Below are 56,957 nucleotides of genomic sequence, written 5' to 3'. Positions count from 1 at the left end.
CATTCGTTGTCCTCGGCCAGGAGCTTCTCGATCTCCGCGACGGACAGGTCCTCGCGCAGCTTGAGGGTCAGTGCCTGGGAGTGGGAGCGCATGGCGCCGATGCGGACGCACAGGCCGTCCATGATGATCTGGCTGTCGCCGGAGGTGCCCAGGATCTTGTTGGTTTCCACCCCGGCCTTCCACTCTTCCTTGGACTGGCCGTTGCCCAGGTCCGCGTCGATCCAGGGGATCAGGGAACCGGCCAGCGGCACGCCGAACTGCGTGGCGTCGATGTCGGTGCGCTGGTGCGCCAGGACCTTGCGGTCAATCTCGAGAATGGCCGACGCCGGGTCGTCCAGTTCGCTGCTGACCTCGTTGTTGAGGGTGCCGAACTGGTTGAGCAACTCGCGCATGTGGCGGGCGCCGCCGCCGGAGGCCGCCTGGTAGGTCATGGAGGTGCCCCACTCGACCAGCCCGTTCTTGAACAGGCCGCCGAGGCCCATCAGCATGCAGGACACGGTGCAGTTGCCGCCGATGAAGTCTTTGGTGCCGTTTGCGAGGCCCTTGTCGATGACGTCGCGGTTGATCGGGTCCAGCACGATGATCGAGTCGTCGTTCATGCGCAGCGTGGAGGCGGCATCGATCCAGAGGCCGTCCCAGCCACGGCTGCGGAGTTCGCCGTGGACCTGCTTGGTGTAGTCGCCGCCCTGTGCGGTGACAATAATCGGCAGCTTCGACAATGTCTCAATGTCGAACGCGTCCTCGAGCTTGCCTGCCCCATCGGCGAAGGACGGGGCGGCACCTCCTGCGTTCGAGGTGGAGAAAAATACCGGGTTGATGTTGGCGAAGTCGTTCTCTTCCTGCATGCGGTGCATCAGGACGGAACCGACCATGCCACGCCAACCGACCAGTCCAACGGACGGATTAGCTGCTGTAGTCATTGGACCAGTCTAAACTTTCGGAGCGAACTGTCGCCGTCGGTTACGTCACGCAGGCAAATGCACGACGACGGCCCTCGCCGAAGCGGCCGCCGCATCGTTCCGCCGCTCAGGCTCTCGCTCATACACCATGGTCGGTCCTGGGGCTCTGTGAGCGTTCCCGCAACCATCGCCGACGCCGTCCGGCGATGACGAAACCCCACACGGCGAAGAGGAGGAACAGCGCAGCCACAATGATGCAGGGGGCCACCATGCCAGGGTCGGATTTTGCCGCTACGAAGGCTCCAAAGATTGGTGCACCCGTCATCAAGACCAAGATGACGGCCAGAACCGTGATCGCCGTGGGACTTTGCAGGGGAGTAATGGCGGCCATCGAGTAGCCCCCCGGTACACCTCCTGGACCGTACTGCTCCTCGTATTGGCGCACATTGAAGCGGCTTGGGTCGTATGGTGTTCCATCGGGTCGCCGGAAGGCGGGACGATCAGGTGTCATTCGCTTACTCCTGGCCCAGTAGTTGTTCACCCAGCAATTTTTCGACACTCAGCAAGCGTTGTCCTGACAAGTGACTCTAGCCTTGGCCACCGTTGTCGCGATACGGAGTTTGCCGCTTGTGGATAACCATCCACCAGTCGCAACAGGACTACTAGTGCGAATGGCGGCAGGGGAGGCACCCGCGGCCCGGTCAGAAGCCGATCCCGTCCCCGGAGCCCTTCGGGCGTTCAACCGGGAACGCGTAGGTGCTGGCCGGGAAGTTCTCCCGGGTGATGTCCACGGTCCCTGGGTGTGCCTCGAACCACCTGCGCGCTTGGTCGTCAGTGACACCGTACCGGGGCTTGGGCAGGCCCTTGGCACGGCGCAGCTTGCGCGCCTTCGACTCACTTCGGAGGGAACCCAGCCCGACGAACCAGCCACCCGTGAACAGCACGGTGCAGACAAGGAACAGAAGGAATATTCCCAGATTCAAGGACACGGCTCCGAGGACCATCATCACCGGAGCGAGAATTGCCGGCACTGTCAGAAGCACCATGACAACCACCAATCCGATGGGGCTGCGGGTGGTGTAGTTCCCGGATGGCAGGTTTCCGCCCAGCCCCCACTCTTCAGGCTTGTAGGCACGAATGACGTCGTCCATCGCTGTGGCATAGAAGTATTCACGGCGAGGACCCCTGCGAATGGAGGTCTGCGGCTCAGTCATTGGAACCAAGGGTTCCCGAGCGGAAGCCTGCCAGTACCTGAAGAAGATCCGCATCGCCGTGAACGGGAATTTCCGCCCCCACGGTGTCGCCGTCCACGGCGGCGCACACCCAGCCCCTGGTGTCTTTGCGCACCACGAGCTGGAAATCGCCTTCCGGGCCGCTGGTGCGGAGCCGGACACCGCCGTCGGCGTGTTCCGTGAGGTGTTCGCGGACCAGGAAGGCCTCAGCGGCCTCAGCCGAAATCGCGGGGTCCTGCGGCAGCGCGAACCACGCCTGCATGGTCCTCGGCTGAAGCAGGAGCTTGGTTTTGTCGGACTCGACATGAAGGACCGTGTCTCCGAGCTCAGCGCTCTGCAGGAGATCGATCTGCGTCCACCGCGCGGCGGCCGCAAGGGTGTAAGCGACCACGTCCACCCGCTGGTCAAAGCTGATCTGCCCTTCTTTGTCGACGCTCGCGAGGCCGCGGGCGATCAGGGAAGAGAGGCCGGCGCGGATGAGGTCATGGTCTTCGGCTTCGTCGCCCAAGCGGAGCCAGCGGGTGCTGGACACACTTGCCGGCGTGCTTTGAAGCTGGAGGATGTATGCCATCTCGGCAATGCCAAAGCCGAGTGAAGTGTCTTGACCTTTGGTCAGGGTAGCCACGAGGTTCCTTGCTCTAGTGCTGTCAGAAGCCGAAGAAGTTCTTGACTCCCTCGCCGATGTCCTTGGCTGTGTCTTCCGCAAAATCGCCAACGGCATCGAACGTGTCATCGATCGCGTCCTTGGCGCCGGGGATCAGTTCCACGGCAGCCCAGGCGCCGCCGATGACCATGCAGGTCACGCCAACGGGAGGAGGCAGGAATGATCCGACTCCCAGGGCAGTTTTGAGTCCGGATTTGATGGCGTCTCCGGTCTCACCGTCCATGACGGCGTTGACGGTGTCCAAGCCGTCCAAGGCGACACCGAGTCCGCCCAGGACATGGCCAGCGGAATTGAGGCCAAATTTGCTCAGGCCGCTCAGCGGGGCCGCGTCAGCTCCCCGTGCCGTCTGCGCGAAGTCACCGAAGTTGCCGGTGATGAGGTCGGCAGTGCCTGAGAACGCGCCGCGAAGGCCGTCGGCCCTTTGCGAGACGTCCCAGAGCTGGGAATTGAAAGCTGTCCTCAGCGCGCCGAGTTGGTCACCGCTCCGCCAAAGATCGCGGATTTCGTCGCCGAACATCCCGGCAAAGTGTGTGATGTCGCGGAGGCCGTATGGCACGGTCTTGAGCCCGACCACGCCGTTGTAGCCATCCCAGCCCTGACGGAACGGAGAGTCCTCATCGGCCATCCACTCGGGCCCCCAGAGGCCGTTGTCGCTCGCTCCGCCGTTGCCGCCCGGTCCGCCGGACGGAATCGGTCCGCCACCTGATCCAGGCGCAGCATCGCTGGCCAGCTCCTGCTGGTTGGCGTCCTCAAGAAGCTTCTTGGACCCGGCCATGAGTTGTGACGCCGTTTGCATCAAGAGAGCACGGTGGCTGCTGTTCCATTCAGACGTGAACCGGGCCGCATCGTTGCCCTTCCATGCAGGATTGTTGTTGATCTGGTTCGACAGCTGCGCCGACTGCTGAAGCAATGCGTCGGAGGCTTTGGCGAAGTCCTGCGCCAGTCTGCGCAACTGCGCGACGTCGGCGCCCCACAAGGTGCCTGTCAATTCATCCCCCAAAATGGTCAAGCTTCATTCTGACATCCGACTTTAGCTTCCGGCCGTCCCCGCCGCGATGGGGAGTTCTGCCGCTTGTGGATAACGGCAGCGCCCTTCACGAAAGGGGCCGCACAGCGGAACTACTCCCCGGTGTCGGGCCCCTGCAACAGGGCGGTCTTGCGCGCGCGCAGGGCGAAGAACGCTCCAAAAGCGAACACCTGGGTGATGACCACCAGCACGATGATGCCCATGATCTTGTTGCCGCCCAGGATCATGGTGAGGCCCACGATCGCGGACAGCAGCGCGAACAGCGGCAGCAGCATGTAGCCCAGCACAAAGAGGGTTTCGGGTTTCTTGAGCATTTCTTTTCTAGCCTTCCGCCCGGCGCCACGAGGTGAACCGGTAGTTTGTGCCGTTCTTGGCGGTGAGCCAGCCCTGGGCCGGCACCATGGTGTCGAATGTCCAGTTTTCGTCCAGCTCGGGGGCGAAGGTATCGCCGTTGCTTTCGGAATCGATGATGGTCACCACGGCGATGTTGGCGATCTCCATGGACTGGCGGAAGATCTCCCCGCCGCCGATGATCCAGACCTTTTGCCCACCGGGGGCGAACTGCGATTCGAGCAGCGCTTCATCGAGGGAGCGGACCACGATGGCGCCGCTCGCTTCGGGCGACTGAGCCCAGTCTTTCTGCCGAGTGACCACGATGTTGGTCCGGCCCGGCAGGGGGCGGTACTTCGCCGGGAAGGACTCCCAGGTCTTGCGGCCCATGATGACGGGGTGGCCGGTGGTGAGCTTGCTGAAGTGCTTCAGGTCCTCCGGCAGGTGCCACGGCATGCCGCCGTCCTTGCCGATCACGCCGCCGCTGGTCTGTGCCCAGATCAGGCCGATGCCCGTCATGGAGGCGGCCGTTGCTTCGGTGAAGATGAGCTCCGGGAGGGCGCCGGGCGTGGAATCGTCGGGGGTGCTCATACGGCGATCGGTGCCTTGATGGTGGGGTGGTGGCGGTAGTCGACCACTTCGAAGTCTTCCAGCGCGTAGTCGAAAATGGAGTCCGGCTTGCGCAGGATCTTCAGCTGCGGGTACTCGTACGGTTCGCGGCTGAGCTGTTCGCCCACCTGCTCCACGTGGTTGTCGTAGATGTGCACATCGCCGCCGGTCCAGACGAACTCGCCCGGCTGCAGGCCCAGCTGCTGGGCAACCATGCAGGTCAGCAGGGCGTAGGAGGCGATGTTGAAGGGCACGCCCAGGAAGGTGTCCGCGGAGCGCTGGTAGAGCTGGCAGGAGAGCTTGCCGTCCGCCACGTAGAACTGGAAGAACGCATGGCATGGCGGCAGTGCCATGTCCTTGAGCTCGGACACGTTCCAGGCCGAGACGATGTGCCGGCGTGAATCCGGGTTCGCAGCCAGGTTGGCCATGAGCTCGGCGATCTGGTCTATGTGGCCACCGTCCGGGGTGGGCCAGCTGCGCCACTGCACGCCGTACACCGGGCCCAGTTCGCCGTCCGCGTCCGCCCATTCGTCCCAGATGGAGACGCCCTGTTCCTGCATCCATTTCACGTTCGAATCGCCGCGCAGGAACCACAGCAGCTCCACTGCCACGGACTTGAAGTGCACCCGCTTGGTGGTGATGAGCGGGAAGCTCTCGGCGAGGTCGAAGCGCAGCTGGCGGCCGAAAACGCTGCGCGTGCCGGTGCCGGTGCGGTCCGACTTGTGCGTGCCGTTGGCCATGACGTCGCGCAGGAGGTCTTCATAAGGGGTGGGAGTGCTCACCCCTCCAGCTTACTTTGTCCGGCCAGCCTGCCGCGGAGCAGGTCGATGACCGTTTCGTCACCCACTCCGGCAGCGCGGGCCGTGCGGATCAAGCCGTCGACGGCGGCAATCACCTCAGCGCCCGGTGCGGCAGCGGTGCTGCCGGGCTCCGCAGGGTGCCCGACGACGATTGTCCCGTTCCGCCGTCGGGATTCGATCAGTCCGGCCTGCTCCAGTTCCTTGTACGCCCGCGCGACGGTGCCGGCGGCGATGCCGAGGTCCGCCGCGAGGCTGCGGACGGTGGGCAGGCGGCTGCCCGGGGGCAGCACCCCGACGGCGAGCAGCGAGCTGATCTGGCCCCGGATCTGCTCGTAAGGCGGCACCGCCGAGCTGAGGTCGATGGAGATCCGGGCACTCACCGCGACGCTTCCTCGCTCCGGCTTCCGGCCGGCGCGGGGAGGTCCCGGAGCAGGCGGCGGACGGGGGTGATGGCGATGGCCACGGCCACGGCGGCAAGCACCGCGCCGGCCGCAATGGCCGCTGGTGCGTCCTCGGGAACGAAGCTTCGGGGGTCCCGGAAGAGCGGCGGCAAGGCGTGGCTGGTGGTCATCAGCACCAGGCCGGCCTGGAACAGGCAGTAGGCGGCGAGCGTGCGCACAATGCGGTACATGGAGATCGCGCGCAGCGCCCCGTCCAGGCCGTGGCCGCCGCCTGCATCCGGGACGCCCCGGCGGAACCGGGCCGCCAGCAGCGCGACGCCGCCGGCCGCCAGGACCACGGCGGTCACCCCCGCGACGGCGGGCCAGACGGGTGCCTGGTACAGGGCATTCTGGCCCACGGCTGTGATGACCAGGACGGATACCAGCAGGAACGCCGCCACGATGGCCGTGGCCAGCAGCCCCCGCGAGACGGGCTGCGCAGGCCACTCGACCGGTGCATCCGCCTTTCCGTAGTTGGCCCTGATCACCAGCTCCCCGGCCGCGATGGCGAGCAGCAGCAGCGCGGCGACGAAGGCCACCATGCCGGGCAGGCCCCACGCGCCGGCGGCTGCCAACGCCGGGATGAAGAACAGTCCGGCCAGCAGCGGCATCCCGGCCACCACGCCCAGGCCCACGCCGATGGAGGCGGAGAGCCGCGCCGCAGGATGGGCCGCGGGATCGTGGCTCAGCGGCGTACCGCGCTCCGCGGCCTTGGCGGCGGCGAGCGACGGCAAGTCGCCGGCATGCCACCACCACATGGCCAGCAGCACCACAAGGTTGACGAGGACCGGGACGTTCAGCCCGGCCAGCGGGAGTCCGGGTCCGTCCGGGAGCACGCCCGGCGGCGTGGCAAGGGCGAAGTTCCCGGCGACGGCGGCGAGGCCCGCCGCGATGGTGGACACGGTGCGCAGCAGCCGGTTCATGGCGATGGTGCGCAGGGCCCGGTTGTCCTCGCCGTCGAGGGTTTCGAGGTGCCGGCGCCGGGCGATGAGCCACAGCACCAGCCAAGTGCCGGCCGCCAGCACGAGCAGGGCCCCGCCGAGCCACGCGGCGAGTACGGCGCCCGGGATCCGGCCGTCGCGGCCGCCGTTGGCCGGGCCGCCGGTGAGGGGCCCGCCTGTGGCAGGCGTTGGCTGCGGCTCCGGCAGCACAGGGTCAAAGCCTGGCAAGGCCGAGATCTGCACCATGAACAGCAAAGACACCACAAGGATGCCGGCCGTGGTCCAGGCAAGCTTCCTGGGCAGGAAGTCGCGGATCCTCCGGACCGCCAGTTCCGCATGCCTGCGCGCCTGCTTCGGTGCCGGGTAGCTCAGTTGCCCGATCGCATGGACGGCCAGCGCGGCCAGGACGGGCCAGCCCAGAAGCTGGACCAGATCGGCTGCCGTGGAAGAGCCGCTTGCCAGGTTTGGATTGGCCGGGATCTGTCCCGCGCGGACGGCGCCCTGGAGCGAGCTGGCCATCCACCCGATGATTCCTACCCAGAGGGCGTGCTGGGAGACCGTCGCGGCGCTGGCCCCGACGCGAGGGGCCCACACCACCCAGCGCAGGAAGAGGTAGACAACAACGGCCCCGCCCAGCGGGGCGAGCAGAGCCAGCGGCGGCAGCTCAAACGACATGACAATGACCCCCAAGTCTTTGTATCAATGTACTAAGTATTTGATACAAAGGCAGGGCGGTCAACGCCGGATTCCCGGTGGGGGCTGGTGCCGGATTCCGGGGCAACTGCGGCGCGGCGCTGCCTCGTTGCGCGCCGCCGCGGGTTAGTGAAACGTTTTATTCACCTTGTGCTCACCGAACGGCCATTCGGGATACCTAAGGTCTCACAGGAAAATGCCCCGCAATCCTGGGGCGGAAACGAGAAGAGGAATCCGTGAGCAGCAAAGCAACCACCTTCGACCTCAGCCGCAGGGCTGCCCTGGCCACAGCGGGCACGCTCGGTGCCATGGGGATCATCGCCGCGAGCGGCGGCCTGGCCCAGGCCGCGCCCAAGCCGAAGGCCCCGCGCCCCACCCTGGCCTTCCGTCCTGACGGGAAGTTCAAGGTGGTCCAGTTCAACGACACGCAGGACGACGAGAAGACCGACCGGCGGACCATCGAGCTGATGGAACGCACCCTGGACCAGGAAAAGCCCGACTTCGTGGTCATCAACGGCGATGTCATCAACGGCGACTGCAACACCGAGCTGGAGGTCAAGGAGGCGCTGAACCACGTTGTGCTTCCGATGGAGCGCCGCGGCATTACCTGGGCCGTGACCTTCGGCAACCACGACGAGGACTCCGTGTCGCGCACCGGCATGACCGAGGCGAAGATGCTCGAATTCCTGCAGAGCTACGATCACAACGTCAACGCGGACTCCGTCCCCGGCCTGACGGGCACGTCCAACACCCAGCTGCTCATCCAGTCCTCCACGTCCAAGGACCCGGCCTTCGGCCTGTGGCTGATCGACACCGGTCGCTATGCACCCAAGACGATCGATGGACAGGACTTCGCCGGCTATCCGACGTGGGACTGGGTACGTGCGGACCAGGTCACTTGGTACCGGAACCAGTCGATCGCCACCGAGCAGAAGTACGGCAAGAAGATCCCGTCCCTCATGTGGGGCCACATTGCGCTGCACGAACACCGCAACATGTGGTTCTCAAGCCTCGATTCCCGCACCGCCGCCGACCACACCCGTGCAGTGACCAAGCACTCAATCGTGGGCGAGCGCAACGAAGCTGAGTGCCCGGGGCCCATCAACTCCGGGCTGTTCAGCGCGTTCCTGGAGCGCGGTGACGTGCTCGGGTACTTCGTGGGCCACGACCACGTCAACACCTACGTGGGCAACTACTACGGCGTGCAGCTCGGCTACGCGCCCGGAACGGGCTTCGGCGCCTACGGCCTCAGCGGCGCGGAGCGCAACCGCCTCCGCGGCGCCCGTGTCTTCGAGCTGGACGAGAACCAGCCCAAGGTCTACACCAACACGCGCCTGGTGTTTGCCAAGGACTTCGGAATCGACCTGACGGCCAACGACCAGCCGATCGTGCCCCTGCCGCTGGACCCCGCCCAGCAGTAGTCAGCCGGCAGCAGCCGGCCCGGCAGGAGTCCCGGTGCATGGCCGGCGGTCGCAGGACCGCCGGCCATGCACGGAAGTGGAACTAGTCGTCGAAGGGCTTGACCTGTTCGACGGCCACCACCTTGCGGGAGCTGCCGCGGACCACATGGCACACGATCACTTCACCCGGGATCAGGTACGGGTCAACCGTGGGCAGCAGCTCCCGGAGAACGGGGGACATGTGCTGGCCAAGCTGCTTCAGGACCGTGGGAAGAGCCGGCCGGTGGGTGCAGAGGGCGCTGGGCTGCTGCTTGTCGAACACGGACTCGACGGCGGCCGCGGTCTTCTTCGGCGAACGGTGGTGGTTGTGCTCGGTGAGGGCATCCACCAGCTTCACCTTGGCCCCGCTGGCCTTGGCATACGGTGCAATCGTGGCCACGCAGCGCGTCCAGGGGCTGGTGACGATGCGCTGCGGCTTCCAGACGTCCAGCAGGCGCTGGACGGCCATCGCTTGGCGGAGTCCCGTGGCCGCGAGCGGCCGGTCACCCTCGGCCTTGGTCCACGAGGACCGCGGCTTGGCCTTCGCATGGCGGACCAGCACCAGCGGCCAGGTGTCCAGTTCGCCGCGGATGTGGGCCTTCTCCAGGAACTCGAGGGGCTCCACGTCGCTTGGATTGCTCAGGAAGCCCGCGGCCCTGTCGGGGCTGCACCACATGACGCTGTCCACTTCCTTGCCATCGGGGCGCAACGGCGTTCCGTTGACCTGGACGGCCCAGTAATGAACCACCTTCAAGCCGGCGGTCACATGGTAGTGGATGGACGGCAGCGGAATGCCAAGCGAGCCTTCGAAGCCGATCTCTTCCGCCACCTCCCGGACGGCGCACTCGGGGACCGTTTCGCCGGCGTCGAGCTTTCCCTTGGGCCAGGACCAATCGTCGTACCTGGGCCGGTGGATCAGAAGCACCTCGAGGGCGCCTTTGTTGAACCGCCACGGCAGGGCTCCGGCCGCGACGACGGCGACGGCCTCGCCGGGATGGTCGGTCTGGTCGGCTATGGGGGTATCGCTTTTCAAGGCTTCAGCCTAGCGCCGCGTGGCCGTGCGCTGGCGGGCCCGGGAGTCCAGCAGCCAGGACTGCAGATCCAGCAGCGGGCCGCCGTCCTCATCCTGGTGGTGCCGTGTCCAGATTCCCTGGTTGTCCAGGTGCCAGCTTGCCGTTCCCGGGTCCAGGTAGCGGCGCAGCAGGTCCAGGACCTGTGCGGTGTCATCGCGGTTGGACAGCTGCACCAGCGCCTCGACCCGGCGGTCGAGGTTGCGGTGCATCATGTCGGCCGAGCCGATGTAGACCACGGGGTCGTTGGCGTTGGCGAAGGCGAACACGCGGGAGTGTTCAAGGAACCTGCCCAGCACGGAACGGACCGTGATGTTTTCGCTCAGCCCGGGCACGCCGGGGCGCAGCGAGCAGATGCCGCGGACCAGCACATCCACCTTCACACCGGCCTGCGAAGCCCGGTACAGGGCATCGATGATGGCCTCGTCAACCATGGAGTTGACCTTGATCTGCACGCGGGAGGCGATGCCTGCACGGGCGTTCCGGATCTCGGTCTCGATCCTGTCGATCAGTCCCGAGCGCACCGAGCGCGGCGCCACCAGCAGCCGCTTGAACGTGGATTTGGGGGCGTAGCCGGAGAGCTGGTTGAAGAGCTTGGAAAGGTCCTCGCCCACCTGCTCGTTGGACGTCAGCAGGCCCAGGTCCTCGTAGTAGCGGGCCGTGCGCGGGTGGTAGTTGCCCGTACCGATGTGGCAGTAGCGGCGCAGCCCGTCGACTTCCTGGCGCACTACCAGGGAGAGCTTGCAGTGCGTCTTCAGGCCCACGATGCCGTACACCACGTGCACGCCGGCCTGCTCGAGCTTGCGCGCCCAGGAAATGTTGGCCTGCTCGTCGAAGCGGGCCTTGATCTCCACCAGGGCCAGCACCTGCTTGCCGGCTTCGGCCGCATCGATGAGGGCGTCCACGATCGGGGAATCGCCGGAGGTGCGGTACAGGGTCTGCTTGATGGCCTGCACCTTGGGGTCCGCCGCGGCCTGCTCCAGGAAGGCCTGGACCGAGGTGGAGAAGGAATCGTAGGGGTGGTGCAGCAGGATGTCGCGGCGGCGCATGGCGGCGAAGACATTGGCGGCCTTGGACGTCTCGGACTCGTTGAGGTACCGCGAGGTGTGCGGGACGTGCTTGGGGTAGTGCAGGTCCGCGCGGTCGATCCCGCCGATCACGGACAATCCACGCAGGTCCAGGGGAGCAGGGACCGAGTAGACCTCGGACTCCTCCACGCCGAGCTCGCGGACCAGCAGGGCACGGATGTTCGGGTTGATGTCCGTGGTCACTTCGAGGCGGACGGGCGGGCCGAAGCGGCGGCGCAGCAGTTCCTTCTCCAGGGCCTGCAGGAGGTTCTCGGCGTCGTCTTCTTCAACCTCGACGTCCTCGTTGCGGGTGACGCGGAAGGAGTGGTGCTCCAGGACCTCCATGCCGGGGAAGAGCTTGTCCAGGTGGACGGCGATGACTTCCTCGAGGGCGATGAAACGCGCAACACGGCCCGGGACGGCGCCGGCACGGGGGCCGTCGATCGAGATGAGGCGGGGGAGCTGGTCCGGCACCTTGACCCTGGCGAACAGTTCCTTGTCGCTGACGGGGTTGCGGACCACCACGGCAAGGTTGAGCGAGAGCCCCGAAATGTACGGGAACGGGTGGGCCGGGTCCACGGCCAGCGGCGTCAGGATGGGGAAGACTTTCTCCCGGAACATCGTGCTCAGCTGGTGCTGGGCGTCTTCATCCAGCTCGTCCCAGTGCATGAGGTGGATGTGCTCATAGGCCAGGGCCGGGCGGAGTTGTTCAGCGAACACGCGGGCATGGCGTTCCTGGAGTTTGTGGGCTGCCGCGCCGATCTGCTCGAGCACCTCAATGGGGCTCAGCCCGGCGGGGGAGGGAACGGCCAGGCCGGTGGCGATGCGCCGCTTCAGGCCGGCCACTCGGACCATGAAGAACTCGTCCAGGTTGGAGGCGAAAATCGAGAGGAAGTTCACGCGTTCCAGGAGGAACAGCTCAGGGTCCTCGGCGAGTTCGAGCACGCGGGCGTTGAACGCCAGCCAGCTGAGTTCCCGGTCCAGGAACCGGTCCGGGGTGATCTCGCCCTCCGGCTCCAGGTTCGGCGCAAATTCGGGGATGTCGATGCGGTCCTGGGTGGCACGGGCGGCCGGGACTTCGGAGGAACCGAAACGTGCGGGCAGGGCCGGGCCCTTCTCGTGGATTCGGGTGGTACCGACGGAGTCCGGTTGCATGGCGTCTCTCCTAAGCTCAGGACGGGTTTCCTCCCACATTACAAGCAATTTGCCCGCCCGAATCCCAGAAGTGCCCTGCTTTCGCGCCGCCCGCCGGGCAAGCTTAATGTTTGGTTAATGGACCGTACAAGACGTCAATATCCCAGCGGACAAATCCCAGCTTCTGGTATAGGGCAACGGCCGCCGTGTTGTCCGCGTCGACGTAGAGCATGACGGAGTGCAGTTGCTGTTCCTGCAGGTGCTTGATGCCCGCAACGGTGAGGGCTTTGCCCAGCCCCATGCCCTGGGCAGCCGGGGTCACGCCCACCACGTAGACCTCGCCAATCGCAGGGTGCAGGCCCTGCCGCGGATGCACCTTGGTCCAGTGGAAGCCCAGCAGCTCCCCGGCTTCGTTCACGGCCAGCAGGAAGCCGGCAGGATCAAACCAGTCCTCGGACATGCGGGCGTCCAGATCGGCCCGTGTCATGGCGCCCTGTTCCGGATGGTGCGCGAACGCCGCCCTGTTGGCGGCCAGCCAGGCGGGCTCATCCTGGCCCGGCACGAAGGCGCGCAGCACCACACCGTCCGGGAGGGCGGCGTCGGGCAGCTCCGAGGTGGAGGACATCAGCCGCATCTTCCACAATTCGCGGACCGGTCCGTAGCCGAAACGGGCTGCGAGCTCGGCGGCGGCCTCGTGGTTTCCATGCGACCAGGCGCTGAGCCCGGCGAAGCCCCTGGCCTCGCCCAAGGCGCCCAGCAGCCGGCCGGCAACTCCCTGGGTGCGGTAGGCGGGATGCACCGCGAGTTCCAGGACGCCGGTGCCGTCTGCTGCTTCCACCACGACGGCGAGACCCGCCAGATCCTGGGCGGTGGCGGGATCCGAGTCCTCGTCCGGGGCGTAGAGGGCCAGGGAGAGCAAGGAGTGGTCGCCGGCGTCCGCGCCGCGCAGCGTGACCATGGTCTGCTCGGACAGCGGGGGATTGCCGTCCGATTCCGCCGCAGCCGCGGCCAGCGTGCGGAAATCCCTCAGGAGCTCGTCGTCGACGGCGCCTCTGATGACGAGAACGGGCCAGTTATCCGGGTGCGCAGGACTCATGCTGCAAGGCTATACGCCCGCCGGGACTTTCGCCGGGCTGAATGCGGTGCCGATTTGCCGGCCGGTCGCCGGCCGATTTGAGGGCCAGCCATCCTGCCGTGTAAGGTCTATATCTCGTCCGGCTTTGCGAAGCAGGATCTGAGGGGGATCCACCATTGGGGTGGCCTCGATACGTTCGACCCGTATGTCCTCCACGCAAGCCGGCCAGCCGGTACAAGGAAAGGCCCGGATTCACAGGAATCCGGGCCTTTTCCTATTGCAGCTGTTCCTAGGCTTCCGAGAGCGAATCGTCGGGGAGCCGGACCAGTGTCAGGCGGTAGCCGACGTTGCGCACCGTGCTGATGAGGTTCTCGTGGTCCACGCCGAGCTTGGCGCGAAGGCGTCGGATGTGGACGTCAACGGTGCGCGTGCCGCCGTAGTAGTCGTAGCCCCACACCTCGGTCAGCAGCTGCTGGCGGGTGAACACACGGCCCGGGTGCTGTGCCAGGTACTTGAGGAGTTCGAATTCCTTGAAGGTCAGGTTAAGCGGCTGGCCGCTCACACGGGCGGTGTAGCTTGCCTCGTCGATTACCACGCCGGCAGCCCGGATTTCGCTCTGCTTTTCCTCTTCGCCGGGGACGGCCCGGGCCATCGCCAGCCTGATGCGGGCCTCCACTTCGGCCGGGCCGGCGGAATCGAGCACGATGTCGTCCACGGCCCACGCCGAGGAAACTGCGGCCATCCCGCCTTCCGTGAGGATCAGCATGAGGGGGGCGCTCAGGCCGGTGGCCTTGAGCAGCTGGGTGAGGGAACGGGCTCCCACCAGATCCTTGCGGGCGTCGAGCAGGACGATGTCCGTGGGATCGGTATCGAGCAGTGCAGTGGGCTCGGCGGCCAGGATGTGGACCCGGTGGTTGAGGAGTTCCAGGGCAGGCAGGATGTCCACCGACGAGCCGGTGCTGTTCGTCAGGAGCAGGATGTGCGACATGGTTCCTCCAGTGGGCTGTCCGCGCATCATTGGGCGTCTGAACCGGGTTTCCACCGGCCTTTAGCGGCATTCTGCGGCGCCCTGCCCTTGGTGGCGGGTGCGAACCACGGGAAGCGCCGTTGAAATCCGAGTATACCCACCAGGCCTTTGCACGTCAGGGATTCGTGACGCCCAAGCCCTCTGATTACGACATATTCGCCCCACATAGGGCAGGATTGGCAGGAGGTCGGAAGACACAGCGAATTGAGGTCGGCGCACAGTGAAGTCTTGGAGCATCGGGGTAATCGGCCTCGTGGCGCTCGCAGCCATCGTCGCCGGCACCTATGGTTCCCGCGAGCTCATGCTGGGCATCGGGATCGCCGCTTCCGCCGCCGTCGGGATCGGCTGGCCGCATTTCCTGGCAGTCCCCGCCAAGAAGACATTGGCCTCCGTCATCGGCATTGCGGGTGCCGGCTCTGCAGCCGCGGCCTACTTCGCCGCCGCGCCTGGGTTCCTGGATTGGGCCCCCGCCTTCATCGCCCTCGGTGTGATCGCCGTGTTCATCATCCAATTGGTCCGCGGCACCGGCCAGGCCCAGCGACTCGAATCCACCCTCGGCTGCAGCGCCGGCGTACTGCTGAACTGCATGGGTGCCGGCTGGATCGCCGCCGCCCGCTTCAACGGGGTCAAGGAAATGGTGCTGGTGGCCGGCCTGAGCGCCGCAGCCGCCCTGCTCGCCGGCATCATCCGGTGGCCGGATCGGATCGTGGCTCCGCTGGGCATTGCTGTTGCCGGACTGATCGGCCCCCTGGCCGGTCTGGTGTTCTCGGACATTGCCGTGCTTCCGGCGGCGCTGGTGGGCGTTGTCCTGGGTTCGGTGCTGGTCAGCTTCCGCCGGATGACCACCCTGCGGCGTGGCCGCCTCAACGTCGCTGCGGTGCTGGGCATGGGCGTCGCCCCTGTCTGGGCCGTGGGCGCCCTTGCTTACTTCATAGACAAACTACTCATCTACTAACGGTTAGGATGGCATCATGTCCGTACTTGCATTTGAAATCTTCTTCCTCGTCCTGCTCGGCATTGCCAGCATTTCCATGGCCTGGTTTGCAGGCTTTGTGGTCTACCGCCTTTTCAAGGGCCAGAAGTAGATCCTGCTGACCCTGCAGTCCACCTGAGGTAATTGCCGTGCCTATCGAAATTCCAACAGACCTGACGCCCGAACTCGTCCCCCTATCCTGGCTCATCGGTGAGTGGGAAGGCCGCGGCCGGCTCGGCAGCGGCGAGGAGGATTCGGAACACTTCGTCCAACACGTCTCCTTCACCCACAACGGCCTGCCGTACCTGCAGTACCGTGCCGAAAGCTGGATCAGCGACGACGACGGCGCAAAGTTGCGCCCGTTGACAGTCGAGACCGGCTTTTGGGCACTGGAGCGCAAGCTCCAGGAGGGCGACGGCGGACCCGGCCTGATCCCGGCGGACATCGTCCCCGTTCTCAAGACGGCGGACGAGGTCGAGGAACGCCGGAACAAGGACGGCGGCTTCGACATCTCCGTCTCGATCGCCCACCCCGGCGGCATCACGGAGCTGTACTACGGGCAAATCAAGGGTCCGCAGATCCAGCTCACCACCGATATGGTGATGCGCGGCGGCCACTCGAAGGAGTACACGGCTGCCACCCGCATCTATGGCCTGGTGGACGGCAACCTGCTGTGGCGCTGGGATGTGGCTGCGGAGGGCAAATCGCTCGAAGCCCACGCCTCCGCCTTCCTGCACAAGGTCTCCTGACCCGGTTTCCGGCCCGGTTCCCAACCCATCCGGCGCTACACCGCCTGGTCTCACTGAACGTCCCGTTTCGCAACGAAGAAGGGAACAGCAAGTGAATGCAGAACCGAAGCCCGGAAATTTTGGCGACCTCAAGGCCGTCTTCTTCAACGGCACCCTCAAACCGTCGCCTCAAGTGAGCAACACGGACGGCCTGATTGCCATCAGCCGCCGCATCATGGAGAAGCAGGGCGTTAGCACCCGCGTCATCCGCACGGTGGACCACAACATCGCCAGTGGTGTGTACCCGGACATGCGCGAACACGGCTGGGAAAGCGATGAATGGCCCGAGCTGTACCCGGCGGTCCTTGAGGCCGACATCGTGGTGGTGGCCGGGCCAATCTGGCTGGGCGACAATTCCTCGCAGACCAAGAAGCTCATTGAGCGCCTCTACGCCCATTCCGGACAGCTGAACAGCAAGGGCCAGTGGGCCTATTACCCCAAGGTGGGCGGCTGCCTCATCACGGGCAATGAGGACGGCATCAAGCACTGCGCCATGAACGTCCTCTACAGCCTGCAGCATGTGGGCTTCACCATTCCGCCCCAGGCCGACGCCGGATGGATCGGCCCCGTGGGGCCCGGACCCAGCTATCTGGACCCCGGTTCGGGCGGTCCGGAAAGCGACTTCACCAACAGGAACACCACTTTCATGACGTGGAACCTGCTCCACTTTGCCCGGCTCCTCAAGGATTCCGGCGGTATTCCCGCCTACGGCAACCTCCCCGAGGAGTGGAAAGCGGGCACCCGCTTTGATTTTGAAAACCCGGAATACCGCTGAGCCCCAAGGACTTGTACTGGATATGACTTACACGAGCCTTCTGTTGTCGCGCCCTGGCGCCGTCGAGGACACCGGCGCGGACGCCGGCGTCGCGGCCCACTACGGCGAGCCGTTGCGCGAGCAGCGCGCCCTGGCAGCGGGGACCGCCGTCGTCGACCTCTCGCACCGCGGCGTGGTGACGGTTTCCGGGCCGGACCGGCTCAGCTGGCTCAACACGCTTTCCTCGCAGCAGCTCACCAACCTCCAGCCGCACGTTTCCAGCGAACTGCTGCTGCTCAGCGTCCAGGGCCGCATCGAGTTCGACGCGCGCGTGGTGGACGACGGCGGGACCACCTGGCTGATCGTCGAGGCCGCCGAGGCCGCCCCGCTGGCGGAGTGGCTGAACAAGATGAAGTTCATGCTGCGGGTCGAGATTGCCGATGTTTCCGCCGACTGGGGCGTGCTGGGCTCCACCAAGGCCGTTGCGGCGTGGGCCGGGCGGCTCGTGTGGGAGGACCCGTGGCCGCACGTCGGCGCCGGCGGCTACTCCTACAGCTCTGTGGCCGAAGAATCGCATCCGGGGCTGGAACGGCCGTGGTTCGAATACCTGGTGCCCGTCGCCGAAGTCGAGGCCGCCGTCGGCGAATTGCCGCTGGCCGGCGCCCTGGCCGCCGAGGCCCTGCGCATCGCCGCCTGGCGTCCGCGGCTCGGCGCCGAGACGGACGACAAGACCATCCCGCACGAGCTGGACCTGCTGCGGACCTCCGTGCACCTGTCCAAGGGCTGCTACAAGGGCCAGGAAACCATCGCCCGCGTGCACAACCTGGGGCATCCGCCGAGGCGCCTCGTTTTCCTGCAGCTTGACGGCTCCCAGCACACGCTGCCCGCCGCCGGCAGTGTTGTCTTTGCCGGGGAACGCAAGGTGGGTACGCTGACTTCTGTGGCGCAGCACTTCGAGATGGGCCCCGTGGCGCTGGCCGTCATCAAGCGGTCCGTTCCGGCCGATGAGGTCCTGACCGTGATGGACGGCGAGGAACCCTATGTCGCGGCCCAGGAAGTGATCGTCGCCCCCGACGCCGGCCAGGTTGTCGGGCGTCAATCCGGATTCCTGAAGGGACCACACCGATGAGCCAGCCCACCGGCCCCGACGCCGCCAACACCGCTTCCGCCGTCGACGACGAAACGCTCGAACTGGCCCACCGGCTGTTCGACGCCGCCCGCGAAGGCGATACCGAGCAGCTCAGGAGCTACCTCGACGCCGGAGCCCCCGCCACCCTGACCAACGCGGCCGGCGACTCGCTGCTCATGCTTGCCGCCTACCACGGCCACGAAGAGACGGTGCAGCTGCTCCTGCACCACCGTGCGGACGCCAATGCGGCCAACGACCGCGGGCAGACGCCGCTGGCGGGTGCCGTCTTCAAGGGTTACACGGCCGTCGCCCGGGTGCTGCTCGATGCCGGGGCGGATCCCGACGCCGGATCGCCCACCGCGCGGGAAGCCGCCACCATGTTTGCCCGCCAGGAGATCCTCGAGCTCCTGGGCTAGACGCCAAGGCCCGGCCGCCGCTGCGTGAGGCAGCGCAGGCGGCCGGGCATTTTGCACCGCTAATGTTCCATGTGGAATAGTTGTGGTGGAATAGTTCACATGGAGGATCATCGAATGGCCCGAGCCGCCGCTCTCACACCCCTGGGTGTCGCTGCCCTTGCCCTCCTCATGGAGGCGCCCATGCACCCCTATGAGATGTACCAGCTCCTCATGGCCCGCCACGAGGACCGGCTCATCAAGGTTCGGCCGGGCACGCTCTACCACGCCGTCGGCCGCCTGGAAGAACACGGGCTGGTCGAGGTCTCGGGAACGGACCGCGCGGGCAACCGCCCCGAGCGCACCAGCTACCGGATCACCGGGGCCGGCAGGGAAGCCCTCACCCAGCGGTTGCAGGCCATGCTGGCGGAACCCGTCAACGAGTACCCCAGTTTCCCGCACGCCATCGCCGAGGCGCATAACCTGCCCGCCGGCGTCGTGATCGATCTGCTGGACCAGCGCCTGGCGGGGCTTGAAGAGCAGCTCGACTTCCTGCTCCGCGGCGAGGAAACCGTCACCGCCAAAGGCGTTGAACGCAGGTACTGGATCGACGTCAAATACCAACAGACCATGCTGCGCAGCGAAATCGACTGGATCCGCGGCTTCCAGGACGATCTCCGGAGCGGTGAACTGCCCTGGTAGCCCGCCCCAAACCCCTCAGCAACCCTCTTGCAGCAACACCCTCGCAGCAACCCAGCACAGCCAAAGGAAACCCATGGAAAACGTAGCCAGACCGTGGCCCGCACTGTGGTCCCTCGTCATCGGGTTCTTCATGATCCTGATCGACACCACCATCGTCTCCGTGGCGAACCCACGCATCATGGAGGGCCTCAACACGGACATCAACGCCGTCATCTGGGTCACCAGCGCCTACCTGCTGGCCTATGCGGTGCCCCTGCTGATCACCGGGCGGCTGGGTGACCGCTTCGGCCCCAAGAACCTGTATCTGATCGGCCTGGTGGTCTTCACCCTGGCCTCGCTATGGTGCGGACTCTCCGGCGACGTCGGCATGCTGATCGCCGCACGGGTGGTGCAGGGCATCGGCGCGGCCATGATGACGCCGCAGACCATGGCCGTCATCACCCGCATCTTCCCGCCGGACCGCCGCGGCGCCGCCATGGGCCTGTGGGGCGCCACCGCGGGCATGGCCATCCTCATCGGTCCCATCCTGGGCGGCGTGCTGGTGGACGGCCTCGGCTGGGAGTGGATCTTCTTCGTCAACGTCCCCATCGGCATCGTGGCCTTCATCCTGGTGGCCCGGCTCGTGCCGAAGCTCAGCACGCACAACCACAAGTTCGATGTCCTGGGTGTGCTGCTGTCCGCCGTCGGCATGTTCCTGCTGGTGTTCGGCATACAGGAAGGCCAGACGTACAAGTGGGGGACCGTGGCGGGGCCCGTCACGGTATGGGGCCTGATCATCGCCGGCATCTTGGTCCTGGCGGCGTTCGTGGTGTGGCAGTGGCTGCTGGAGCGCCGCGGCGGGGAACCGCTCCTCCCGCTGGGCCTGTTCAAGGACCGCAACTTCTCCCTCGGCAACACCACCATCATGGCCGTGGGGTTCACCATCACGGCGTTCCCGCTGCCCACCATCTTCTACTACCAGGTGGTCCGCGGGCTGACGCCCACCCAGTCGGCGCTGCTCATGATCCCCATGGCCGTGATTTCCGGCGTGCTGGCACCGTTTGTGGGCAAGCTGATCGACCGCGTCAACCCGCGCTGGTTCGCCGCCTTCGGCCTAGTCTGCCTGGCGGGGGCACTGTTCTGGACCTCGGCCCTGCTCACCACGCCGGACACGCCCATCTGGATGTTCCTCCTGCCCAGCGCCCTGCAGGGTGTGGCCAACGGCTTCATCTGGGGCCCGGTCTCCAACGCCACCACCCGCAATCTCCCGCCGCGCCAGGCAGGCGCCGGTTCCGGTGTCTTCAACACCACCCGCCAGATCGGCGCCGTCCTGGGCTCGGCAGCCATTGCGGCCCTCATCCAGGCCAGGCTCGCGGCGGAACTGCCCGCCGCGCCGGCCGGAGCCCCCGCGGGCGAAGCGGGCCTCACGGGCCGGCTGCCGGAATACCTGCACGCGGGATTCTCGACGGCGATGGGCCAGTCCGTCCTGTTGCCCGCCTTCGCGATTCTGGTGGGGGCCGCCGTGGCGTTGTTCTTCGGCAAGCCCAAGGCCGTCCAAGGCTGGGGCGGTCCGGCCAAGGCTCCCGCGGAAGCCGGAACCGGGACTGAAACCGAAGCCGGGGCCCCCGCCGCGAATCGGGGGTAGGCGTCAGCCGAGGCGGACGCTGGCGTGGATCCCGCCGGTGACGAAGCCCAGGCTCCGGGCGATCGCCAGGGAGCCGGTGTTGCTGACGTCGGCCTGCCACTGCAAGGTCAGCCCTGCCGCGAGGGCGTCATGGGCGGCCACTGAGGCCGCCAGGGAGCCGATTCCGCGGCGACGCCATTGCGGTGCCACCAGGACGCCCATGTCGGCCAAGAGACCTTCCCATTCGCCATAGGCGCCGCAGGCCACCGGCTCGGCATGCCCTTCGTCCGGGTGCATGATGGTGAAGCGGTGCTCCAGCCCGGACAGGCCCACCTCATTGACGTCGTCCGGCGGGCACAGGCCTTCGAGCTCGAGGACCTCCGGGTTGCCGCGGGAGATGGTCAGCTCCCCGGCTGCCTGCACCAAGGGCAGATCGTCTGCGAAGAACAGGGCCGCCGAACCCAGGCCGTGCCCGCCATGGGAGCGGGTGAGCGTCAGCAGGGTCACGTGCTGGGCCAGTTCCTCGTCGGGAATCCCGACGGCGGTGTCCAGGGCCCACTGCGGGCCCACCAGGGCGGAGACACCAAAGAGCCGCACGAATTCCACGGTTTTGGCGTCGTCGACGGCGAGTGTTATGCGTCCGGCCGTGTCCCCGGCATCGGCGGGGGCGCTGGCGAGCCGCGCCGCCGCAGCAGCGAAGGCGTGGTCGTCGATCCCCAAATGGCGGGCCCACGCCAGCTGGATGATGTCAGCGGACGTGGGCTCCAAAGTCATGGCTTCAGCCTACCGCCCCGTGGGGCGGCAAGCTGAGGACGCTCAGCCGAACAGTACCGAGGCTTCGTCGTAGCGGTGCTGCGGGACGGTCTTGAGCTTGCCGAGGGCCTCTTCGAAGCCGACGTGCGAGATGTCCGTGCCCTTGAGCGCCACCATGGTTCCCCAGCGGCCTTCCACCACGGAGTCGATCGCGGCCATGCCCAGCCGGGTGGCCAGCACGCGGTCGAAGGCGGAGGGGACGCCGCCGCGCTGGATGTGGCCCAGGATGGTGGCGCGCGTCTCGATGCCCGTGCGTGCTTCGATTTCCGGGGCCAGCTGGTCGGCGATGCCCCCCAGGCGGGGCCGGCCGAAGGTGTCCAGGCCGCGCTCGGAGTGCGGGGATTCCATGTGGTCCGGCACGAAGCCCTCGGCCACCACGACCAGGGGCGCACGGCCACGGTCGTGGGCTTCCTGGACCCATTCGGTGATCTGCTCGATGCTGGTGCTCTGCTCGGGGATCAGGATGGCGTGGGCGCCGGCGGCCATGCCTGCGTGCAGGGCGATCCAGCCGACGTGGCGGCCCATGACCTCGGCGATCATGCAGCGGTGGTGGGACTCGCCCGTGGTGCGGAGCCGGTCGATGGCCTCGGTGGCGATCTGCACGGCGGTGTCGAAGCCGAAGGTGTAGTCGGTGGCGTCGAGGTCGTTGTCCACGGTCTTGGGGACACCCACGATCTTGAGCCCGGCATCCGTGAGGCGCTTCGCCGCGGCCAGGGTGCCTTCGCCGCCGATTGCGATGATGGCGTCGATGCCGAGGCGGTCCATGTGGGCCTTGATGACCTCGGGCCCGCCGCCGTTTTCGAAGGGGTTGGTGCGGGAAGTGCCCAGGATGGTGCCACCCTGCTTGGCGATGCCACGGACCATGGTGCGGGGGATGTCGATGACATCACCTTCCACAACGCCGCGCCAGCCGTCGCGGAACCCGACGAATTCCTGCCCGTGGATGGCGATGCCCTTGAGGACGGCACCGCGGATGACTGCGTTGAGGCCGGGGCAGTCGCCACCGCTGGTGAGAATTCCGATTTTCATGTGTGCGCTCAAATCATGGCTTGGAGGAATACGTTCAGAGCGCCACGCTGAGCTCCCAATGATTGTAGGCAGCTATGTGGGGTGCGACACAAATGGTTACATCCGGACGGGCCGTGCGGTAATGGCAACGCGGCGGCAACAAGGCAACGCAGAAGCGCCCCGCCGGCAAGGGCGGGGCGCTTCGTGAGCCGTCAGGACCTGCCGGTCAGCAGGGCCTCGAGCTGGATCTTGTTGTTCTGGTCCGGAAGGAGCAGCCATGCCACGACATAGAGCACGAAGGCCGGGCCGGGCAGGAGGCAGAAGAGTAGGTAGGCCACCCGGACGTAGGCCACATCCACCTTGAGCTTGGCGGCGATTCCGCCGCATACGCCGCCCAGCCAGCGTTGCGGTCCACGCTTCAGGCCGAGGCCCCTGACGATGCTGAAGAACTTGTCCATGGCTACAGCCTTCCCTGTCGCGGCTGCTTTGTCACTTGCTGCCTGCCGTGCCGGCCGGATTGTTTCCGTTGCGGACGCTGCCCCTGGACCGTGCCGAGAGCAGGCCGCCGATCACCAGGGCGGCGCCCGCCCCGAGCATCAGCCCGATCAACACGTACGTGCCGTTGAGGGCCACGATGCCGAGCTTCGAGATGATGATGAGGGCGGCCAAGGCCACGATGATCAGGCCCCAGACCACCGTTCCGATGCGGGCCTGCGACGGTTCCTGCCGAGAGGCGTCGGACCCGGACGCCGTTCCCGGCGTGTACTGCGTTCCCCACTGGTTCGGGAAGACCGAAGGCTCCAGCGGCGGCGTGAGCGGGATCTGCTCAAGGCGTGGTGCCGCAAGGCGTTCCGTGGGCTGCTCAGGAGTGGACTGCCGTGCGGGCGTGGGCTCCTGTGCGGGAGTGGGTTCCTGCGTGCTCATGTCAGTTTCCTTCCTGGATGGTGACGTTGCTGAAGGTGGCGCTGACCTTGACGATCAGCTTGGCGCCGGGCTTGTCGGTGTTGTAGTTGCTGGTTCTGTTGTCCGAGAGCCCAACGCCCTGGGTGCCGTCCTGGTGAAGGTTTCCGAACGTCATGTCGGCCCGGACCTCCACCGGCACATTGGCGGGGATGACCACGGTGAGGTTGCTGGCGGTGGCGTCCACGGGGACCACCAACTCACTGGTGAGCGGGGGAATGATTCCCAGTTGGCGCAGGTCAACCGTGCCCTTGCCTCCGGTGATGTCGAAGCCGTCACGCGCCTGCTCGATGCTGATGGGCGTCCAGTCGGCGTCGCGCATCGTGAAACGGTCTCCGTTGGGGACCAGGTTGAAGATGCCGCCGATGATCAAGGCAACCACGGCCAGGAATCCCATGAAGCCAGAAGTGCGTCCGCGGAGGCCTGCCACCAGGATGCCCAGGCCAAGGACCGCGGCACCCGCCGCCCAGACCACCGCGTTGGCGGCGTCCCCGAGGTTGATGACGTTGCCGGCGTCGAGCGCCTTGAGCGCCCCTCCCGCCAGCAGCGCCGCACCGGCGGACACCGCTACCATCGCGGCACCCGGGCCGGGCCGCTTGGCATGCGGCGGGCGGCTGTGGGGCGGCGTCGGAACCGAAGGGACCGAGGGGCCGGACGGATTGCCGGGGCCGCCCGAACCGTAGCGGCCGGAGCCGTACGCACCGGAGCCGTACGGGCCCGACGGCGGTGCCGCACCGTACACGGGCAGGCCGCCTTCGTAGGAGGTGCCGTTGCCGGGGCCGGCCGATCCGCTCTGCTGAGCCGTCATGGGGGCGGCCGCGAACTGTTTTGCGCCCATGTTTCGTGCTCCGTTCCGCGCCTTGTTGCGCTGGACGAGGAAGTAGATCAGGTAGAAGACGCCGCCCATCCAGAACAGTGTCCAGAACAGGGCGGGCAGGCCGTTCCAGCCCCATCCCCAGAAGCCGCGGCCCAGGCCGGGAAGGCCGATGATGGTGGTGATGACGGCGCCGGTCATGCCTCCGGTCCAGCGGCCGGCTCCGGCTTCCTGGACGTGGATGCGGCCGTCGGGTTCGGGCAGGAGCGCCCAGCCGATGCCGTAGAGCAGGACGCCGATGCCGGCGAACAGGGCGAGGACAATGAAGATGCCCCGCACGATCAGGGGATCGATGCCGAAGCGGTGTGCGATGCCGCTGGCTACGCCGCCCACCCACCGGTCCTGGCCGCGGCTGACGCCCTGGCTGCGGATCCAGTCGAAGAAGTTCTGCGATGCTGCGGGCTGGAAGGGCGGAACAGGCCCTGGGGACGTGGGGCCCGGCTGGGATGGTCCTGGGGGAGTGGTTCCCGGGGTGGGCCGGGCGGGTTCCTCCGGTCCGCCGGCGCCTCCGGGCCGTCCGGATTCTTCTGGGTTCATGCTGTTCGGGTTCATACTTCGATCCTGCCGCTCCTGGCCCCTTGGCCTCTACTGGGGGATACCCTGAACGATCCCTGAGAGACCCCCGAACATCGGGGATTTCGGGCCCGGGGAACCCTGATCCGTGTTTGGATGGAAGCATGACAACAGCCCTGCAGCGCCCGCCGCTGGTCCGCAGCAGCGACCGCATGATTGCGGGCGTGTGCAGCGGCCTGGCCGACCATCTGGGCTGGCCGGTGAAGTACATCCGTCTCGGCATGGTCCTTGCCTCCTTTGCCGGCGGCGCCGGCGTGGCCTTCTATGCGTGGCTGTGGACCATGGTTCCCACCGCAGACGAAAACGCCCGCCGCAGTGCCCGCCGCCCGGCGTCGCCCATTGCTCCTGCCGTGAGCCTGCCGGCTCCCGTCGTCCGGGAGGCCCCCCTCGGATCACCGCCGTTCGGACCACTGCCCGACGGCGGCGCCCCGCCTTTTGCCAGCACCGCACCGGCCGTGGCCGCCTGGTTCAAGACCCGCCGCATCCAGTATGGGAAGGAGATCCTGCTGGGTGCCGGGCTGCTCCTCGTCGCGGCGATCCTCATCGCCCGCCAGCTCGGCGTGGACGTTCCCCTAGGCACGCTGATCCCGGCGTCCGCGATCCTGGGCGGCGCCGCGATCGCCTGGATGCAGCTGGACGAAACCCGCAGGGCAGGCCTGGTGGACAAGACCAAGGCGGACCAGGCCGGCGGCTGGGTCCGCCTCGCCGCGGGGCTGGCCCTCGTGGTGGCCGGCGTGCTGGTCATGGTGTCCGGCTCGGGCTCCTGGGAACAGACCTGGCTGGCGCTGCTGGCCTCCGTTGCCGTGCTTGGCGGGGTGGTCCTGGTGCTCCTGCCGTGGGGACTGAAGTTCTGGAAGGACCTCGAGACCGAACGCGCCGGCCGGGTGCGTGAAACAGAGCGGGCAGAGATCGCCGCACACCTGCACGACTCCGTGCTCCAGACCCTCGCCTTGATCCAGCGCCGGGCCGGCTCCGAACAGGACGTGGTGCGCCTGGCCCGCGCCCAGGAGCGTGAGCTGCGCACCTGGCTGTACCGCGACGCCGCCAAGGACGCCGGACTCCTCGCGGACCGGATCAAGGCTGCCGCCGCCGAGGTGGAGGACACCCACGGCCATGCTGTGGACGTGGTCACCGTGGGCGATGCCGCGATGACGGAACGGCACGAGGCGCTGGTGCAGGCGGCCCGCGAGGCCATGCTCAACGCGGCCCGGCACGGCGGCGGAACGGTGTCCGTCTACCTGGAAAGCTCGGACGCCGGCAGCGAAATCTTCATCAAGGACCGCGGCCCTGGATTCGACCCTGACGCCGTCCCCGAGGACCGCCTGGGCGTCCGGGAATCCATCATTGGGCGCATGAAGCGCCACGGCGGCACCGCCGTCATCGCCAGCAGCCCCGCCGGCACCGAGGTCCGCCTGGGCCTGAAGGCCGCAGAAACCGCCGAGGCGCGGAACGGAGAAGAAAAACCATGAACGGCACACCAGAGGGAACCCCGGAACGCACGGTCCGGGTGGTGATCGTCGACGACCACGCCATCTTCCGTTCCGGTCTCAAAGCCGATCTCGACTCCCGGATCGACGTGGTGGGCGAGGCCGGCACCGTGGACCAGGCCATCGCGGTGATCGCCGAGGCCAGGCCGGAGGTGGTGCTGCTGGACGTGCACCTGCCCGGCGGCCTGGGCGGCGGCGGCCGCGAGGTCATCAGCGGTTCGGCCACCCTGCTGGGGAGCACCAGCTTCCTGGCCCTGAGCGTGTCCGACGCCGCCGAAGACGTTGTGGCCGTGATCCGTGCCGGAGCACGCGGCTATGTCACCAAGACCATCTCGGGGACGGAGATCTCCGATGCCGTGATGCGCGTGGCCGACGGCGACGCCGTGTTCTCGCCTCGGCTGGCCGGCTTCGTGCTGGACGCCTTCGGCACGGCTCCCGCTGATATTGCCGACGATGAACTGGACAGGCTTTCCGCCCGTGAGCTGGAAGTCATGCGCCTCATTGCCCGCGGCTACAGCTACAAGGAAGTGGCCAAGGAGCTGTTCATCTCCATCAAGACCGTGGAAAGCCACGTCTCGGCCGTGCTCCGGAAGCTCCAGCTGTCCAGCCGGCACGAGCTCACCAAATGGGCGGCCGAGCGCCGCCTCCTCTGACGCTCTCCCGCCCTTGGGGGCTTAAACGGAAATGCTCCTGCACCCTTTGAACTGGTCAACGGGTGCAGGAGCGTTCCGGAAAGAGGGTTACTTGGCCTTGCCCAGGAACTCCTGGAGACGGCGGACACCCTCGGCGAGGTCTTCGTCGCCCAGGGCGTAGGACAGGCGCACGTAGCCGGAGGGACCGAAGGCCTCGCCCGGAACAATCGCTACCTCAACCTCGTCGAGGATGAGCGCGGCCAGTTCGGCGGAGGTCGACGGCGTGGCGCTGCCGTCCGCCGTCGGGAATTCCTTGCCCAGCAGGCCGCGGACGTCGGCGTAGACGTAGAAGGCGCCGGTCGGCGTCGGGCATTCAACGCCCTCGATCGCGTTCAGGCCGGCGACAATCGCCTTGCGGCGGCGGTCGAAGGCCACCTTCATCTCGTCGACGGCGGTCAGCGGGCCGGAGACGGCGGCTGCGGCGGCCACCTGCATGATGTTCGAGACGTTCGACGTCGCGTGCGACTGCAGGTTGGTGGCGGCCTTGATGACGTCGGCCGGGCCGATCATCCAGCCCACGCGCCAGCCGGTCATGGCGTACGTCTTGGCCACGCCGTTGAGGATGACAACCTTGTCGCCGAGTTCCGGCGCGGCCGTGGCGATGGAGGTGAACTGCACGCCGTCGTAGGTCAAGTGCTCGTAGATCTCGTCCGTGACAACCCACAGGCCCTTGGCCGCGGCCCACTTGCCGATTTCGGCAACCTGCTCCGGGCTGTAGACGGCGCCCGTGGGGTTGGACGGGGAGACGAACAGCAGGACCTTGGTCTTCTCCGTGACGGCCGCCTCGAGCTGCTCAACGGTGACCAGGTAGCCCTGTTCCGGGCCGGCGAACACCTCAACCGGCACGCCGCCGGCGAGGCGGATGGCCTCCGGGTAGGTGGTCCAGAACGGGGTGGGGATGATGACCTCGTCGCCCGGATCAACCAGCGTGGCGAAGGTGTTGTACACGGCCTGCTTGCCGCCGTTGGTCACCAGGACCTGGGAGGCTTCCACCTTGTAGCCGGAGTCGCGGAACGTCTTGTCCGCGATGGCCTGCTTCAGCTCGGGAAGGCCTCCGGCGGGGGAGTAGCGGTGGTACTTGGGCTGGGCCGCGGCTTCGATGGCGGCCTTGACGATGTAGTCCGGCGTGGGGAAATCGGGTTCGCCGGCACCGAAGCCGATCACCGGACGGCCTGCAGCCTTGAGTGCCTTGGCCTTGGCGTCTACGGCAAGGGTGGCGGATTCGGCGATGGCAGAGATTCGCTGTGAAATGCGGGCGGCGGGTATTCCGGCAGACATTAAAGTACCGTTCTTCGCAGGCAGCTCAGGAGCTGGATGATGGGATTCGACGAGATCTACTTTATGCTGTTCTGCGGAGCTCCCGGGCGCCGACGGACGTTTGTGACAGGTGATCCTGACACAGCTTGTCCGGGGCTGGGAGATCCGAAAACGGGCCGGTTCGACTATCGCGAAATTCTTGCGTAGACTGGTTCACCGGTGTTGAAAAACGCCACAGGCTGAAGTGCGGCCTGAAACATGGATTCACATCCAAAGGGTAGTGGCGCAATTGGTAGCGCAGCGGTCTCCAAAACCGCAGGTTGCAGGTTCGAGTCCTGTCTGCCCTGCGCAAGCTGTTCCGGTGGAAACACCGGAACAAGCGCAGCAACCATGGCTCTGATCAGGGCCGGGTCAACGACGTTTGCATAGGTGAGTGAGGACCAGGTGACCGAAACAGCTGCAAGCAGCTCGAAGGGCCGTCCCGCCAAGAAGTCCGATTCCGGCTTCTTCGCTCGAATTGCACTTTTCGTCCGCCAGGTAATCGGCGAACTGAAGAAGGTCGTCGCTCCGACCCGCAAGGAACTGATCAACTACACGCTCGTGGTGCTGGTGTTCGTGGCCATCATGATGCTCATCGTCGCACTGCTGGACCTGGCCTTCGGTACCGGAGCCAGCTGGGTCTTCGGCGGCACAGGAGCCACGGACAGATAAAGCGGATCGCTCCGCAAACAGCGTGGAAATCCCCGGAAACAAAGGGATTTTGCGGGGTTTGCGGAATTGAGCCATTTAAATAGGCATGTTAGGCAATGAGGAAGCAGGAGACCAAGTGTCTGAGCAGGAGCTCGAGGTAACTGAGACTGAGCTGGATGAAACCACGGACGCCACGGCTGACGCCGCGGACGAGTCCGGGGTCGACTCTGCTGCGCCCGAAATTGCAGACGCCGAGGACGAGTCCGAAGAGGACGACGTCGACGACGAGTCTGACGACGATGCTTCCGAAGAGGACGAGTCCGACGACGACGCCCTGGCCGCCGCTGCTGCTGCAGCGCCCGCCGATCCGGCCGAGGAATTCAAGGCCAAGCTGCGCCGCCAGGAAGGTGACTGGTACGTCATCCACTCCTACGCCGGTTACGAAAACCGGGTGAAGGCAAACCTCGAAACCCGCATCCAGACCCTGGACATGGAAGATTACATCTTCGAAATCCAGGTGCCCATGGAAGAGGTTGTCGAGATCAAGAACGCGCAGCGCAAGGTCATCAACCGCGTTCGCATCCCCGGCTACGTCCTGGTCCGCATGGACCTGACCGACGCCTCGTGGGGCGCCGTCCGCCACACCCCCGGTGTCACCGGCTTCGTGGGCAACGCCCACAACCCGGTCCCGCTGCGTCTGGACGAGGTCTTCTCCATGCTCGCCCCGGTCTTCGAAGAAGAGCAGGCCGAGAAGGGCAAGCCGGTCAACAAGCAGAACCAGATGCCCGTGGACATCGACTTCGAAGTCGGCGAGTCCGTCATCGTCAAGGAAGGTCCGTTCGAGACCCTCCCGGCCACCATCTCGGAAATCAAGCCGGAGTCCCAGACCCTCGTGGTCCTGGTGTCGATCTTCGAGCGCGAAACCCCCGTGACCCTGGCATTCAACCAGGTCACCAAGATCTAGCTGATCCGAAAACTTCGCTCCTGTTCTGCCCGCTTAGCAGAACCGGAGCGGCCGGCCGCCTCGCCATGGCGGCCAAAAACCTGAGGCACGCTCCTGTGCCGCAGGAAGCTATTGAGAGAAGGACCTACATTGGCTCCCAAGAAGAAGGTCACCGGCCTCATCAAGCTGCAGATCCAGGCAGGTGCCGCTAACCCGGCTCCGCCCATCGGTCCTGCGCTTGGCCAGCACGGTGTCAACATCATGGAATTCTGCAAGGCGTACAACGCTGCAACGGAAGCCCAGCGCGGAAACGTTATCCCGGTTGAAATCACGGTCTACGAAGACCGTTCCTTCACCTTCATCACCAAGACCCCGCCTGCTGCAGAGCTCATCAAGAAGGCTGCAGGCGTCGCCAAGGGTTCGGCTACCCCGCACACCGTCAAGGTTGCCAAGCTGACCCAGGCCCAGGTCAACGAGATCGCCACCACCAAGATGGAAGACCTCAACGCCACGAGCCTCGAAGGCGCCGCGAAGATCATCGCCGGCACCGCCCGCTCCATGGGCATCACCGTAGAAGGCTAATAACAGCCTTCCACCGCCGGGCAACCGGCAACCAGAATCATTGAAATGTCGCAGGATCCTTGCCGGATCCTCGACTGTGGCAGGGCCCGCGCGGTCCGCAGACCACAACTGCACAAGGAGAAGTAAGCAGCATGGCAAAGCGCAGCAAAGCATATGAGGCAGCCGTAGCCAAGATCGAGGCAGACAAGCTCTACGCCCCGTTCGAAGCCATCAACCTCGCCAAGGACACCAACCCGTCCAAGTTCGACGCAACCGTTGAGGTCGCTTTCCGCCTGGGCGTTGACCCTCGCAAGGCCGATCAGATGGTCCGTGGCACCGTCAACCTGCCGCACGGCACCGGTAAGGTCGCCCGCGTCCTCGTTTTCGCAACGGGCGACAAGGCTGAAGCAGCAATCGCTGCCGGCGCCGACTTCGTTGGTTCCGATGACCTGATCGAAAAGATCGCAGCCGGCTGGACCGACTTCGACGCAGCCGTTGCCACCCCTGACCTCATGGGCAAGGTTGGCCGCCTCGGTAAGGTCCTGGGTCCGCGTAACCTGATGCCGAACCCGAAGACCGGCACCGTGACCGCTGACGTCGCCAAGGCTGTCAACGATATCAAGGGTGGCAAGATCGACTTCCGCGTCGACAAGCACTCCAACCTGCACTTCATCATCGGCAAGGTGTCCTTCGACGCCATCCAGCTGGCCGAGAACTACGCAGCTGCACTGGAAGAGGTCCTTCGTCTGAAGCCGTCCGCTTCCAAGGGCCGCTACATCCAGAAGGCCACCGTCGCCACGACGTTCGGCCCGGGCATCACCGTTGACCCGAGCGTCACCAAGGTTCTCACCGAAGCGTAAGCTTTCGGGAGCATTGGCTCTGTAAAAGGACCGTCCGGCATTGCCGGGCGGTCCTTTTCTTATGCCCCGGCACCTACCCGGATGTCGTCCCGAAAGCCGCCAGGGGAGCATTGTCCCCGGCGCGGGGCGGCCGTAGGCTGTGACGCGTGACGCCGACGTCGAACCCTCCACAACTCAAGGGCCTGGAGATCGCCCGCATCGCGATCCCCGCCGAACCGGATACTGCCGTTCCTGAGACCGCCGTCCCGGCGGCCTTCCGCGCCTTCCATGAGCTGAACCTCGCGGACGAGCTGGAGGTCTGGGGCAACCTGGACCGCTGCGCCACGCTGGCAGAGTCCTTGACGTACTGGCGGGGGAGCCCCTACGAGGAACGCCAGGCGTTCCTGGCAATGCTCGACGGCGTCCCGGTGGGCAGGTGCTCGCTGACCCTTCCGTTGTCGGAGAACACCGATGAAGCGGGGATCGGGATCCTGGTGGCCTCCGGCCATCGGAGGCAGGGCATCGGAACCGCCATGCTCGTACGAATGGAGGGCCTGGCGCGCGAACGCGGGCGGACGGTCTTCGACAGCTACCGCGGTGAACCGATCGGTTCCTTCCCTGCGGGCGCTCCGGAACTGGCGGCCAAATCGGGAACCGGCGGCGTCCCCTGCGACGCGGCTTCCACCGGCTTCGCAGTGCGGCACGGCTATTCCTTGGAACAGGTGGAGACCACCAGCCTTCTGCCGCTGCCGGTGCCGTCCGGGCTGTTGTCCACCCTTGATCGCGATGCCCTGGAACGTGCCGGAGGCTACAGCGTGTTGTTGTGGCAGGACCGCTGCCCGGAAGACGTCGTGGCGGCCTACGCGGCCCTCAAGAGCCTCATGACCACTGAAGTTCCCATCGCGGGCCTGGGCTGGGAAGGTGAGCACTGGGATGTGGCCCGGGTGCGCGCGGAGGAGGACACCTGGGGCAGGAGCGGCATCGAATCCCTGGTGGCCGTCGCCCGGCACGACACCACCGGCGAACTGGCGGCGTACACCGTGCTCAACCACAGGGAAGCCCTGCCTGGCATCGTCAACCAGGAGGACACCCTGGTGGCGCCGGGGCACCGCGGGCACCGTCTGGGTATGGTGGTCAAGATCGCCAACCTCCGCCGTGCCCAGCTGCAATGGCCTGGCGCGAAGTCCGTCATGACATGGAACGCCAGTGAAAACCGGCATATGCTGGCCATAAATATTGCCCTCGGTTTCAGGCCCGCCGGAATCGAAGGTGAGTGGCAGAAACGGCTGGAATGACTGTAGACGAGGCAAATACCATTCAGATCGAGCAGCTCTGGGTTCCGGATTCCCTGGACAATGCGGATGCGGCCGACTTTCTGGCCGCCGTCGAAGTGGGCCGCAGGGTCCGCATGCAGACCTGGGGTACCGACGATCTCGCCTATACCCCGCTGGAAAAGCTGCTGGAACTCGCGGACCCCTACGAACGGCAGATCATCCTGGTCGCCAAGGTTGACGGCCTCATTGTGGGAACCGCGGATATCGCCTTGCCGCTGACGGACAACATGGACCTGGCGGAATTCACGCTGGATATCCTGCCCGAATACCAGCGGCAGGGTGTCGGCCGCCAGCTCCTGGAAGCGGCCGAGCAACTGGCGCGCGCCGAGGGCCGCACCATGATCCTGGTGGACACCAACCACCCCGCCGCGTCCCTTAACACCCAGGCCGACGAGCAGCTCGTCCCCGGCAGCGGCCTGGGTTTCGTGCCGATCGCCAGCCGCGAAGTCGATTTCGCACAACGGGCCGGCTACGCGCTGCAGCACATCGAACAGTTCAGCTCCTGCGCCCTGCCCCTGGACTCGAAGCTGGTGGCCGAGCTCCAGGCCGAAGCGGAGGAGGCCAATGCTGGCAGGTACCGCCTGCACCACTGGACGGACCGCTGCCCCGAAGACTGGCTGGAAGCCGTGGCCGTGCTGGAGAACTCTGCCGGCGAGGTGGCGCCCGAGGACGAGGACGCCGGTTCCGGGCCGTCCGCGATGGTGTTCGACGCCGGCATCCTGCGGGAGGCGGAGGAAACCGCCGTGGCGCAGGGCCGCCGTACTGTTGTCACCGCCGTCGAGGACCTCGCCACCGGACGGCTGGCCGGCCTGACCACCATCAGTGTCCTGGCTCAGCGGCAGGACGTGGTGTTCCAGGACGACACCCTGGTCCTGCAGGAACACCGCGGCAACAAACTCGGGCTCCTCATCAAGGTCGCCAACATGGAACGGCTGAGCGAGCAGTTCCCGGACGCCCGGGTGATCTACACCTGGAACGCCCCGGAAAACCGCTACCTGCTGACTGTCAACAAGCAGCTCGGATTCACCACGGCGGGAGTCACCGGACTCTGGCAGAAGGAGCTCCCGGATATGGGCCCCAAGATGACCTCTTCTGAGTAGCGCAGTGCACGATTTGGTTTGCTGTTGCGCCTCCCGTAAGCTTGAACTACCAAAGACCGTCGGTTGATGGGAATCCACTCTTTCGGGCGCAGCTCAATTCTGCAGCCACGCACGGAAGGTTCAAGTGAATTCCCTGACGAAGGACCCTGAACATTGGGCGGCCGGCGCAGGTGAACGACGCAAGTCTCCGCAGTTTCTGCTGTGTTGAGCCAAGCCCCGTGCATCTGCGCGGGGCGTTTTTAGTTTTAGCTCTCTTGAGCGGGGACCCGGAAGACCGGCTTTATTCCCCGGAAGGAGGGTTATGGCAACGCCTAGCAAGATCTCTGCAGTAGCTGAGATCACGAACGATTTCAAGGAATCGAACGCCGCTGTCCTGACCGAATACCGTGGGCTCTCTGTTGCACAGCTCAAGGCACTCCGTGTTGCGCTCGGCCAGGACACCAAGTACTCGGTCGTCAAGAACACCCTGAGCGCCATTGCAGCCAAGGAAGCTGGTGTCGAAGCATTCGACGGTCAGCTTGCCGGCCCCACTGCAATTGCCTTCATCAAGGGCGACGCTGTTGCTGCTGCAAAGAGCCTGACGGACTTTGCCAAGGCTAACAAGCAGCTGGTCATCAAGACCGGTTACTTCGAAGGCAAGGCACTGAACGCAGCAGAGGTTGCCGCACTGGCAGCCCTCGAGTCCCGTGAACTGCAGCTCGCCCGTGTCGCCGGAGTCCTCAAGGCTCCTGCTTCCGCAGCTGCACGCATCATTGACGCTCTGCGCCTGAAGCTTGAAGAAGAGGGCGGCGCATCTGCACCGGCCGCTGAAGAAGCCCCGGCCGCCGAAGAGGCTGCTGCTGAAGAGGTTGCGGCTCCTGCCGAGGCCGCTGAAGCCGCAACCGAAGAGAACTAAGTTCTCCCCCAATCAATCTCCGGTGCAGGAGCGGGCACGGCCCGCGATGGCACCACCTAAAGGAAGGACGCCTAACATGGCGAAGCTCACCAACGAAGAGCTCATTGAAGCTTTCAAGGAACTGTCCATCATCGAGCTCTCCGAGTTCGTTACGCTCTTCGAAGAGACCTTCGACGTTACGGCTGCTGCTGTTGCTGTTGCTGGCCCCGCTGCCGGCGGCGCTGCTGAAGCTGCAGAAGAGAAGACCGACTTCGACGTCATCCTCGAGGCTGCTGGCGACAAGAAGATCGCAGTGATCAAGGAAGTTCGCGCCATCACCTCCCTCGGCCTCAAGGAAGCCAAGGACCTGGTTGACAGCGCACCGAAGGCTGTTCTCGAAGGCGCCACCAAGGAAGCTGCCGAGAAGGCAAAGGCTCAGCTCGAAGAAGCTGGCGCAACCGTTACCCTCAAGTAATTCGGTTTGCCTGGCAGTTCTTGCCAAGGAACCCCGCACGGATCCGTCCGTGCGGGGTTTCCTGCTTAACGCCCTCAACTAGGTAGCAGTAGGTGTCGTTCTGAGGCTCAAAACGACACTTACTGCGACTCAGTTGGGTTCGCTGATGTCCGCAACAACTGCGCCCAGGGCAGCGGTGAGGGCATCGGCATCCACGAAGGCGCTGTGGCCGTGCGCCCCGGCGCCCATGGAGATCCGCCGCCCCGCGATGCTGGCGTCCGCATAGACAGGCCACGGCGTAGTGCTCCCCAGCGGCGTGATGGTGCCGCGCTCATAGCCCGTCGCAGCGAAGGCGACGTCCGCATGCGGCAACGAGAGCTTGTTGACGCCCACCAGGGCACGCAGCTTGGGCCAGGAAATCTGCCGGTCGCCCGGGATCAGGGCGAAGAGGAAGCTTCCGTCCCGGTGCTTGACCACCAGCGACTTCACGATGTCGGCCGGAGTGATGCCCAGGATCTCCGCGGCCTCCTCGAGGCTCCTGGCCGCCGCACGCTCCACAAGCTGGACGTCCAGCCCACGGGCAGCCGCATCGGCCAGGAACCGTTCCGTTCCGCTCATCGGTGGCAGCCCATCAGTCCCGGTACAGCAGGAGTGCTTCGCCCTGGCCGCCGCCGCCGCACAGGGATACCGCGGCCTTGCCGGAGCCGCGGCGTTTGAGTTCATGGGCTGCGTGCAGCGCCAGCCGGGCCCCGGAGGCACCGATCGGGTGGCCCAGGGCGATGGCGCCGCCGTGGATGTTGCACTTCTCCAGCGGGTAGCCAAGGTCCTTCAGGGACTGGACGGCCACGGAGCCGAAGGCCTCGTTGATCTCGATGAAGTCCAGGTCGTCAGTGGTCCAGCCGGCACGGTCCAGGGCACTCCTGATGGCGTTGGACGGCTGGGAGTGCAGCGAGTTGTCCGGTCCGGCGACCTGGCCGGGCTTGCCCACCACTGCCAGGTAGTCCAGGCCGTTGTCCTCGGCAAACTTCCGCGAGGTCAGCACCAGTGCGGAGGCGCCGTCGGACAAGGGAGAGGAGTTGCCCGCGGTGATGGTGCCGTCGCTGGCAAAGGCGGCCCGGAGCGGGGCCAGGGTTTCCAGGGTGGTCTGCGCACGGATGCCTTCGTCGGCCGTCAGCACCACGGGATCGCCCTTGCGCTGCTTGACGCTCAGCGGAGCGATCTCGACGTCGAATACACCCTGTTCCGCCGCGGCGGCAGCACGCTGGTGCGAGGCTGCGGCCACCTGGTCCTGGGAGCGGCGGTCGATGCCGAGCGTGACGTTCTTGCTTTCCGTCGACAGGCCCATTGATTGGCCGTCAAAGGCGTCGGTGAGGCCGTCGTGGGCCGCCACGTCCAGCGCCTGGATCGCCCCGTAGGTCCAGCCCTGGCGCGAACCGGGCAGCAGGTGCGGGGCCCGGGTCATGGATTCCTGGCCACCGGCCACCACCACCGTGGCCTCGCCGCTGCGGATCAGGCGTGCAGCGTCGATCACTGCCGTGAGCCCGGAGAGGCAGACCTTGTTGATGGTCACGGCCGGGATGTTCCAGCCGACGCCCGCGGCGATGGCGCTCTGGCGGGCGGGGTTCTGGCCGGCGCCTGCCTGCAGCACCTGGCCCATGATGACGGCGTCCACCTTGTCGGCGGGGACGCCGCTCGCCGCGATGGCCGAGCTGATGGCATGGGCGCCGAGCTCGACGGCGGTGAATCCGGCCAGCTGGCCGTTCAGCCGTCCCTGCGGGGTGCGGGCTGCGGCCAGGATGACAACGTCGTTGTTGTCGGCAGTGTTGCTCATGATCTCTCTTCCGATCCGGTGTTGGTGTGCCTAGGCTACCGCGAGGAAAGTCGGCTATCCATTCAAACGTTCCGGACCGGGGCTCCATTCCGCCATAGGTGCCTGCGGCAACCGTGCTTGCATTCGGACGGGAAGTGGGGTAGACAGAGAGGCTGATTTGCCGTAACGTAGATATTTGCGTCTTCCCTGTTAACCTTCAGCCTTCATATAGCGGTGGGCTTTACCTCTCAGCTGCACCATTGACATGCCGTTTGATACGTGCAAGGAAGTGGCCAGACTGGGGCCGGGTCATATAGCGGAACCGGATAAGTGCGCTGCGGAGTCACTCTGCAGGGTGCAAACGGGGGAGATCTGAAAACGCCTGAAGGTCTGTGGAAGGATCCCTCTTGGTCGCCTCGAGCACCTCTAATAACGAAACCGCTAACACGGCAAGCACCGATGGTGCCACCCGCCGCCTCTCATTCGCAAAGATTCACGAACCCCTTGATGTTCCGAATCTTCTCGCCCTGCAGACAGACAGCTTTGACTGGCTGGTCGGAAACGAACGCTGGCAGGCGCGGGTAGCGAAGGCTGTCGAGGAGGGCGACCTGAGCGTCGCCACCACCTCCGGACTTGCCGACATCTTCGAAGAGATCTCCCCGATTGAAGACTTCCAGGGCACCATGTCCCTGAGCTTCTCGGAGCCGGAGTTCGCTGACCCGAAGTACACCATGGCCGAATGCAAAGACCGTGACGCCACCTACTCGGCACCGCTGTATGTCAAGGCCGAGTTCATGAACAACAACACGGGCGAAATCAAGCAGCAGACCGTGTTCATGGGCGACTTCCCCCTCATGACGGAAAAGGGAACGTTCGTCGTCAACGGCACCGAGCGTGTTGTTGTCTCCCAGCTGGTCCGTTCGCCGGGCGCCTACTTCGAGCGCACCGCTGACAAGACCAGTGACAAGGACATCTTCACTGCGAAGATCATCCCGTCCCGTGGTGCATGGTTCGAGCTTGAAATCGACAAGCGCGACCAGGTCGGTGTCCGCCTCGACCGCAAGCGCAAGCAGTCCGTCACCGTGCTGCTGAAGGCCCTGGGCTGGACCGAAGGCCAGATCCTGGAAGAGTTCGGCCAGTACGACTCCATGCGTGCAACGCTGGAGAAGGACGCCACCGAAACCCGCGAAGACGCGCTTCTGGACATCTACCGCAAGCTGCGTCCGGGCGAGCCCCCCACCGTCGAGGCTGCCCAGTCGCTGCTGGACAACCTGTACTTCAACTCCAAGCGTTACGATCTGGCAAAGGTTGGCCGCTATAAGATCAACCGCAAGCTTGGCATCGACCGCTCCCTTGGCGACAAGGAAGCTTCGGTCCTGCACGTTGAAGACATCGTCGCCATGATCAAGTTCCTGGTTGCCCTGCACGCCGGTGAGAAGACCCTCATGGGCAAGCGCGATGGCGAAGACCACGAGCTCCGCGTGGAGATCGACGACATCGACCACTTCGGCAACCGTCGCATCCGCGCCGTCGGCGAACTGATCGAGAACCAGGTCCGCACCGGCCTGTCCCGCATGGAGCGCGTCGTCCGCGAACGCATGACCACGCAGGACGTCGAGGCGATCACGCCGCAGACCCTGATCAACATCCGCCCGGTTGTGGCAGCCATCAAGGAGTTCTTCGGAACCTCCCAGCTGTCGCAGTTCATGGACCAGAACAACCCGCTTTCGGGTCTGACCCACAAGCGCCGCCTGTCGGCCCTTGGCCCGGGTGGTCTGTCCCGTGACCGTGCAGGCATGGAAGTCCGAGACGTTCACCCGTCCCACTACGGACGTATGTGCCCCATCGAAACCCCTGAAGGCCCGAACATCGGTCTGATCGGTTCGCTGGCTTCCTACGGCCGCATCAACCCGTTCGGCTTCATCGAGACGCCGTACCGCCTGGTTGCCGAAGGCGTCGTTTCCGACGAGGTCCAGTACCTGACGGCCGACGACGAGGCAGAGGTCCTGATCGCACAGGCCAACGCTCCGCTTGACGCCAACAAGAAGTTCGCCGAGGAGACCGTCCTCGTCCGTGCCCGTGGTGGTGGAGGCGAACCCGTTCTGGTTCCCGCCGGCGAGGTCCAGTTCATGGACGTTTCCCCGCGCCAGATGGTGTCCGTGGCAACCGCCCTGATCCCGTTCCTCGAGCATGACGATGCAAACCGCGCACTCATGGGTGCCAACATGCAGCGCCAGGCCGTGCCGCTGGTCCGTTCCGAGGCCCCGTTCGTGGGTACCGGCATGGAGCGCGCAGCCGCCGTCGACGCCGGTGACGTCGTCATCGCGAAGAAGGCCGGTGTGGTCACCGAGGTCTCCGCTGAACTCGTTGTCATGATCAACGACGACGGCACGGAAACCAACTACCGCATCAACAAGTTCGCCCGTTCCAACCAGGGCAACTGCTACAACCACCGTGTTCTGGTGAACGAAGGCCAGCGCCTTGAGGTTGGCGGCATCATTGCCGACGGCCCGGCAACGGACCAGGGCGAGCTTGCCCTCGGTAAGAACCTGCTCGTGGCATTCATGTCATGGGAAGGCCACAACTTCGAGGATGCCATCATCCTGTCCCAGCGCATCGTGGCCGAGGACGTTCTTTCCTCCATCCACATCGAGGAGCACGAGATCGATGCCCGCGACACCAAGCTTGGTGCCGAGGAAATCACCCGTGACATCCCCAACGTGTCCGAGGAAGTCCTGGCAGGCCTGGACGAGCGCGGCATCATCCACATCGGTGCTGAGGTCGAAGCCGGCGACATCCTGGTAGGCAAGGTCACCCCCAAGGGTGAAACCGAGCTGACCCCGGAAGAGCGCCTGCTGCGTGCCATCTTCGGTGAGAAGTCCCGCGAAGTCCGCGACACCTCCCTGAAGGTGCCCCACGGCGAGTCCGGTACGGTCATTGGCGTGCGCGTCTTCGACCGTGACCAGGACGACGAACTGCCCCCGGGCGTGAACCAGCTGGTCCGCGTCTACGTTGCAGCCAAGCGCAAGATCACCGACGGTGACAAGCTCGCCGGCCGCCACGGCAACAAGGGTGTCATCTCCAAGATCCTCCCGATCGAAGACATGCCGTTCCTTGCCGACGGTACGCCGGTGGACATCGTCCTGAACCCGCTGGGTGTTCCGGGTCGAATGAACGTCGGCCAGGTGCTGGAAACGCACCTCGGCTGGGTTGCCAAGACCGGTTGGAAGATCGAAGGCGAGCCGGAGTGGGTCAAGAACCTCCCGAACCTGCCCCGTGAATCCGGCCAGACCACCGTCGCCACCCCGGTGTTCGATGGTGCCCGTGAAGAGGAAATCACCGGTCTGCTCGACTCGACCAACGTGACCCGTGACGGCGACCGCCTGATCGATTCCTCCGGCAAGACCCGTCTGTTCGACGGCCGCTCCGGCGAGCCGTTCCCGGACCCGATCGCCGTCGGCTACATGTACATCCTGAAGCTCCACCACCTGGTGGACGACAAGATCCACGCGCGCTCCACCGGCCCGTACTCCATGATCACGCAGCAGCCGCTGGGTGGTAAGGCACAGTTCGGTGGCCAGCGCTTCGGTGAAATGGAAGTGTGGGCGCTCGAAGCCTACGGCGCTGCCTACACGCTTCAGGAACTCCTCACGATCAAGTCGGATGACATCCATGGTCGTGTGAAGGTCTACGAGGCCATCGTCAAGGGCGAGAACATCCCCGAGCCGGGTGTCCCCGAGTCCTTCAAGGTCTTGATCAAGGAAATGCAGTCGTTGTGCCTGAACGTGGAAGTTCTTTCCACGGACGGAACCACAATCGAAATGCGTGACTCTGATGACGCAGTCTTCACGGCTGCGGAAGAACTGGGCATCGATCTGTCTCGTGCAGAGCCCAGTTCCGTAGAAGAGGTCTAGCAGGCGCCCGACGGCGGGCCTCACCGCCCGCCGTCCGGCACCTCCCTCTTCCCGTAACCAAGACTTCAGAATTTAGAGAACAAGAGAGAACAGGGACCCTATGTCCAGCGAATCCTCCTTCGGCCTCATGCAGATCGGCCTCGCCACCGCGGAAGACATCCGTGGCTGGTCTTACGGCGAGGTTAAGAAGCCGGAAACCATCAACTACCGCACGCTCAAGCCCGAGAAGGACGGCCTCTTCTGCGAGAAGATCTTCGGCCCTTCCCGCGACTGGGAATGCTACTGCGGTAAGTACAAGCGCGTGCGCTTCAAGGGCATCATCTGTGAGCGTTGTGGCGTTGAAGTCACCCGCGCCAAGGTGCGCCGTGAGCGCATGGGCCACATCGAGCTGGCCGCTCCCGTCACCCACATCTGGTACTTCAAGGGTGTTCCCTCCCGTCTGGGCTACCTCCTTGACCTGGCGCCGAAGGACCTCGAAAAGGTCATCTACTTCGCTGCCTACATGATCACCAGCGTCGACGTCGACAACCGTCACGCCGAACTGCCGAACCTCCAGGTCGAGCACGACCTCGAGAAGAAGCAGATGGTGGACAACCGCGACAGCGACATCGCCACGATCGCCCGCGACCTGGAGGACGAGCTTGGCCGTCTCGAGGGCGAAGGCGCCAAGGCTGCCGACAAGAAGAAGGCCCGCGACTCCGCTGACCGCCAGATGGCCAACGTCCGCAAGCGCGCGGACGCCGACATCGAGCGCCTCGAGCAGGTCTGGGACCGCTTCAAGAACCTCAAGGTCGCAGACCTCGAAGGCGACGAAGGCCTCTACCGCGAACTGCGTGACCGTTACGGCATGTACTTCGAGGGCTCCATGGGTGCCGAAGCCATCAAGAAGCGTCTCGAGACCTTCGACATGCAGGCTGAAGCAGAATCCCTGCGCGACACCATCCAGAACGGCAAGGGCCAGCGCAAGACCCGCGCCCTGAAGCGCCTGAAGGTCGTCAACGCATTCCTGACGACCAACAACAGCCCGCTCGGCATGGTTCTGGACGCCGTCCCGGTGATCCCGCCGGAACTGCGCCCGATGGTCCAGCTGGACGGTGGCCGCTTCGCGACCTCCGACCTCAACGACCTCTACCGTCGTGTGATCAACCGCAACAACCGCCTCAAGCGACTGCTTGACCTCGGTGCCCCGGAGATCATCGTCAACAACGAGAAGCGCATGCTTCAGGAAGCTGTTGACAGCCTCTTCGACAACGGCCGTCGCGGCCGTCCGGTCACCGGTCCTGGCAACCGTCCGCTGAAGTCCCTGAGCGACATGCTCAAGGGCAAGCAGGGCCGTTTCCGCCAGAACCTCCTCGGCAAGCGCGTTGACTACTCTGGCCGTTCGGTCATCGTCGTCGGCCCGCAGCTGAAGCTGCACCAGTGTGGTCTGCCCAAGCAGATGGCCCTGGAGCTCTTCAAGCCGTTCGTGATGAAGCGCCTGGTTGACCTCAACCACGCCCAGAACATCAAGTCGGCCAAGCGCATGGTCGAGCGTTACCGTCCGCAGGTCTGGGACGTGCTGGAAGAGATCATCACCGAACACCCGGTGCTGCTCAACCGTGCACCTACCCTGCACCGCCTCGGCATCCAGGCCTTCGAACCCCAGCTTGTGGAAGGCAAGGCAATCCAGCTTCACCCGCTGGTTTGTGGCGCCTTCAACGCTGACTTCGACGGCGACCAGATGGCAGTCCACCTGCCGCTGAGCCCGGAAGCCCAGGCCGAAGCCCGCATCCTGATGCTGTCCTCGAACAACATCCTGAAGCCGTCCGATGGCCGCCCGGTGACCCTGCCTTCGCAGGATATGATCATCGGTCTGTACCACCTGACCACCAAGCGCGTCGGCTCTGCCGGCGAGGGCCGGATCTTCTCCTCGGTGGCGGAAGCCATCATGGCGTACGACGCCCGTGATCTGCACCTGAACTCCCAGGTCAAGATCCGCCTGGACAACTTCGTGCCGTATGCAGGCTGGGAAGCTCCGGAAGGCTGGGAAGCCGGTCAGCCGGCTCTGGTCCAGACCTCCCTCGGACAGGTCATCTTCAACGAGACCCTGCCGGCGGACTACCCGTGGGTTGAGGCTGTTGCCGACAAGGGCGAACTGTCCCGCATCGTCAACGACCTCGCCGAGCGCTACCCGAAGGTGGTCACCGCGGCAACGCTGGACAACCTGAAGGATGCCGGTTTCTACTGGGCAACCCGCTCGGGCGTCACCGTGGCCATCTCCGACATCGAGGTACCCACCTCGAAGCCGGCGATCCTCGCCGGCTACGAGACCATGGCTGCCAAGATCCAGGGCCAGTACGACAAGGGCCTGATCGACGACGACGAGCGTCGCCAGGAACTGATCGAAATCTGGAACAAGGCCACCAACGAAATCGCCCAGGCGATGCGTGACAGCCTCTCCCCGATGAACACCATCAACCGCATGGTGTCCTCCGGTGCACGTGGTAACTGGATGCAGGTCCGCCAGATCGCGGGTATCCGTGGTCTTGTGGCCAACCCGAAGGGTGAAATCATCCCGCGTCCGATCAAGTCCTCGTACCGCGAGGGCCTGTCGGTGCTGGAATACTTCATCGCCACCCACGGTGCCCGCAAGGGTCTGGCCGATACCGCTCTCCGTACCGCCAACTCGGGTTACCTGACCCGTCGTCTGGTGGACGTTTCGCAGGACGTCATCGTCCGCGAAGAGGACTGCGGTACCGAACGCGGCCTGATCACGCCGATCGCCGTGCCGGACTCCAACGGTGAGCTGGTTCTGGACGAGAACGTCGAGAACAGCGCCTACGCACGTACCCTGGCCGTCGACGTCGTCGACTCCAAGGGCAACGTGCTGGCCGCCGGCGGCACCGACTGCGGCGACGTCGTCATCGACCAGCTGCTCGCAGCCGGCATCACCGAGGTCAAGGTCCGCTCCGTACTCACCTGTGAGTCCAAGGTCGGCACCTGTGCGCTCTGCTACGGCCGTTCGCTGGCCACCGGCAAGACCGTGGACATCGGCGAGGCCGTTGGCATCATCGCCGCACAGTCCATCGGTGAGCCCGGTACCCAGCTGACCATGCGTACGTTCCACACCGGTGGTGCTGTTTCCGCCAGCGGTGGCGACGACATCACCCAGGGTCTGCCACGTATCCAGGAGCTCTTCGAAGCCCGTACTCCGAAGGGTGTTGCACCGATTGCTGAAGCAGCCGGCCGCATCAACATCGAAGAGTCCGAGCGCCAGATGCGCCTGGTCATCACTCCGGACGATGGTTCCGAAGAGATTGCCTACCCGGTGCTGCGCCGTTCCCGTCTCCTCATCGAGGATGGCGAGCACGTCAGCGTCGGCCAGAAGCTGATCCAGGGTCCCGTGGACCCGAAGCAGGTTCTGCGCATCATGGGCCCGCGTGCCGCACAGAAGTTCCTCGTGGACGAAGTGCAGGGCGTGTACCGCAGCCAGGGCATTGGTATCCACGACAAGCACGTCGAGGTCATCGTCCGCCAGATGCTGCGCCGCGTGACGGTCATCGAATCCGGCGACTCCGCCCTGCTACCCGGTGAGCTGGCAGAGCGCAGCCGCTTCGAGGACGAGAACCGCCGCGTTGTGTCCGAGGGCCAGACCCCGGCCTCCGGACGTCCGGAGCTCATGGGTATCACCAAGGCATCCCTGGCAACCGAGTCCTGGCTGTCGGCCGCTTCCTTCCAGGAGACCACCCGCGTTCTGACGCAGGCGGCCATGGAAGGCAAGAGCGACCCGCTGCTCGGCCTCAAGGAGAACGTCATCATCGGTAAGCTGATCCCGGCCGGTACGGGTCTGCCCCGCTACACCGAGGTCACCGTCGAACCGACGGAGGAAGCAAAGGCCAGCCTGTTCACAGGCCCCAGCGCTTTCACCGACTTCTCGTATGACGCCCTGGGCGGCGACGGAGCTCCCGAGTTCCACGCCATCCCGCTGGATGACTACGACCTGGGCAACGACTTCCGCTGAGGAGTCTGACGCGCTAAAGGAGGAACCCCGTACTCAATGAGTACGGGGTTCCTCCCGCTTAAGGGGGCCCACCACGGCGCAAGGCCCGACGACGGCGGCCGGCACCCGCCGCCGTCGGGCGCTTTTACACCCGATTAAGGCCTCAGATCAAGCCATGCTAGAATTTTGGTAATTGTTTTGTGTGGCAGTGGATGAAGGCCGCCGCAGCATCATTTCGGTTTTGTTCTCATGATGCTGGGTGGAGCCTGTTTCCGGGTTGCGGGCTACGTGCGCAACGAATGCCGCACTTTTGCACGCCCACGAGTCCTTCGGGACCCGAAAGCCGCATGGACAACGCCAAAGCTTCCACGCATATCCGGACTGACGTCCGGGCGCGGGGGCAGAGATCAAACCAACGGAGAACACGAAAGTGCCTACGATTAACCAGCTGGTCCGCAAGGGCCGCACGCCGAAGGTCTCCAAGACCAAGGCTCCTGCGCTTAAGGGCAGCCCGATGCGCCGCGGTGTTTGCACCCGCGTTTACACCACCACCCCGAAGAAGCCGAACTCGGCTCTGCGTAAGGTCGCACGTGTGCGCCTCAACGGTGGCGTTGAAGTAACCGCCTACATCCCCGGTGTTGGCCACAACCTCCAGGAGCACTCCATCGTGCTCGTTCGCGGTGGTCGTGTGAAGGACCTCCCGGGTGTCCGCTACAAGATCGTCCGTGGCGCGCTCGACACCCAGGGTGTCAAGAACCGCAAGCAGGCCCGCAGCCGTTACGGCGCAAAGATGGAGAAGAAGTAATATGCCTCGCAAGGGTCCGGCCCCGAAGCGGCCGCTAGTTTCCGATCCCGTTTACGGCTCCCCGTTGGTCACCCAGCTGATCAACAAGGTCCTGATTGACGGCAAGAAGTCCACCGCAGAGCGCATCGTTTACGGCGCACTCGAAGGTGCACGTGCCAAGTCCGGCGGCGACCCCGTTGCAGCCCTCAAGAAGGCCATGGACAACGTCAAGCCTTCCCTCGAGGTCCGCTCCCGCCGTGTCGGTGGCGCCACCTACCAGGTTCCGGTTGAGGTCAAGCCGGGCCGCTCCACCGCCCTCGCTCTGCGTTGGCTCGTGGGCTACTCGAAGGCCCGCCGCGAGAAGACCATGACCGAGCGCCTCCAGAACGAAATCCTGGATGCCTCGAACGGTCTCGGTGCCGCTGTGAAGCGTCGCGAAGACACCCACAAGATGGCCGAGTCGAACAAGGCCTTCGCACACTACCGCTGGTAAAAACTTTCCGGACGCCGCCGGCTCATTGAGCCGGCGGCGAACGTGTAGTCCATCCGAAAGGGAGACACCGTGGCACAGGACGTGCTTACCGACCTTAACAAGGTCCGCAACATTGGCATCATGGCCCACATCGATGCCGGCAAGACCACCACTACCGAGCGCATCCTGTTCTACACGGGTGTGAACCACAAGATCGGCGAAACGCACGACGGCGCTTCGACGACCGACTGGATGGAACAGGAAAAGGAACGCGGCATCACCATCACGTCTGCCGCCGTGACTTGCTTCTGGGACAAGAACCAGATCAACATCATTGACACCCCGGGTCACGTTGACTTCACCGTTGAGGTAGAGCGCTCCCTGCGCGTCCTCGACGGCGCAGTTGCTGTCTTCGACGGCAAGGAAGGCGTGGAGCCGCAGTCCGAGACTGTTTGGCGCCAGGCTGACAAGTACAACGTTCCCCGCATCTGCTTCGTCAACAAGATGGACAAGCTCGGTGCAGACTTCTACTTCACCGTAGACACCATCATCAGCCGCCTCGGCGCCAAGCCGCTGGTTCTCCAGCTGCCGATCGGTGCAGAGAACGACTTCGTCGGCGTCGTGGATCTCCTCGAGATGCGCGCACTGGTGTGGCCGGGCGATGCCAAGGGTGACGTCACCATGGGTGCCAAGTACGAGGTCCAGGAGATCCCCGCCGATCTCCAGGCCAAGGCTGTGGAATACCGTGCGCAGCTCGTTGAGACTGTTGCCGAGGCTTCCGAAGAGCTCATGGAGAAGTACCTCGAAGGTGAAGAACTCACCGTTGAGGAACTCAAGGCCGGCATCCGCAAGATGACGATCAACTCCGAGCTCTACCCGGTTCTGTGTGGCTCTGCCTTCAAGAACCGCGGTGTGCAGCCGATGCTGGACGCTGTTGTCGACTTCCTGCCGAACCCGCTCGACGTCCCGCCGATGATCGGTCACGATCCCCGCGACGAAGAGAAGGAACTCACCCGCAAGCCGTCTGCAGACGAGCCGTTCTCGGCCCTCGCCTTCAAGATTGCCGCGCACCCGTTCTTCGGTCAGCTGACCTTCGTCCGCGTGTACTCCGGTCACGTCGAGGCCGGCGCCCAGGTGGTCAACTCCACCAAGGGCAAGAAGGAGCGCATCGGCAAGCTGTTCCAGATGCACGCCAACAAGGAAATGCCCGTTGAGGGCGCTACCGCTGGCCACATCTACGCAGCCATCGGTCTGAAGGACACCACCACGGGTGACACCCTGTGTGATGCCAACAACCAGATCGTGCTTGAGTCGATGAGCTTCCCGGCACCGGTTATCTCCGTTGCCATCGAGCCCAACACCAAGGGTGACCAGGAGAAGCTCTCCACGGCCATCCAGAAGCTCTCCGCTGAGGACCCGACCTTCCAGGTCTCCCTCAACGAAGACACGGGCCAGACCATCATCGCCGGCATGGGCGAGCTCCACCTGGACATCCTGGTGGACCGCATGCGCCGCGAATTCAAGGTCGAGGCAAACGTTGGCAAGCCGCAGGTTGCTTACCGCGAAACCATCAAGCGCACTGTTGAGCGCCTTGACTACACGCACAAGAAGCAGACCGGTGGTTCGGGTCAGTTCGCAAAGATCCAGATCGCGATCGAGCCGCTGGACACCGCCGACGGCGAGATGTACGAGTTCGTGAACAAGGTCACCGGTGGCCGCGTTCCGCGCGAATACATCCCCTCCGTGGATGCTGGTATCCAGGATGCACTGAACGACGGCGTCCTGGCCGGTTACCCGGTTGTCGGCATCAAGGCCACGCTGATTGACGGCGCGTCCCACGATGTTGACTCCTCGGAAATGGCGTTCAAGATCGCCGGCCGTATGGCTTTCAAGGAAGCCGCACGCAAGGCGAACCCTGTTCTGCTCGAACCGCTGATGGATGTTGAGGTCCGCACCCCTGAGGAATACATGGGTGACGTTATCGGTGACCTGAACGCCCGCCGTGGCCAGATGCAGTCCATGGAGGACGCAGCAGGCGTCAAGGTTATCCGTGCGCACGTTCCGCTGTCCGGCATGTTCGGCTACATTGGTGACCTGCGTTCGAAGACCCAGGGCCGCGCTGTGTACTCCATGACGTTCAACAGCTACGCAGAGGTCCCGAAGGCAGTAGCCGACGAGATCATCCAGAAGAACCGCGGCGAATAGTCCTTACGGACTTTCACAGCGAGCAACTTGGGTGAGGTTCTGACACCAGAACAGCACCTTGTGCAGGTGGCCGGTTCCCGGTCCTGACCGGATTCCGGCCACCTGGACGAACAGGCTCTAGGGACTAGTATTGGTTCCTGAATCTGCAATTTCACCAAATCCAAAGCCCCCAAGTAGACTTGCTGGAGTTTCTGCCGCGAAAAGCGCGGCCGAGGAGCAACTCACTTGAAATCGTTCTAGGAGGAACCTGTGGCAAAGGCAAAGTTCGAGCGGACTAAGCCGCACGTCAACATCGGCACCATTGGTCACGTTGACCACGGTAAGACGACGCTGACTGCCGCCATTTCCAAGGTGCTGTACGACAAGTACCCGACTCTCAACGAGCAGCGCGACTTCGCGTCGATCGACTCTGCTCCGGAAGAGCGCCAGCGTGGTATCACGATCAACATCTCCCACGTTGAGTACCAGACCGAGAAGCGCCACTACGCACACGTAGACGCTCCGGGTCACGCTGACTACATCAAGAACATGATCACCGGTGCCGCACAGATGGACGGTGCAATCCTCGTGGTTGCCGCCACTGACGGCCCGATGGCTCAGACCCGCGAGCACGTTCTGCTCGCCCGCCAGGTTGGCGTTCCCTACCTGCTGGTTGCGCTGAACAAGTCGGACATGGTTGACGACGAAGAACTGCTGGACCTCGTTGAAATGGAAGTTCGTGAGCTGCTTTCCGCTCAGGGCTTCGACGGCGACGACGCTCCCGTTGTTCGCGTTTCCGGCCTGAAGGCCCTCGAAGGCGACCCGATCTGGGTCAAGTCCGTTGAGGACCTCATGGAAGCCGTTGACGAGTCCGTTCCGGACCCCGTACGTGACCGCGACAAGCCGTTCCTGATGCCGATCGAAGACGTCTTCACGATCACCGGCCGTGGCACCGTTGTAACGGGCCGCGCCGAGCGTGGAACCCTCGCCATCAACTCCGAGGTCGAGATCGTCGGCATCCGCCCGGTCCAGAAGACCACGGTTACCGGTATCGAGATGTTCCACAAGCAGCTCGACGAAGCATGGGCCGGCGAGAACTGTGGCCTCCTGCTCCGCGGTCTGAAGCGCGACGACGTCGAGCGTGGCCAGGTTGTTGTCAAGCCGGGTTCCATCACCCCGCACACCGACTTCGAGGCCAACGTCTACATCCTTTCCAAGGATGAAGGCGGACGTCACAACCCGTTCTACTCGAACTACCGCCCGCAGTTCTACTTCCGTACGACGGACGTCACCGGCGTTATCACCCTGCCGGAAGGCACGGAAATGGTTATGCCCGGCGACAACACTGAGATGACCGTTGCGCTCATCCAGCCGATCGCAATGGAAGAGGGCCTCGGCTTCGCTATCCGCGAAGGCGGCCGCACCGTTGGTTCGGGACGTGTCACCAAGATCATCAAGTAGTTTCTACTTGTAGATCGGTGAAGGACCGGCTGCCTGGCAGACGGTAACAAGCCAAAGAAGGACCCCGCCGCATATGTGGCGGGGTTCTTCTTTGACATGATTAATCTATCGATTGGATTAATTGTGTCGGGTGCATACTCCCGGCACCATCGGAACAGGGGGAGTTGCCATGCTGGGGTTCATGACCGCAATGGTCACGCTGGTCTCTCCCGGTTGTCCCAGCACAGCCTCGCCTGCCCGGCCTCGTTCTCCGGTCCAGCCCCTTCCAGGCCGGCAGGGTGCCCGCCTCCAGCCCGGTGGCTCGCCCGGTTCTCCCGACGCAGCCCGTGCTGCCTACGGTGCCCGTGCCTGTGCCTGCGCCTCCGCCGCCGCCTCAAGCCCGGCACCGCCCGCCTGGGGAGCTGTTCGCCGAGCGGGCGGCCCGGCGGGAGAAGCGGGACAAGCAGAACATCAACATCACGCTGTACGTGGCCAGCCTCTTGCTTGTTGCCGCTGCGGCCTTGTTCATCGGCACCAGCCTCCCGGCGGCCCTGCGCTTCGCGGGCGTCTGGGCGATCACCGCGGTCTTCTACGCCGGTGGCTTCGTTCTCCATGCCAAGGCGCCCAGGCTGAAGCCCGCCGCCGTCGCGTTCGCCGGAACAGGGCCGGCGTTGATTCCCGTGACCGGCCTGGCGATGTACAACTTTGCCTTGCAGAGCGGTCCCGCGGCGTGGCTGGTGACGTCCGTTGTGGGAACGGCGGCCTACGTTCTGGCAGCAGTGCGCTCGACAGCACGGTCCTGGTCTTCCTGTCGTTGAGCTTCCTGGCCATCTGGCGCCTCAACCGCAGCAAGCCGCCGGCGCCGCTGCCCTGATACGGTTGCCCTTGAGGATTGGAGCAAAGCATGGAATTCCTGATTTTTCTGGTGATTGCGGCGGCCGTGGTGGTGGCCGTCCTGTGGGGCAGGAAATACTTCCGCAAGGAAATCGACCGCGCCAAGCGCATCAACCGCGCCAACAAGGACAAGTAGCCCCCGGACAAACAGCACCAGGCGGAAGGGCCAAGCCAGGCAAGCTAGGGCCGGCGGCTCCGGCACAGCGACTGGTACCAGTAGAACGACTCCTTGGGAGTCCGCTCCAGGGTGTCGAAGTCCACGTGCACAAGGCCGAAGCGCTGTGAATACCCCGCCGCCCATTCGAAGTTGTCCAGCAGGGTCCACACGTAGTAGCCCAGCAGCTCGACGTCGTGTGCGATCCCGCCAGGGGCTGTGGCCTGCAGCGCGTGGCCGAGATGGTCTGCGAGGTAGCCGATCCTGTTGGCGTCCGGGACCGGGCCCTGCACATGCTCCGGTTCCGGGAAGCTCGCTCCGCTCTCCGTGATGTAGATGGGAGGCAGGGCCTCTCCATACCGGTCCTTCATTTCCCGCAGCAGCACGCCCAGGTGGTCCGGGGCAACAGGCCAGCCGAAGCCGGTGGTTTCGTACTCGGGGAAGGCGGCCAGATGGAACGGGAGCCGCGACATGGCCGAAGGATTGTCTGCCCTGGCCTCGGCGGGGTCCCGGCCGGAGGCGACCTTCATGGGGTAGTAGTAGTTCAGCCCGTAGAAGTCCAGCGGCTGATGGATGGTTTCCAGGTCCCTGTCCGGGATGTTGCCCAGGGCCCGGAACCAGGGCCGCACGGGCAGCGGGGGTTTGGGATACCGGCCCAGGAGGATGGGGTCGGCGTAGACCCGGTTGAAGATCAGGTCAAACGCCTGGGCCATGAGGCGGTCGGAGAGCCGTTTGCTGGCCGGACGGACCGGGGAGTGCATGTTGGACACGCCGATCTTCCCCGCGACGCCGGCGGCCCGCAGCGCCTGGACGGCCAGCCCGTGGCCGAGGAGCTGGTGGTGCGCGGCGGGCAGTGCGTCGAAGAGCAGGCTGTGGCCCGGGGCATGGACGCCCACGGCGTAGCCCTGCAGCGCAACCGAAACGGGTTCATTGAGGGTGACCCACTGCTCCACCCGGTCGCCGAACCGCGCGGCGGCCGCGGCGGCGTACGCCGCGAAACGCTCCGCCGTCGTGCGGTTCATCCAGCCGCCCGCATGCTCCAGCGGCAGGGGCGTGTCCCAGTGGAAGAGCGTCACCATCGGGGAGATGCTGGCCTGGAGCAGTTTGTCGATCAGGCGGTCGTAGAAGTCCAGGCCCTGCTGGTTCACGGGGCCGGTGCCGCCCGGCTGGATCCTGGGCCAGGAGAGCGAGAAGCGGTAGGAGTCGACGCCGAGTTCGCGCATGAGCGCGATGTCCTCGTCCGAGCGGTTGTAGTGGTCGCAGGCGACGGCGGGGGAGTGGCCGTCCACGATCGCCCCGGGCTTCTCCGCGAAGGCATCCCAGCTGGAAGGGCCGCGGCCATCGGCGGTCAGTGCCCCCTCGATCTGGAAAGCGGCCGCCGCGACGCCCAGCGTGAAGCCCGGATGCAGGCGGTTGGCGAGGTCCTCCGCAGCTCCCGCGTTCTGGACGGTCATGTCCCTATCATCTACAGGCCCGGCGGCGGTGGCAATGGCCCCGCGGCCCCGATTCGCATCTGCCGCCGAATTCCGGCATACTGGATGAGTTGTTCAAGCGCTTCTTCGTGTCCCGATCCGGATAATGCCGGGTGTCAGGGTCCAGGCTGAAGCCCAAACATAACCCTGAACCCCATGGATTGCGGTCGAGTTTGCGTGAAAATCGCGACACGCCCGACCGCGGGGGTCGGTGCACCGGCAGGTTGAGGAACCCGGATTGATCCGGATTCAGCTTGTGCGGTGGGTGGTGGTACAGCCTCAAACGCTTCGGCGGCCACATGCAACACAAAAGTAAACAGAGCAGCCCTAACTCAGAGCAGCACTAACTGAAAGAGAGTCAGGCGACATGGCGGGACAAAAAATCCGCATCCGGCTGAAGTCATATGACCACGAGGTCATTGATGTTTCAGCGCGGAAGATCGTTGAGACGGTCACGCGCGCAGGCGCAACGGTAGTCGGCCCCGTGCCGCTGCCGACGGAGAAGAACGTGTACTGCGTTATCCGCTCTCCCCACAAGTACAAGGACAGCCGTGAGCACTTCGAAATGCGTACTCACAAGCGTCTGATCGACATCATCGACCCCACGCCGAAGGCTGTTGACTCGCTTATGCGTCTCGACCTGCCGGCCGACGTGAACATCGAAATCAAGCTGTAGGGAGGTGCTGAGAAAACTATGACCGCAACCCGTAATGTAAAGGGCCTGCTGGGCACGAAGCTCGGCATGACCCAGGTCTGGGACGAGAACAACAAGCTCATCCCGGTAACTGTCGTCCAGGCTGACTCCAACGTCATCACGCAGCTGCGCAACGCAGAGGTAGATGGCTACGTCGCCGTCCAGATCGGCTACGGCCAGATCGACCCCCGCAAGGTCACCAAGCCGCTGGCTGGTCACTTTGAGAAGGCTGGCGTAACTCCTCGCCGCCACGTCGTCGAACTGCGTACCGCAGACGCCGCTTCTTACGAGCTGGGCCAGGAGCTTTCTGTTGAGCTCTTCGAAGCCGGCCAGAAGATCGACGTCGTCGGCACCTCCAAGGGTAAGGGCTTTGCCGGTGTTATGAAGCGTCACGGCTTCCACGGCGTTGGCGCTTCCCACGGTGCACACAAGAACCACCGTAAGCCTGGCTCCATCGGTGGCGCATCCACCCCGAGCCGCGTCTTCAAGGGTCTGAAAATGGCCGGCCGCATGGGCGCCGAGCGTCACACCACGCTGAACCTCACGGTCCACGCGGTTGACGTTGAGAAGTCGCTGCTCCTCATCAAGGGTGCCGTTCCCGGCGCCCGCGGACAGGTCGTACTCGTACGCACCGCCGTGAAGGGAGCCTAGTTAAATGACTAGCACTGTCAAGGTAGACCTGCCTGCAGAGATCTTCGACGTCCAGACCAACGTGCCGCTGCTGCACCAGGTCGTCGTCGCACAGCTCGCTGCTGCGCGCCAGGGTACCCACAAGACCAAGACCCGCGCTGAAGTTTCCGGTGCAGGCCGCAAGCCGTTCAAGCAGAAGGGTACCGGCCGCGCCCGTCAGGGTTCCATCCGTGCTCCTCACATGACCGGTGGTGGCGTTGTCCACGGCCCCACCCCGCGTGACTACAGCCAGCGCACCCCCAAGAAGATGATTGCTGCTGCACTGCGCGGCGCACTCTCTGACCGCGCCCGCAACGGCCGCATCCACGTTGTTGCTGAACTGGTAGCCGGCACCAAGCCGTCCGCCAAGGAAGCACTGGCAACGTTGGCCGGCGTGTCCGAGCGCAAGAACCTGCTCGTTGTCATCGAGCGCGCCAACGATGTTGCTGCACTGTCCGTGCGCAACCTCGAGAATGTTCACGTTCTGTACGCAGACCAGCTGAACACCTACGACGTGCTTGTCTCTGACGACGTAGTCTTCACCAAGGCTGCCTACGAGGCATTCGTTGCCAGCAAGGCAAAGAACGAGGAGGATGCCAAGTGAGTGCAGCCACCATCAAGGACCCGCGCGACGTCGTGCTTGCACCCGTCGTATCGGAAAAGAGCTACGGCCTGATCGATGAGGGAAAGTACACCTTCCTGGTGGACCCCCGCTCGAACAAGACCGAGATCAAGCTGGCCGTGGAGAAGATTTTCTCCGTCAAGGTCGAATCGATCAACACCATCAACCGTGCCGGTAAGCGCAAGCGCACCAAATTCGGATGGGGACAGCGCAAGAGCACCAAGCGCGCCATTGTCTCCCTCAAAGAAGGCACAATCGACATCTTCGGCGGTCCGCTCGCGTAGCGGAGACCACTTTAACGAGGAAATAAATTATGGGAATCCGTAAATACAAGCCGACTACCCCGGGCCGTCGTGGCTCGAGCGTAGCCGACTTCGCTGAAATCACGCGATCGACTCCGGAAAAGTCGTTGCTGCGTCCGCTGCACAAGACTGGCGGCCGTAACAACACCGGTAAGATCACCACCCGTCACAAGGGTGGTGGCCACAAGCGCCAGTACCGTCTGATCGACTTCCGTCGCCACGACAAGGACGGCGTCAACGCCCGCGTTGCAGAAATCGAGTACGATCCGAACCGCACGGCTCGCATCGCCCTCCTGCACTACGTTGATGGCACCAAGCGTTACATCATCGCCCCGAACAAGCTGTCCCAGGGTGACTTCGTCGAGGCTGGCCCCGACGCTGACATCAAGCCGGGCAACAACCTGCCGCTGCGCAACATCCCGGTTGGTACCACCATCCACGCAGTTGAACTGCGTCCGGGTGGCGGCGCCAAGATGGCCCGCTCCGCCGGTGCTTCGGTACAGCTCGTCGCCAAGGAAGGCCGTTTCGCCCAGCTGCGTCTGCCTTCCGGTGAAATCCGCAACGTTGACGTGCGCTGCCGCGCAACCGTCGGCGAGGTCGGCAACGCCGAGCAGTCGAACATCAACTGGGGCAAGGCCGGCCGTATGCGCTGGAAGGGCGTTCGCCCGACCGTCCGTGGTGTCGCCATGAACCCGGTCGACCACCCGCACGGTGGTGGCGAGGGTAAGACGTCCGGTGGACGTCACCCCGTCAACCCGAACGGTAAGCGTGAAGGCCGCACCCGCCGCCCGAACAAAGAGAGCGACAAGCTTATTGTGCGTCGCCGCCGTACTGGCAAGAACAAGCGATAGGAGCCTGGACACATGCCACGCAGCCTGAAAAAAGGTCCTTTCGTTGACCAGCACCTCTTTGTGAAGGTCGCACGGGAAAACGATAAGGGCACCAAGAACGTCATCAAGACCTGGTCCCGCCGTTCGATGATCATCCCCGACATGCTCGGACACACGATCGCCGTTCACGACGGACGCAAGCACATCCCCGTGTTTGTCACTGAGTCGATGGTCGGGCACAAGCTCGGCGAATTCGCTCCCACGCGGACATTCCGCGGCCATGTCAAGGACGACCGTAAGGGCAAGCGCCGCTAGGCGCCTGCACTTACGTCATAGACGAGAGAAGGAAAGCAATGGAAGCCAAGGCAATTGCGCGTCACATCCGCGTAACGCCTATGAAGGCCCGGCGCGTCGTCAACCTTGTTCGTGGTAAGCAAGCGAATGAGGCTCTGGCAATTCTGAAGTTTGCCCCCCAGGCAGCTTCGGAGCCGGTATTCAAGGTAGTTCAGTCGGCAATCGCCAACGCCCGGGTCCTCGCGGACCGCGACGGTGTTGCGTTTGACGAAGGTGACCTCATCATCAGCGAAGCGTTTGTTGATGAAGGCCCGACCATGAAGCGGTTCCAGCCGCGTGCCCAGGGTCGTGCATTTCAGATCAAGAAGCGCACCAGCCACATCACCGTGGTAGTCGCTACCCCGGAGAAAGAGGAGGCTCGCTAAGTGGGACAGAAAGTAAACCCGCACGGGTTCCGACTCGGCATCACGACGGACCACGTTTCGCACTGGTTCGCCGACAGCAACAAGCCGGGACAGCGCTACAAGGACTTCGTTCGCGAAGACATCAAGATCCGCCAGCTTATGTCCACGGGCATGGAGCGCGCCGGCATCGCCAAGGTCGAAATCGAGCGCACCCGTGACCGTGTCCGCGTGGACATCCACACGGCCCGCCCGGGCATCGTCATCGGCCGCCGCGGCGCCGAAGCAGACCGCATCCGCGGCGAGCTCGAAAAGCTCACCGGCAAGCAGGTTCAGCTGAACATCCTCGAGGTCAAGAACCCCGAGATGGAAGCACAGCTTGTTGCCCAGGGCGTTGCAGAACAGCTGACTTCCCGCGTGGCATTCCGCCGTGCGATGAAGAAGGCCATGCAGTCCGCACAGCGCGCAGGTGCCAAGGGCATCCGTATTGCTTGCTCGGGTCGACTGGGCGGCGCGGAAATGTCCCGCTCGGAGTTCTACCGCGAAGGCCGTGTGCCCCTGCACACCCTCCGCGCGAACATCGACTACGGCTTCTACGAAGCCAAGACCACCTTCGGCCGCATCGGTGTGAAGGTCTGGATCTACAAGGGTGACGTCACCGCCAAGGAACTGGCACAGCAGGCAGCTGCTGCTCCGTCCCGCGGCCGTGGTGCCAGCGACCGCCCGGGCCGCCCGGGTGGCGCTGACCGCGGTGACCGTCGTCGTCGTACCGACCGTCCGGCAGCTGACGCAGCA

56 protein-coding genes and 1 tRNA gene (2 of these 57 running past the window's edge) are annotated in these 56,957 nt (G+C 64.9%); 35 read left to right on the top strand and 22 right to left on the bottom strand.

What is annotated here, in order from left to right; all coding sequences use genetic code 11:
• The 9 genes from asd to NVV90_RS15415 form a co-directional block, all read right to left on the bottom strand.
• Nucleotides 1-920, bottom strand: partial view of an aspartate-semialdehyde dehydrogenase gene (gene asd / locus NVV90_RS15455; RefSeq protein WP_258438133.1) — the 5' portion only. Its footprint begins 211 nt before the window's first position; only the first 920 of its 1,131 coding nucleotides appear in the window; it begins with the start codon at nt 918-920; its stop codon lies beyond the left edge, outside the window.
• Between the two features lie 680 nt (nt 921-1,600).
• Nucleotides 1,601-2,113: a hypothetical protein gene (locus NVV90_RS15450; RefSeq protein WP_258438132.1), complete on the bottom strand. Its 513-nt coding sequence runs from the start codon at nt 2,111-2,113 to the stop codon at nt 1,601-1,603.
• A complete protein-coding gene (locus NVV90_RS15445; RefSeq protein ID WP_258438131.1) occupies nt 2,106-2,756 on the bottom strand; it encodes a hypothetical protein in 651 nt (216 codons plus the stop codon). The genes NVV90_RS15450 and NVV90_RS15445 overlap by 8 nt, the downstream gene beginning before the upstream one ends.
• A 22-nt stretch (nt 2,757-2,778) precedes the next feature.
• On the bottom strand, nt 2,779-3,783 hold the full coding sequence (locus NVV90_RS15440; protein ID WP_258438130.1) for a hypothetical protein: 1,005 nt from the start codon (nt 3,781-3,783) through the stop codon (nt 2,779-2,781).
• Nucleotides 3,784-3,914: 131 nt separating this feature from the next.
• Entirely contained in the window at nt 3,915-4,136 is a 222-nt protein-coding gene (locus NVV90_RS15435; RefSeq protein WP_258438129.1) for an NF038396 family protein, read from the bottom strand.
• 7 nt (nt 4,137-4,143) lie between these two features.
• Complete coding sequence (locus NVV90_RS15430; protein WP_309304069.1) at nt 4,144-4,743, bottom strand: dihydrofolate reductase; 600 nt, start codon at nt 4,741-4,743, stop codon at nt 4,144-4,146.
• Nucleotides 4,740-5,543, bottom strand: a complete 804-nt coding sequence (locus tag NVV90_RS15425) for a thymidylate synthase (RefSeq protein ID WP_309304068.1) — start codon at nt 5,541-5,543, stop codon at nt 4,740-4,742. Before NVV90_RS15425 ends, NVV90_RS15430 begins: the two co-directional genes overlap by 4 nt.
• Nucleotides 5,540-5,941, bottom strand: coding sequence for a GntR family transcriptional regulator (locus NVV90_RS15420; protein ID WP_258438128.1), 402 nt, complete (start codon nt 5,939-5,941; stop codon nt 5,540-5,542). The genes NVV90_RS15425 and NVV90_RS15420 overlap by 4 nt, the downstream gene beginning before the upstream one ends.
• Nucleotides 5,938-7,617 carry a hypothetical protein gene (locus NVV90_RS15415; protein WP_258438127.1) on the bottom strand — a complete coding sequence of 560 codons (1,680 nt, stop codon included), beginning with the start codon at nt 7,615-7,617 and terminating at the stop codon, nt 5,938-5,940. Before NVV90_RS15415 ends, NVV90_RS15420 begins: the two co-directional genes overlap by 4 nt.
• Nucleotides 7,618-7,871: 254 nt before the next feature.
• Between NVV90_RS15415 and NVV90_RS15410 the strand changes: the two genes are divergently transcribed.
• Nucleotides 7,872-9,056, top strand: a complete 1,185-nt coding sequence (locus tag NVV90_RS15410) for a metallophosphoesterase family protein (protein WP_309304067.1) — start codon at nt 7,872-7,874, stop codon at nt 9,054-9,056.
• A gap of 82 nt (nt 9,057-9,138) precedes the next feature.
• Here the strand turns inward: NVV90_RS15410 and NVV90_RS15405 are convergent, their stop codons facing one another.
• From NVV90_RS15405 to NVV90_RS15390, 4 genes are all read right to left on the bottom strand, one after another.
• Nucleotides 9,139-10,107, bottom strand: a complete 969-nt coding sequence (locus NVV90_RS15405; protein WP_258438126.1) for an NUDIX hydrolase — start codon at nt 10,105-10,107, stop codon at nt 9,139-9,141.
• Nucleotides 10,108-10,116: 9 nt separating this feature from the next.
• Nucleotides 10,117-12,366 carry an RNA degradosome polyphosphate kinase gene (locus NVV90_RS15400; protein ID WP_258438125.1) on the bottom strand — a complete coding sequence of 750 codons (2,250 nt, stop codon included), beginning with the start codon at nt 12,364-12,366 and terminating at the stop codon, nt 10,117-10,119.
• A gap of 103 nt (nt 12,367-12,469) precedes the next feature.
• Nucleotides 12,470-13,441 (bottom strand): mycothiol synthase, encoded by a 972-nt coding sequence (mshD, locus tag NVV90_RS15395; RefSeq protein WP_258438124.1) that lies wholly within the window; start codon nt 13,439-13,441, stop codon nt 12,470-12,472.
• A 268-nt stretch (nt 13,442-13,709) separates the two neighbouring features.
• Nucleotides 13,710-14,408: a response regulator transcription factor gene (locus tag NVV90_RS15390; protein ID WP_258438123.1), complete on the bottom strand. Its 699-nt coding sequence runs from the start codon at nt 14,406-14,408 to the stop codon at nt 13,710-13,712.
• Nucleotides 14,409-14,667: 259 nt separating this feature from the next.
• Here NVV90_RS15390 and NVV90_RS15385 point away from each other — a divergent pair, with 259 nt between their 5' ends.
• The 7 genes from NVV90_RS15385 (at nt 14,668) to NVV90_RS15355 (ending at nt 20,809) form a co-directional block, all read left to right on the top strand.
• Nucleotides 14,668-15,402, top strand: coding sequence for a permease (locus NVV90_RS15385; RefSeq protein WP_258438122.1), 735 nt, complete (start codon nt 14,668-14,670; stop codon nt 15,400-15,402).
• Between the two features lie 167 nt (nt 15,403-15,569).
• Nucleotides 15,570-16,169: an FABP family protein gene (locus NVV90_RS15380; RefSeq protein ID WP_258438121.1), complete on the top strand. Its 600-nt coding sequence runs from the start codon at nt 15,570-15,572 to the stop codon at nt 16,167-16,169.
• A gap of 91 nt (nt 16,170-16,260) precedes the next feature.
• On the top strand, nt 16,261-16,983 hold the full coding sequence (locus NVV90_RS15375; protein WP_258438120.1) for a flavodoxin family protein: 723 nt from the start codon (nt 16,261-16,263) through the stop codon (nt 16,981-16,983).
• 22 nt (nt 16,984-17,005) lie between these two features.
• Nucleotides 17,006-18,091: a folate-binding protein YgfZ gene (locus NVV90_RS15370; RefSeq protein WP_258438119.1), complete on the top strand. Its 1,086-nt coding sequence runs from the start codon at nt 17,006-17,008 to the stop codon at nt 18,089-18,091.
• Nucleotides 18,088-18,507 carry an ankyrin repeat domain-containing protein gene (locus NVV90_RS15365; RefSeq protein WP_258438118.1) on the top strand — a complete coding sequence of 140 codons (420 nt, stop codon included), beginning with the start codon at nt 18,088-18,090 and terminating at the stop codon, nt 18,505-18,507. The genes NVV90_RS15370 and NVV90_RS15365 overlap by 4 nt, the downstream gene beginning before the upstream one ends.
• Before the next feature lie 114 nt (nt 18,508-18,621).
• Complete coding sequence (locus tag NVV90_RS15360; protein ID WP_258438117.1) at nt 18,622-19,185, top strand: PadR family transcriptional regulator; 564 nt, start codon at nt 18,622-18,624, stop codon at nt 19,183-19,185.
• 73 nt (nt 19,186-19,258) lie between these two features.
• Nucleotides 19,259-20,809: a DHA2 family efflux MFS transporter permease subunit gene (locus NVV90_RS15355; RefSeq protein WP_258438116.1), complete on the top strand. Its 1,551-nt coding sequence runs from the start codon at nt 19,259-19,261 to the stop codon at nt 20,807-20,809.
• A gap of 3 nt (nt 20,810-20,812) precedes the next feature.
• On the opposite strand, the gene NVV90_RS15350 is transcribed toward NVV90_RS15355, so the two are convergent.
• From NVV90_RS15350 to NVV90_RS15330, 5 genes are all read right to left on the bottom strand, one after another.
• On the bottom strand, nt 20,813-21,562 hold the full coding sequence (locus NVV90_RS15350) for a GNAT family N-acetyltransferase (protein ID WP_258438115.1): 750 nt from the start codon (nt 21,560-21,562) through the stop codon (nt 20,813-20,815).
• A 42-nt stretch (nt 21,563-21,604) separates the two neighbouring features.
• Entirely contained in the window at nt 21,605-22,630 is a 1,026-nt protein-coding gene (locus NVV90_RS15345) for an ATP-dependent 6-phosphofructokinase (protein ID WP_258438114.1), read from the bottom strand.
• Nucleotides 22,631-22,821: 191 nt separating this feature from the next.
• Entirely contained in the window at nt 22,822-23,067 is a 246-nt protein-coding gene (locus tag NVV90_RS15340; RefSeq protein ID WP_258438113.1) for a PspC domain-containing protein, read from the bottom strand.
• 31 nt (nt 23,068-23,098) lie between these two features.
• Nucleotides 23,099-23,314: a hypothetical protein gene (locus NVV90_RS15335; protein ID WP_258441205.1), complete on the bottom strand. Its 216-nt coding sequence runs from the start codon at nt 23,312-23,314 to the stop codon at nt 23,099-23,101.
• Nucleotides 23,315-23,534: 220 nt separating this feature from the next.
• Complete coding sequence (locus NVV90_RS15330) at nt 23,535-24,995, bottom strand: PspC domain-containing protein (protein ID WP_258438112.1); 1,461 nt, start codon at nt 24,993-24,995, stop codon at nt 23,535-23,537.
• A 125-nt stretch (nt 24,996-25,120) separates the two neighbouring features.
• On the opposite strand from NVV90_RS15330, the gene NVV90_RS15325 reads away from it, so the two are divergent.
• Both NVV90_RS15325 and NVV90_RS15320 read left to right on the top strand, forming a co-directional pair.
• The gene (locus tag NVV90_RS15325) at nt 25,121-26,485 is read left to right on the top strand and encodes an ATP-binding protein (protein WP_258438111.1); all 1,365 of its coding nucleotides are present in this window, start codon (nt 25,121-25,123) and stop codon (nt 26,483-26,485) included.
• The gene (locus NVV90_RS15320; RefSeq protein ID WP_258438110.1) at nt 26,482-27,156 is read left to right on the top strand and encodes a response regulator transcription factor; all 675 of its coding nucleotides are present in this window, start codon (nt 26,482-26,484) and stop codon (nt 27,154-27,156) included. Before NVV90_RS15325 ends, NVV90_RS15320 begins: the two co-directional genes overlap by 4 nt.
• 87 nt (nt 27,157-27,243) lie before the next feature.
• Here the strand turns inward: NVV90_RS15320 and NVV90_RS15315 are convergent, their stop codons facing one another.
• Nucleotides 27,244-28,473: a pyridoxal phosphate-dependent aminotransferase gene (locus NVV90_RS15315; protein ID WP_258438109.1), complete on the bottom strand. Its 1,230-nt coding sequence runs from the start codon at nt 28,471-28,473 to the stop codon at nt 27,244-27,246.
• Nucleotides 28,474-28,726: 253 nt separating this feature from the next.
• On the opposite strand from NVV90_RS15315, the gene NVV90_RS15310 reads away from it, so the two are divergent.
• The 9 genes from NVV90_RS15310 (at nt 28,727) to rplL (ending at nt 35,268) form a co-directional block, all read left to right on the top strand.
• Nucleotides 28,727-28,799: transfer RNA gene (locus NVV90_RS15310), tRNA-Trp, on the top strand.
• 82 nt (nt 28,800-28,881) lie between these two features.
• On the top strand, nt 28,882-29,163 hold the full coding sequence (secE, locus tag NVV90_RS15305) for a preprotein translocase subunit SecE (protein WP_258438108.1): 282 nt from the start codon (nt 28,882-28,884) through the stop codon (nt 29,161-29,163).
• A gap of 115 nt (nt 29,164-29,278) precedes the next feature.
• Complete coding sequence (gene nusG, locus NVV90_RS15300; protein ID WP_258438107.1) at nt 29,279-30,106, top strand: transcription termination/antitermination protein NusG; 828 nt, start codon at nt 29,279-29,281, stop codon at nt 30,104-30,106.
• Nucleotides 30,107-30,235: 129 nt separating this feature from the next.
• Nucleotides 30,236-30,667: a 50S ribosomal protein L11 gene (gene rplK / locus NVV90_RS15295; RefSeq protein WP_018773647.1), complete on the top strand. Its 432-nt coding sequence runs from the start codon at nt 30,236-30,238 to the stop codon at nt 30,665-30,667.
• A gap of 131 nt (nt 30,668-30,798) precedes the next feature.
• Nucleotides 30,799-31,506 (top strand): 50S ribosomal protein L1, encoded by a 708-nt coding sequence (gene rplA / locus NVV90_RS15290; RefSeq protein ID WP_258438106.1) that lies wholly within the window; start codon nt 30,799-30,801, stop codon nt 31,504-31,506.
• A 146-nt stretch (nt 31,507-31,652) separates the two neighbouring features.
• The gene (locus NVV90_RS15285) at nt 31,653-32,780 is read left to right on the top strand and encodes a GNAT family N-acetyltransferase (protein WP_258438105.1); all 1,128 of its coding nucleotides are present in this window, start codon (nt 31,653-31,655) and stop codon (nt 32,778-32,780) included.
• Nucleotides 32,777-33,919, top strand: coding sequence for a GNAT family N-acetyltransferase (locus NVV90_RS15280; protein WP_258438104.1), 1,143 nt, complete (start codon nt 32,777-32,779; stop codon nt 33,917-33,919). Before NVV90_RS15285 ends, NVV90_RS15280 begins: the two co-directional genes overlap by 4 nt.
• Before the next feature lie 301 nt (nt 33,920-34,220).
• Nucleotides 34,221-34,814, top strand: a complete 594-nt coding sequence (gene rplJ / locus NVV90_RS15275; protein ID WP_258438103.1) for a 50S ribosomal protein L10 — start codon at nt 34,221-34,223, stop codon at nt 34,812-34,814.
• Nucleotides 34,815-34,890: 76 nt separating this feature from the next.
• Nucleotides 34,891-35,268 carry a 50S ribosomal protein L7/L12 gene (rplL, locus tag NVV90_RS15270; protein WP_258438102.1) on the top strand — a complete coding sequence of 126 codons (378 nt, stop codon included), beginning with the start codon at nt 34,891-34,893 and terminating at the stop codon, nt 35,266-35,268.
• Nucleotides 35,269-35,397: 129 nt separating this feature from the next.
• On the opposite strand, the gene NVV90_RS15265 is transcribed toward rplL, so the two are convergent.
• Together NVV90_RS15265 and NVV90_RS15260 are read right to left on the bottom strand one after the other, a co-directional pair.
• Nucleotides 35,398-35,865: an aminoacyl-tRNA deacylase gene (locus NVV90_RS15265; protein WP_258438101.1), complete on the bottom strand. Its 468-nt coding sequence runs from the start codon at nt 35,863-35,865 to the stop codon at nt 35,398-35,400.
• Between the two features lie 13 nt (nt 35,866-35,878).
• Nucleotides 35,879-37,078, bottom strand: coding sequence for an acetyl-CoA C-acetyltransferase (locus tag NVV90_RS15260; RefSeq protein ID WP_258438100.1), 1,200 nt, complete (start codon nt 37,076-37,078; stop codon nt 35,879-35,881).
• Nucleotides 37,079-37,464: 386 nt separating this feature from the next.
• On the opposite strand from NVV90_RS15260, the gene rpoB reads away from it, so the two are divergent.
• The 8 genes from rpoB (at nt 37,465) to NVV90_RS15220 (ending at nt 50,860) form a co-directional block, all read left to right on the top strand.
• The gene (gene rpoB / locus NVV90_RS15255) at nt 37,465-40,971 is read left to right on the top strand and encodes a DNA-directed RNA polymerase subunit beta (protein WP_258438099.1); all 3,507 of its coding nucleotides are present in this window, start codon (nt 37,465-37,467) and stop codon (nt 40,969-40,971) included.
• Between the two features lie 100 nt (nt 40,972-41,071).
• Nucleotides 41,072-44,971, top strand: coding sequence for a DNA-directed RNA polymerase subunit beta' (locus NVV90_RS15250; RefSeq protein ID WP_258438098.1), 3,900 nt, complete (start codon nt 41,072-41,074; stop codon nt 44,969-44,971).
• Nucleotides 44,972-45,380: 409 nt separating this feature from the next.
• On the top strand, nt 45,381-45,755 hold the full coding sequence (gene rpsL / locus NVV90_RS15245; RefSeq protein ID WP_009358312.1) for a 30S ribosomal protein S12: 375 nt from the start codon (nt 45,381-45,383) through the stop codon (nt 45,753-45,755).
• A 1-nt stretch (nt 45,756) separates the two neighbouring features.
• Entirely contained in the window at nt 45,757-46,227 is a 471-nt protein-coding gene (gene rpsG / locus NVV90_RS15240) for a 30S ribosomal protein S7 (RefSeq protein WP_059387355.1), read from the top strand.
• A 69-nt stretch (nt 46,228-46,296) separates the two neighbouring features.
• Nucleotides 46,297-48,411, top strand: coding sequence for an elongation factor G (gene fusA / locus NVV90_RS15235; RefSeq protein ID WP_258438097.1), 2,115 nt, complete (start codon nt 46,297-46,299; stop codon nt 48,409-48,411).
• 249 nt (nt 48,412-48,660) lie between these two features.
• A complete protein-coding gene (tuf, locus tag NVV90_RS15230) occupies nt 48,661-49,851 on the top strand; it encodes an elongation factor Tu (protein WP_131131298.1) in 1,191 nt (396 codons plus the stop codon).
• A gap of 350 nt (nt 49,852-50,201) precedes the next feature.
• Nucleotides 50,202-50,648, top strand: coding sequence for a hypothetical protein (locus NVV90_RS15225; RefSeq protein ID WP_258438096.1), 447 nt, complete (start codon nt 50,202-50,204; stop codon nt 50,646-50,648).
• 86 nt (nt 50,649-50,734) lie between these two features.
• A complete protein-coding gene (locus tag NVV90_RS15220) occupies nt 50,735-50,860 on the top strand; it encodes a hypothetical protein (protein ID WP_258438095.1) in 126 nt (41 codons plus the stop codon).
• A gap of 44 nt (nt 50,861-50,904) precedes the next feature.
• Here NVV90_RS15220 and NVV90_RS15215 read toward each other — a convergent pair whose 3' ends face one another.
• Nucleotides 50,905-52,332, bottom strand: a complete 1,428-nt coding sequence (locus tag NVV90_RS15215) for a GH1 family beta-glucosidase (RefSeq protein ID WP_258438094.1) — start codon at nt 52,330-52,332, stop codon at nt 50,905-50,907.
• Nucleotides 52,333-52,717: 385 nt separating this feature from the next.
• Here NVV90_RS15215 and rpsJ point away from each other — a divergent pair, with 385 nt between their 5' ends.
• The 8 genes in view from rpsJ to rpsC are tightly spaced (at most 38 nt apart) and all read left to right on the top strand, a layout consistent with a single transcriptional unit that may run on beyond the window.
• Entirely contained in the window at nt 52,718-53,026 is a 309-nt protein-coding gene (rpsJ, locus tag NVV90_RS15210) for a 30S ribosomal protein S10 (protein ID WP_003803825.1), read from the top strand.
• 18 nt (nt 53,027-53,044) lie between these two features.
• Nucleotides 53,045-53,695, top strand: a complete 651-nt coding sequence (gene rplC / locus NVV90_RS15205) for a 50S ribosomal protein L3 (RefSeq protein ID WP_258438093.1) — start codon at nt 53,045-53,047, stop codon at nt 53,693-53,695.
• A gap of 4 nt (nt 53,696-53,699) precedes the next feature.
• Nucleotides 53,700-54,317, top strand: a complete 618-nt coding sequence (gene rplD / locus NVV90_RS15200; RefSeq protein WP_258438092.1) for a 50S ribosomal protein L4 — start codon at nt 53,700-53,702, stop codon at nt 54,315-54,317.
• Complete coding sequence (rplW, locus tag NVV90_RS15195; protein WP_207615000.1) at nt 54,314-54,619, top strand: 50S ribosomal protein L23; 306 nt, start codon at nt 54,314-54,316, stop codon at nt 54,617-54,619. The genes rplD and rplW overlap by 4 nt, the downstream gene beginning before the upstream one ends.
• Before the next feature lie 29 nt (nt 54,620-54,648).
• Entirely contained in the window at nt 54,649-55,488 is an 840-nt protein-coding gene (gene rplB / locus NVV90_RS15190) for a 50S ribosomal protein L2 (protein WP_258438091.1), read from the top strand.
• Between the two features lie 12 nt (nt 55,489-55,500).
• Nucleotides 55,501-55,782 carry a 30S ribosomal protein S19 gene (gene rpsS, locus NVV90_RS15185; RefSeq protein WP_011775591.1) on the top strand — a complete coding sequence of 94 codons (282 nt, stop codon included), beginning with the start codon at nt 55,501-55,503 and terminating at the stop codon, nt 55,780-55,782.
• 38 nt (nt 55,783-55,820) lie between these two features.
• The gene (gene rplV / locus NVV90_RS15180; protein ID WP_056737807.1) at nt 55,821-56,186 is read left to right on the top strand and encodes a 50S ribosomal protein L22; all 366 of its coding nucleotides are present in this window, start codon (nt 55,821-55,823) and stop codon (nt 56,184-56,186) included.
• Nucleotides 56,187-56,957, top strand: the 5' portion of a protein-coding gene (gene rpsC, locus NVV90_RS15175) for a 30S ribosomal protein S3 (RefSeq protein WP_258438089.1). 66 nt of this gene lie beyond the right edge of the window; 771 of the gene's 837 nt are visible here — the first part of the coding sequence; its start codon is at nt 56,187-56,189; its stop codon lies off the right edge, out of view.

It is taken from the genome of Arthrobacter sp. CJ23, assembly GCF_024741795.1.
Taxonomy (GTDB): domain Bacteria; phylum Actinomycetota; class Actinomycetes; order Actinomycetales; family Micrococcaceae; genus Arthrobacter.
This window is presented reverse-complemented; position numbering and strand designations above follow the sequence as displayed.

Excerpts from the sequence above, each read along its gene's own strand:
- NVV90_RS15450 (WP_258438132.1), bottom strand. The coding sequence starts at position 2,113 with ATGACTGAGCCGCAGACCTCCATTCGCAGGGGTCCTCGCCGTGAATAC.
- NVV90_RS15435 (WP_258438129.1), bottom strand. The coding sequence starts at position 4,136 with ATGCTCAAGAAACCCGAAACCCTCTTTGTGCTGGGCTACATGCTGCTG.
- NVV90_RS15430 (WP_309304069.1), bottom strand. The coding sequence starts at position 4,743 with ATGAGCACCCCCGACGATTCCACGCCCGGCGCCCTCCCGGAGCTCATC.
- NVV90_RS15415 (WP_258438127.1), bottom strand. The coding sequence starts at position 7,617 with ATGTCGTTTGAGCTGCCGCCGCTGGCTCTGCTCGCCCCGCTGGGCGGG.
- NVV90_RS15400 (WP_258438125.1), bottom strand. The coding sequence starts at position 12,366 with ATGCAACCGGACTCCGTCGGTACCACCCGAATCCACGAGAAGGGCCCG.
- mshD (WP_258438124.1), bottom strand. The coding sequence starts at position 13,441 with ATGAGTCCTGCGCACCCGGATAACTGGCCCGTTCTCGTCATCAGAGGC.
- NVV90_RS15390 (WP_258438123.1), bottom strand. The coding sequence starts at position 14,408 with ATGTCGCACATCCTGCTCCTGACGAACAGCACCGGCTCGTCGGTGGAC.
- NVV90_RS15370 (WP_258438119.1), top strand. The coding sequence starts at position 17,006 with ATGACTTACACGAGCCTTCTGTTGTCGCGCCCTGGCGCCGTCGAGGAC.
- NVV90_RS15365 (WP_258438118.1), top strand. The coding sequence starts at position 18,088 with ATGAGCCAGCCCACCGGCCCCGACGCCGCCAACACCGCTTCCGCCGTC.
- NVV90_RS15360 (WP_258438117.1), top strand. The coding sequence starts at position 18,622 with ATGGCCCGAGCCGCCGCTCTCACACCCCTGGGTGTCGCTGCCCTTGCC.
- NVV90_RS15355 (WP_258438116.1), top strand. The coding sequence starts at position 19,259 with ATGGAAAACGTAGCCAGACCGTGGCCCGCACTGTGGTCCCTCGTCATC.
- NVV90_RS15350 (WP_258438115.1), bottom strand. The coding sequence starts at position 21,562 with ATGACTTTGGAGCCCACGTCCGCTGACATCATCCAGCTGGCGTGGGCC.
- NVV90_RS15345 (WP_258438114.1), bottom strand. The coding sequence starts at position 22,630 with ATGAAAATCGGAATTCTCACCAGCGGTGGCGACTGCCCCGGCCTCAAC.
- NVV90_RS15340 (WP_258438113.1), bottom strand. The coding sequence starts at position 23,067 with ATGGACAAGTTCTTCAGCATCGTCAGGGGCCTCGGCCTGAAGCGTGGA.
- NVV90_RS15330 (WP_258438112.1), bottom strand. The coding sequence starts at position 24,995 with ATGAACCCGAACAGCATGAACCCAGAAGAATCCGGACGGCCCGGAGGC.
- NVV90_RS15325 (WP_258438111.1), top strand. The coding sequence starts at position 25,121 with ATGACAACAGCCCTGCAGCGCCCGCCGCTGGTCCGCAGCAGCGACCGC.
- NVV90_RS15320 (WP_258438110.1), top strand. The coding sequence starts at position 26,482 with ATGAACGGCACACCAGAGGGAACCCCGGAACGCACGGTCCGGGTGGTG.
- NVV90_RS15315 (WP_258438109.1), bottom strand. The coding sequence starts at position 28,473 with ATGTCTGCCGGAATACCCGCCGCCCGCATTTCACAGCGAATCTCTGCC.
- rplA (WP_258438106.1), top strand. The coding sequence starts at position 30,799 with ATGGCAAAGCGCAGCAAAGCATATGAGGCAGCCGTAGCCAAGATCGAG.
- NVV90_RS15280 (WP_258438104.1), top strand. The coding sequence starts at position 32,777 with ATGACTGTAGACGAGGCAAATACCATTCAGATCGAGCAGCTCTGGGTT.
- rplJ (WP_258438103.1), top strand. The coding sequence starts at position 34,221 with ATGGCAACGCCTAGCAAGATCTCTGCAGTAGCTGAGATCACGAACGAT.
- rplL (WP_258438102.1), top strand. The coding sequence starts at position 34,891 with ATGGCGAAGCTCACCAACGAAGAGCTCATTGAAGCTTTCAAGGAACTG.
- NVV90_RS15265 (WP_258438101.1), bottom strand. The coding sequence starts at position 35,865 with ATGAGCGGAACGGAACGGTTCCTGGCCGATGCGGCTGCCCGTGGGCTG.
- NVV90_RS15260 (WP_258438100.1), bottom strand. The coding sequence starts at position 37,078 with ATGAGCAACACTGCCGACAACAACGACGTTGTCATCCTGGCCGCAGCC.
- NVV90_RS15250 (WP_258438098.1), top strand. The coding sequence starts at position 41,072 with ATGTCCAGCGAATCCTCCTTCGGCCTCATGCAGATCGGCCTCGCCACC.
- rpsG (WP_059387355.1), top strand. The coding sequence starts at position 45,757 with ATGCCTCGCAAGGGTCCGGCCCCGAAGCGGCCGCTAGTTTCCGATCCC.
- NVV90_RS15220 (WP_258438095.1), top strand. The coding sequence starts at position 50,735 with ATGGAATTCCTGATTTTTCTGGTGATTGCGGCGGCCGTGGTGGTGGCC.
- NVV90_RS15215 (WP_258438094.1), bottom strand. The coding sequence starts at position 52,332 with ATGACCGTCCAGAACGCGGGAGCTGCGGAGGACCTCGCCAACCGCCTG.
- rpsJ (WP_003803825.1), top strand. The coding sequence starts at position 52,718 with ATGGCGGGACAAAAAATCCGCATCCGGCTGAAGTCATATGACCACGAG.
- rplC (WP_258438093.1), top strand. The coding sequence starts at position 53,045 with ATGACCGCAACCCGTAATGTAAAGGGCCTGCTGGGCACGAAGCTCGGC.
- rplD (WP_258438092.1), top strand. The coding sequence starts at position 53,700 with ATGACTAGCACTGTCAAGGTAGACCTGCCTGCAGAGATCTTCGACGTC.
- rplB (WP_258438091.1), top strand. The coding sequence starts at position 54,649 with ATGGGAATCCGTAAATACAAGCCGACTACCCCGGGCCGTCGTGGCTCG.
- rpsS (WP_011775591.1), top strand. The coding sequence starts at position 55,501 with ATGCCACGCAGCCTGAAAAAAGGTCCTTTCGTTGACCAGCACCTCTTT.
- rplV (WP_056737807.1), top strand. The coding sequence starts at position 55,821 with ATGGAAGCCAAGGCAATTGCGCGTCACATCCGCGTAACGCCTATGAAG.